Annotated in this window: 50 protein-coding genes and 1 rRNA gene (1 of these 51 only partly in view); 44 read left to right on the forward strand and 7 right to left on the reverse strand. The window is 41.8% G+C overall.

Annotation, left to right across the window (positions count from 1 at the left end; genetic code table 11):
* The 5 genes from A8805_RS17095 to A8805_RS17115 all read left to right on the forward strand — a co-directional run.
* Positions 1-647, forward strand: partial view of an alginate O-acetyltransferase AlgX-related protein gene (locus A8805_RS17095; protein ID WP_109713391.1) — the final stretch only. It extends 772 nt beyond the left edge of the window; 647 of the gene's 1419 nt are visible here — the last part of the coding sequence; its start codon lies beyond the left edge, outside the window; its stop codon occupies positions 645-647.
* A gap of 37 nt (positions 648-684) precedes the next feature.
* Positions 685-1710 (forward strand): acyltransferase, encoded by a 1026-nt coding sequence (locus A8805_RS17100; protein ID WP_146199456.1) that lies wholly within the window; start codon positions 685-687, stop codon positions 1708-1710.
* Between the two features lie 120 nt (positions 1711-1830).
* Positions 1831-3489, forward strand: coding sequence for a DUF6020 family protein (locus tag A8805_RS17105; protein WP_109713395.1), 1659 nt, complete (start codon positions 1831-1833; stop codon positions 3487-3489).
* Between the two features lie 176 nt (positions 3490-3665).
* Positions 3666-4766 (forward strand): DUF3048 domain-containing protein, encoded by a 1101-nt coding sequence (locus A8805_RS17110; RefSeq protein ID WP_109713397.1) that lies wholly within the window; start codon positions 3666-3668, stop codon positions 4764-4766.
* Between the two features lie 121 nt (positions 4767-4887).
* Complete coding sequence (locus A8805_RS17115; protein WP_109713399.1) at positions 4888-5787, forward strand: SDR family oxidoreductase; 900 nt, start codon at positions 4888-4890, stop codon at positions 5785-5787.
* 11 nt (positions 5788-5798) lie between these two features.
* Here A8805_RS17115 and A8805_RS17120 read toward each other — a convergent pair whose 3' ends face one another.
* Entirely contained in the window at positions 5799-7547 is a 1749-nt protein-coding gene (locus A8805_RS17120; protein WP_109713401.1) for a DUF6020 family protein, read from the reverse strand.
* Between the two features lie 130 nt (positions 7548-7677).
* Positions 7678-8892: an FprA family A-type flavoprotein gene (locus A8805_RS17125; protein WP_109713403.1), complete on the reverse strand. Its 1215-nt coding sequence runs from the start codon at positions 8890-8892 to the stop codon at positions 7678-7680.
* A gap of 238 nt (positions 8893-9130) precedes the next feature.
* On the opposite strand from A8805_RS17125, the gene A8805_RS17130 reads away from it, so the two are divergent.
* The 14 genes from A8805_RS17130 to A8805_RS17195 all read left to right on the forward strand — a co-directional run bounded on the left by A8805_RS17130 (position 9131) and on the right by A8805_RS17195 (position 24309).
* Positions 9131-9841 carry a lantibiotic protection ABC transporter ATP-binding protein gene (locus tag A8805_RS17130; RefSeq protein WP_109713405.1) on the forward strand — a complete coding sequence of 237 codons (711 nt, stop codon included), beginning with the start codon at positions 9131-9133 and terminating at the stop codon, positions 9839-9841.
* Complete coding sequence (locus A8805_RS17135; protein WP_109713407.1) at positions 9835-10611, forward strand: lantibiotic immunity ABC transporter MutE/EpiE family permease subunit; 777 nt, start codon at positions 9835-9837, stop codon at positions 10609-10611. Before A8805_RS17130 ends, A8805_RS17135 begins: the two co-directional genes overlap by 7 nt.
* A complete protein-coding gene (locus A8805_RS17140; protein ID WP_109713408.1) occupies positions 10599-11360 on the forward strand; it encodes a lantibiotic immunity ABC transporter MutG family permease subunit in 762 nt (253 codons plus the stop codon). The genes A8805_RS17135 and A8805_RS17140 overlap by 13 nt, the downstream gene beginning before the upstream one ends.
* A 12-nt stretch (positions 11361-11372) precedes the next feature.
* Positions 11373-12032: a response regulator transcription factor gene (locus A8805_RS17145; RefSeq protein WP_109713411.1), complete on the forward strand. Its 660-nt coding sequence runs from the start codon at positions 11373-11375 to the stop codon at positions 12030-12032.
* The gene (locus tag A8805_RS17150) at positions 12023-13387 is read left to right on the forward strand and encodes a sensor histidine kinase (protein WP_109713412.1); all 1365 of its coding nucleotides are present in this window, start codon (positions 12023-12025) and stop codon (positions 13385-13387) included. The genes A8805_RS17145 and A8805_RS17150 overlap by 10 nt, the downstream gene beginning before the upstream one ends.
* A gap of 17 nt (positions 13388-13404) precedes the next feature.
* Positions 13405-13752, forward strand: coding sequence for an arsenate reductase family protein (locus A8805_RS17155; protein ID WP_109713414.1), 348 nt, complete (start codon positions 13405-13407; stop codon positions 13750-13752).
* 357 nt (positions 13753-14109) lie between these two features.
* Positions 14110-15324 (forward strand): macrolide efflux MFS transporter Mef(A), encoded by a 1215-nt coding sequence (mef(A), locus tag A8805_RS17160; RefSeq protein ID WP_109713416.1) that lies wholly within the window; start codon positions 14110-14112, stop codon positions 15322-15324.
* Between the two features lie 216 nt (positions 15325-15540).
* On the forward strand, positions 15541-17031 hold the full coding sequence (locus A8805_RS17165) for a DUF1538 domain-containing protein (RefSeq protein WP_109713418.1): 1491 nt from the start codon (positions 15541-15543) through the stop codon (positions 17029-17031).
* Positions 17024-17692, forward strand: a complete 669-nt coding sequence (locus tag A8805_RS17170; protein ID WP_109713420.1) for a P-II family nitrogen regulator — start codon at positions 17024-17026, stop codon at positions 17690-17692. Before A8805_RS17165 ends, A8805_RS17170 begins: the two co-directional genes overlap by 8 nt.
* A gap of 9 nt (positions 17693-17701) precedes the next feature.
* Positions 17702-18373: a response regulator transcription factor gene (locus tag A8805_RS17175; protein WP_109713422.1), complete on the forward strand. Its 672-nt coding sequence runs from the start codon at positions 17702-17704 to the stop codon at positions 18371-18373.
* Positions 18370-19392 (forward strand): sensor histidine kinase, encoded by a 1023-nt coding sequence (locus tag A8805_RS17180; protein ID WP_109713424.1) that lies wholly within the window; start codon positions 18370-18372, stop codon positions 19390-19392. Before A8805_RS17175 ends, A8805_RS17180 begins: the two co-directional genes overlap by 4 nt.
* A 111-nt stretch (positions 19393-19503) precedes the next feature.
* Entirely contained in the window at positions 19504-21135 is a 1632-nt protein-coding gene (hcp, locus tag A8805_RS17185; protein ID WP_109713426.1) for a hydroxylamine reductase, read from the forward strand.
* 419 nt (positions 21136-21554) lie between these two features.
* Positions 21555-22316: an ABC transporter ATP-binding protein gene (locus tag A8805_RS17190; protein WP_109713428.1), complete on the forward strand. Its 762-nt coding sequence runs from the start codon at positions 21555-21557 to the stop codon at positions 22314-22316.
* Between the two features lies 1 nt (position 22317).
* The gene (locus tag A8805_RS17195; protein ID WP_181392890.1) at positions 22318-24309 is read left to right on the forward strand and encodes an FtsX-like permease family protein; all 1992 of its coding nucleotides are present in this window, start codon (positions 22318-22320) and stop codon (positions 24307-24309) included.
* A 171-nt stretch (positions 24310-24480) separates the two neighbouring features.
* Here A8805_RS17195 and A8805_RS17200 read toward each other — a convergent pair whose 3' ends face one another.
* Positions 24481-26097: an ABC1 kinase family protein gene (locus A8805_RS17200; protein ID WP_109713432.1), complete on the reverse strand. Its 1617-nt coding sequence runs from the start codon at positions 26095-26097 to the stop codon at positions 24481-24483.
* 14 nt (positions 26098-26111) lie between these two features.
* Positions 26112-26501, reverse strand: coding sequence for a phasin family protein (locus A8805_RS17205; RefSeq protein WP_109713495.1), 390 nt, complete (start codon positions 26499-26501; stop codon positions 26112-26114).
* Between the two features lie 263 nt (positions 26502-26764).
* Here A8805_RS17205 and A8805_RS17210 point away from each other — a divergent pair, with 263 nt between their 5' ends.
* Both A8805_RS17210 and A8805_RS17215 read left to right on the forward strand, forming a co-directional pair.
* The gene (locus A8805_RS17210) at positions 26765-27205 is read left to right on the forward strand and encodes a GNAT family N-acetyltransferase (RefSeq protein WP_109713434.1); all 441 of its coding nucleotides are present in this window, start codon (positions 26765-26767) and stop codon (positions 27203-27205) included.
* Between the two features lie 69 nt (positions 27206-27274).
* The gene (locus tag A8805_RS17215) at positions 27275-27616 is read left to right on the forward strand and encodes a cupin domain-containing protein (RefSeq protein ID WP_109713436.1); all 342 of its coding nucleotides are present in this window, start codon (positions 27275-27277) and stop codon (positions 27614-27616) included.
* 71 nt (positions 27617-27687) lie between these two features.
* Here the strand turns inward: A8805_RS17215 and A8805_RS17220 are convergent, their stop codons facing one another.
* Positions 27688-28782 carry a pyridoxal phosphate-dependent aminotransferase gene (locus A8805_RS17220; RefSeq protein WP_109713438.1) on the reverse strand — a complete coding sequence of 365 codons (1095 nt, stop codon included), beginning with the start codon at positions 28780-28782 and terminating at the stop codon, positions 27688-27690.
* Between the two features lie 195 nt (positions 28783-28977).
* Between A8805_RS17220 and A8805_RS17225 the strand changes: the two genes are divergently transcribed.
* The 17 genes from A8805_RS17225 to A8805_RS17310 all read left to right on the forward strand — a co-directional run bounded on the left by A8805_RS17225 (position 28978) and on the right by A8805_RS17310 (position 49986).
* Positions 28978-32268, forward strand: a complete 3291-nt coding sequence (locus tag A8805_RS17225; RefSeq protein WP_109713441.1) for a DUF5717 family protein — start codon at positions 28978-28980, stop codon at positions 32266-32268.
* A gap of 261 nt (positions 32269-32529) precedes the next feature.
* Positions 32530-33813 (forward strand): DUF5716 family protein, encoded by a 1284-nt coding sequence (locus A8805_RS17230; RefSeq protein WP_109713443.1) that lies wholly within the window; start codon positions 32530-32532, stop codon positions 33811-33813.
* A complete protein-coding gene (locus A8805_RS17235) occupies positions 33788-34555 on the forward strand; it encodes a hypothetical protein (protein ID WP_109713445.1) in 768 nt (255 codons plus the stop codon). The genes A8805_RS17230 and A8805_RS17235 overlap by 26 nt, the downstream gene beginning before the upstream one ends.
* A gap of 101 nt (positions 34556-34656) precedes the next feature.
* Positions 34657-35505 (forward strand): amino acid ABC transporter substrate-binding protein, encoded by an 849-nt coding sequence (locus tag A8805_RS17240; protein WP_109713447.1) that lies wholly within the window; start codon positions 34657-34659, stop codon positions 35503-35505.
* A 72-nt stretch (positions 35506-35577) separates the two neighbouring features.
* The gene (locus tag A8805_RS17245; RefSeq protein WP_109713449.1) at positions 35578-36234 is read left to right on the forward strand and encodes an amino acid ABC transporter permease; all 657 of its coding nucleotides are present in this window, start codon (positions 35578-35580) and stop codon (positions 36232-36234) included.
* A gap of 11 nt (positions 36235-36245) precedes the next feature.
* The gene (locus tag A8805_RS17250) at positions 36246-36935 is read left to right on the forward strand and encodes an amino acid ABC transporter ATP-binding protein (RefSeq protein WP_109713451.1); all 690 of its coding nucleotides are present in this window, start codon (positions 36246-36248) and stop codon (positions 36933-36935) included.
* Between the two features lie 362 nt (positions 36936-37297).
* Positions 37298-38005 carry a phosphoribosylaminoimidazolesuccinocarboxamide synthase gene (gene purC / locus A8805_RS17255; RefSeq protein WP_109713453.1) on the forward strand — a complete coding sequence of 236 codons (708 nt, stop codon included), beginning with the start codon at positions 37298-37300 and terminating at the stop codon, positions 38003-38005.
* A gap of 14 nt (positions 38006-38019) precedes the next feature.
* A complete protein-coding gene (purF, locus tag A8805_RS17260; RefSeq protein WP_109713455.1) occupies positions 38020-39447 on the forward strand; it encodes an amidophosphoribosyltransferase in 1428 nt (475 codons plus the stop codon).
* Between the two features lie 128 nt (positions 39448-39575).
* On the forward strand, positions 39576-41009 hold the full coding sequence (gene purB / locus A8805_RS17265) for an adenylosuccinate lyase (protein ID WP_109713457.1): 1434 nt from the start codon (positions 39576-39578) through the stop codon (positions 41007-41009).
* A gap of 93 nt (positions 41010-41102) precedes the next feature.
* On the forward strand, positions 41103-41654 hold the full coding sequence (locus tag A8805_RS17270; protein WP_181392891.1) for a LemA family protein: 552 nt from the start codon (positions 41103-41105) through the stop codon (positions 41652-41654).
* Positions 41655-41673: 19 nt separating this feature from the next.
* The gene (locus A8805_RS17275; RefSeq protein WP_242992456.1) at positions 41674-43620 is read left to right on the forward strand and encodes a DUF2207 domain-containing protein; all 1947 of its coding nucleotides are present in this window, start codon (positions 41674-41676) and stop codon (positions 43618-43620) included.
* Between the two features lie 117 nt (positions 43621-43737).
* On the forward strand, positions 43738-44883 hold the full coding sequence (locus A8805_RS17285; protein WP_146199457.1) for a hypothetical protein: 1146 nt from the start codon (positions 43738-43740) through the stop codon (positions 44881-44883).
* Positions 44884-45030: 147 nt separating this feature from the next.
* Positions 45031-45804 (forward strand): threonine/serine exporter family protein, encoded by a 774-nt coding sequence (locus A8805_RS17290; RefSeq protein ID WP_109713465.1) that lies wholly within the window; start codon positions 45031-45033, stop codon positions 45802-45804.
* The gene (locus A8805_RS17295) at positions 45801-46238 is read left to right on the forward strand and encodes a threonine/serine exporter family protein (protein ID WP_109713467.1); all 438 of its coding nucleotides are present in this window, start codon (positions 45801-45803) and stop codon (positions 46236-46238) included. The genes A8805_RS17290 and A8805_RS17295 overlap by 4 nt, the downstream gene beginning before the upstream one ends.
* Positions 46239-46326: 88 nt before the next feature.
* Positions 46327-47796, forward strand: a complete 1470-nt coding sequence (gltX, locus tag A8805_RS17300) for a glutamate--tRNA ligase (RefSeq protein WP_109713469.1) — start codon at positions 46327-46329, stop codon at positions 47794-47796.
* A 17-nt stretch (positions 47797-47813) separates the two neighbouring features.
* Positions 47814-49637: an ATP-dependent helicase gene (locus tag A8805_RS17305; RefSeq protein ID WP_109713471.1), complete on the forward strand. Its 1824-nt coding sequence runs from the start codon at positions 47814-47816 to the stop codon at positions 49635-49637.
* A 106-nt stretch (positions 49638-49743) separates the two neighbouring features.
* Positions 49744-49986, forward strand: coding sequence for a hypothetical protein (locus A8805_RS17310; protein WP_109713473.1), 243 nt, complete (start codon positions 49744-49746; stop codon positions 49984-49986).
* 77 nt (positions 49987-50063) lie between these two features.
* Here the strand turns inward: A8805_RS17310 and A8805_RS17315 are convergent, their stop codons facing one another.
* Positions 50064-50375 (reverse strand): DUF1292 domain-containing protein, encoded by a 312-nt coding sequence (locus A8805_RS17315; RefSeq protein ID WP_109713475.1) that lies wholly within the window; start codon positions 50373-50375, stop codon positions 50064-50066.
* A 197-nt stretch (positions 50376-50572) separates the two neighbouring features.
* Here A8805_RS17315 and A8805_RS17320 point away from each other — a divergent pair, with 197 nt between their 5' ends.
* From A8805_RS17320 to A8805_RS17330, 3 genes are read left to right on the forward strand one after another with little or no spacing between them, the layout of a single operon-like run.
* The gene (locus A8805_RS17320; protein WP_109713477.1) at positions 50573-51574 is read left to right on the forward strand and encodes a sugar ABC transporter substrate-binding protein; all 1002 of its coding nucleotides are present in this window, start codon (positions 50573-50575) and stop codon (positions 51572-51574) included.
* 23 nt (positions 51575-51597) lie between these two features.
* Positions 51598-53298 (forward strand): alpha-amylase family glycosyl hydrolase, encoded by a 1701-nt coding sequence (locus A8805_RS17325; RefSeq protein WP_109713479.1) that lies wholly within the window; start codon positions 51598-51600, stop codon positions 53296-53298.
* A gap of 41 nt (positions 53299-53339) precedes the next feature.
* Positions 53340-53930: a DUF5662 family protein gene (locus A8805_RS17330; protein ID WP_109713481.1), complete on the forward strand. Its 591-nt coding sequence runs from the start codon at positions 53340-53342 to the stop codon at positions 53928-53930.
* 115 nt (positions 53931-54045) lie between these two features.
* Here A8805_RS17330 and A8805_RS17335 read toward each other — a convergent pair whose 3' ends face one another.
* Positions 54046-54525, reverse strand: a complete 480-nt coding sequence (locus A8805_RS17335; protein WP_109713483.1) for an S-ribosylhomocysteine lyase — start codon at positions 54523-54525, stop codon at positions 54046-54048.
* Between the two features lie 196 nt (positions 54526-54721).
* Between A8805_RS17335 and A8805_RS17340 the strand changes: the two genes are divergently transcribed.
* From A8805_RS17340 to A8805_RS17350, 3 genes are all read left to right on the forward strand, one after another.
* Positions 54722-55345: a histidine phosphatase family protein gene (locus A8805_RS17340; RefSeq protein ID WP_109713485.1), complete on the forward strand. Its 624-nt coding sequence runs from the start codon at positions 54722-54724 to the stop codon at positions 55343-55345.
* Between the two features lie 33 nt (positions 55346-55378).
* A complete protein-coding gene (locus tag A8805_RS17345; RefSeq protein WP_109713487.1) occupies positions 55379-56704 on the forward strand; it encodes a cytochrome c biogenesis protein/redoxin in 1326 nt (441 codons plus the stop codon).
* Between the two features lie 490 nt (positions 56705-57194).
* A 16S ribosomal RNA gene (locus tag A8805_RS17350) occupies positions 57195-57317 on the forward strand; the annotation flags it as partial.

Below are 57317 nucleotides of genomic sequence, written 5' to 3' on the forward strand. Positions count from 1 at the left end.
TTTTTTATAATCATGCCAAATTAATTGATAAAACAGAGGCGTATAATGTTGAACTAAGGCGGGATGAGAACTTTGGTCATTTTGAATATACAGTAAATGAAGAGCGGCTGAAAGAAGGCCCCCCCAAGACACTGGTTTTCCAGGGAAGCTACATGAATGAGATGGGGTATAAGTTTATGGAAAACAGTCTGGGTGAATATATTGCAGTACATGATTATCAAAATGTCATTGATTTTGATTACTATTATAATATATTTAAACCAGATTATGTGGTGTTTGAGGTGGCACAATATGTGATTTCAAATTCTTACTTTGATTATGGGCGAATGACGGAGATGGATTTAAATCCCGTGTTGGACTCCTTCAGGAATTTGCCTGTGGAAGAAAGAAAACTAACTGAGATTTCTGTGGAAGTGGCGGAAGGTAAAGCGTTGGTTACGATCAATGTGAAAGGACTGCCTCAAGGGACAGAGTATGCATGGTTGGAAATTAAGGGGGAAGTCTTTGATTTTCAGAAGAAAAAAGGAGAAGAAAATCCAGGGGAAGAGGAGTATGAGGTGACTGTGGAGAAAGACAAGTATTACCCCAATTCCCTCACAGTAATGTGCATTGATAAGGACAAGACAGGGATTATGAAATATGAATAAAGTGGGTGTGCGGCTATGGAAGGCGTGGTGATTGCTGATGAAAAATAGAATATTTTATTTTGACTTATTAAATATTATAGCATGCTATGGTGTTATATGGCTTCATTGCAGTGGTGATGCGTTTACGTTTCGCCTGGATAAATACTGGCTTATGAGTCTGACTATACAGGTGATCGCCCATTGGGCTGTTCCGGTTTTCTTTATGTTGACGGGGGCTAACTTGATGAATTATCGGGAAAAATATTCAACGGAAATTTACTTTAAACGAAGGCTGCTGCGGATTTTTATTCCATTTCTGGCATGGAGTACAATCTATCTCATTTGGAAATATAAATTAGGATGGGTCGAGTTTTCAAATGGGAAAGAGCTGTTGAGTTTATACCTGAATAATGGGATTGAGGGTATCTTTTGGTTCTTCTATCCATTGCTTGCTATTTATTTAAGTATGCCAATACTGGCTGTTTTTTCGGATGACAAATATAAAAAGACGTTGTATTACCTGACAGCACTGGGAATTTTGGCTTATTCTTTTATGCCCCTTTTATCGGGGCTTTTTGGAGTTTCATATACTGGAGAACTAAATCCGCCGGTTATTGGCGGTTACATGATATATGTGCTTCTTGGGTGGATTTTCAAACACGAGAATTTTAGCAAGGGGATATGTTGCTTAATTTATGGTGCAGGTGTTGTGGGAGCTATATGTATGTTCGCAGGAACTATTGTACTTTCACTAAAAAGTGGCGTGCTAAATGATGTCTTCTGGGGATATATGACTTTTCCAACACTTTTTATGGCGTGTGCAGTATTTTTACTTGTTAAAAAATGTCGATGGAAAATATTTGAGAATAAAAAGGTTCAGTCGGTGGCACAAAAATTGTCAGCAGCAAGTTTTGGTATTTATTTGATACACATTATGATTATAAATCTTCTTTTGATGAATGGATATGTAAATGGAGATTCCAGATGGTGGATGATGTTTGGACCGGCTGGTGTATACATAATAAGTGTTACGATTGTTATATTATGTAAGAAAATTCCCGGAATCAGATATCTGTTTCCATAGATAGAATCAGTTGTAGTTTAGTTATAAGATAGATTCAACATTGGAACATCTTGCTTTAGATGAAATGTAACAAAAATCAAATTTATTGATGTAATCCAAAATGAGGAGGTACTGAACAGGATGAAACCAAACAGCATAATTCATAAGGTATTATCGGATAAAAGGTTGATTTACTGTTCTTTGATTGCAGGCTTAATTTTTTCTGGAACATTAGTAATAGGGAGTCATATGTCTCGCTATGAAAGCATAGTGGGGAAAGGAGTGCTGCCTACTGCATTTCAGATAATAGTTCTGACTCCAATTATGATTTGTTTTGCAGCGATTATAATTACCAGGTATGACACCGCGATTAGGGTGCTCAAAAATTGTAGTTTAGAAAGCATATTCCGAAAATATATGAAGGGAACGAGTAAATTCTTTCTTATTGTCTGGACTATCACATTTCTTGCATGGCTGCCTGGTTTGTTAGCTACATTTCCCGGAATATATGATATTGACGGAGCATTTCAGATTATGTGGTTCGAAAAGGGGATAATCAATGCTCATCATCCTATTTTGCACACTTATCTTTTAGGGGGACTGGTAAGAGCTGGGAAATATTTATTTGGCTCCTATGAAGCGGGAATTTTATGTTATTCTATATTTCAGATGTTCTGTATGTCAGGAATATTTGCATATATCAGTAAGGAAACCTGTAAATGGTTGCCTGGAATCATTCAATTTTGGGGGATACTGTCATATATGATTCTACCCTATCACGTTGTTTTGTCCTTTACAACGACAAAGGATGTACTTTTTGCGGGAATGTTTGCAATCTGGGTATTAAAGACCTTTGAATGTGTAGCGGACAAAGAACGTTTCTTTACAGATGCAAAAGGGCAGCTACGGTATGTGGCAATTATATTTTTGATGTGTGCGTTGAGAAACACCGGCTACTATATTTTGCTGTTTATGATGCCTTTTTTTCTTGTATTATGCAGAAAGTATTGGAAGAATGTTTTGTGTATAGGGCTGGCAAGTGTGTGTTTGTGGAATTTATATACAGGTCCTATATATGATTCCTTAGGAATACAAAAAGGGAGTGAAGCAGAAGTTTTAAGTGTTCCTATGCAGCAGCTATCAAGGGCGGCAGCATACAATGGGGATACGGTGGATATAAAGGATAAAGAATTAATTGAGAAATATATTCCTGATTATGCTAGATACACGCCAAGGGTTTCAGACAGTGTAAAAGATACATTTAACGGAAGCGCATATGAGGATAATAAAATAGAATTTGTGAAACTATGGCTGAGGGTAGGGATAGCACATCCGGTTATCTATCTCGAAGCATTTCTGTCTAATAGTATAGGATTTTGGTATCCCAATATGAAGTACCCGGATGAAGGGACTTTTCTCTCTTATATTGTATATGATAATACGGAGTATAAAGGAGAGTGGCCTGACATCAGAAGGACAAGTTATTTTCCAACTCTTTCGAAGTTTTATGAGAAATTTACACAGCAGGGAATGTATCATCAAATTCCAGGAGCATTTGTATGGTACAGCGGTGGTATTATGTTTTGGATGCTAATTCTGGGTGTATGTATGTGCATTTATAAGCGCAGATATGAGATGCTTGTGCCGTTCAGTATTCTGGTTGGCCTATGGGGTACGCTGATGTTGTCTCCTGTAGTTGTTTTCCGATATGTATATCCATTGATTGTGTGTGTACCGGTGATATTAAGCATATGTATTGGGGACAAGAATGAAGTTTACAGTATAAATAAAAAAGTATAAAAAATTATTTAGTACTCTATCCCTTAATGAGTGTACAGAAATAGCGGATTATTATAGAGAGAATACTGTTCTGTGTTGTTACGAAGCTAGAGAGATACAACTTGTATTTTAGGAGATATCTGCTAGAATAAAATGATAGAGTTCAAGTATAAAAATAAAGTGGAGGCTATATTTGTATGAAAAAATTAAGAAAAATATCTGTTCTTCTTCTGGCTTTCCTTATGCTGTTTAGCATGGCAGGCTGCAAGAAAAAGGAAGAGGCTGTAGAAACAACAAAGACTGAGAAAAAAGAGCAGCCAGTGAAAGAGACCAAAAAAGAAGAGCCTGCAGAGGAAGTCCCGGCCAATCAAAATCTTCTGACCGGCCTTGGAGACTTAACAGACGGTGCCATCGGAAAAAGGCCAGTGGCTGTTATGGTGAATAACGTACAAGATGCACTGCCCCAATATGGAGTTGCCAAAGCGGATATCATCTATGAAATCCCGGTAGAAGGAGATGCAACTCGTCTCATGGCAATTTATGCAGATTACACTACAGTACCTCAGATTTGTGCAATCCGCAGCTGCCGTTATTATTTCCCGGCATTTTCTCAGGGATATGACGCATTTTATGTGAACTGGGGAATTGACGACAGTATTTCGGATTATCTTGAGGCGCTGAATCTGGATCAATATGACGGCATGGGAAATGCCGGGGGTCTTTTTGGAAGAGACCAGAACAGGTTGAATGCAGGATATTCCCTGGAACATACAGGATATTTTGATGGAACCAGATTCGCCTCTGTTGTACAAGCTGAAGGCAGAAGGACAGATTTAGCAGAAGGGCAGAAGGAGACTGCATTCAGGTTCAACGGCATGAAGGAACAGATAAAGGCTCCAGGTTCAGATTGTAATACCGTAAATATCAGCTTTGGTGCAGCTACAGCGACTTTAACCTATGATGAGGCTACAAAGACATACTTAAAGCAGATTAACGGCAGTCCACAGATGGACAGCAGCACGAATACGCAACTTGCGTTTACTAACATATTTGTACTCGAGACGGAGATTTATGTCAGAGATGAAATTGGTCATAAAAATGTGGACTGGGACGGTGGAGAGTCTTCCGTAGGATATTATATTTCAAACGGCGGTGTTCAGAAGATACACTGGAGCAAAGAACCAAATCATGAAAGTTCCTATCTTCGTTTTTATGATGAGAGTGGAAATGAAATAAAAGTAAACCGTGGAAAAAGCTATATTGCAGTGAACTATCCCGGACAAAGTGAGTTTAAATAAAAAGAATTTTGATACCCTGCTGTATAGAATGACAGCAGGGTTTTATATCCAATACGCGAATACTGGTATAGAAATGTAGTAACTTTGTATAATAATATAAAAATATTAACGGAGATTAAAAATGAATCCATTTTACCAGTATTTAGGCTATAAAGAAGAATGTCAGCAGGTTCCAATTCAATTTCCTTCCCAGCACCAGTCTGTGCAGCCCGGCTTGGAAACTCTTATGAATCCTCCACCGGTTTTTGACAATCCAAATTATATTGGAACAGGAAAACTAAAAAACAAAGTAGCCTTGGTGACCGGTGGTGACAGCGGCATAGGAAGAGCAGTTTCTCTGGCATTTGCAAAAGAAGGGGCAGACATATGCATCATTTATTACAATGAGCATGAGGATGCAAAGATAACCAAATCATGTATAGAGGCACAGGGGAGGAGATGTCTTTTATTTGCAGGAGATGTGCGGGACGAAGTTTTTTGCAGAAATGCAGTGGCTGACTGTGTTTCAGATTTGGGCAGTCTTGATGTTCTGGTAAATAATGCAGGTGTACAATTTCCCAAGAAGGATATTGAAGATATTTCCATGGAAGAGATGGAAATCACTTTTCAAGTTAACTTTTTTGGTATTTTTCTAATGACCAAAATAGCCAGGCCTTATTTAAAATGTGGCAGTACGATTATTAATACCACTTCCGTTACTGCTTATAATGGAAATGAACAGCTCATTGACTATTCCAGTACAAAGGGTGCCATTGTCAGTTTTACACGTTCTATGGCACATTCACTTGTATCAGAAGGCATCCGGGTTAACGCCGTTGCTCCCGGCCCCATTTGGACCCCTCTTCAGCCTGCCAGCTGGCCGGCCGAATACATTGAAACCTTTGGTTCAAATACTCCTATGAAGAGAGCAGGCCAGCCTGTTGAGCTTGCACCGACTTATGTGTACCTTGCCAGTGATGATTCCTCTTATGTTACCGGTCAGGTTCTTCATGTAGACGGAGGCCAGTCTATGCAGTCATAGCATATATGAAACTATTCAGCCGGTACTCTTTGTATATAGGCGGCATATAACAAAAAGAAGCACACGAGCATCTGATAAGAATTGATATATCTGGGATCCTGGGAAGGGTTTGCCAGAAACAGTACAACTGCCAGCAAAAATGCCGGGAGGAGTGACAATGCCTCTTCTCCCCGTTTTTTCTGGATTAGCAGGAGTGTGGATAAAAGAAGAGTAAATAATGCAAACCCACCTCTCCAGCAAATGGAACTCCAAATAGGCATCTTATCTGACAGACCTACAATTGTTTCCTGAAAAGTGGTAGATATGTTGCGCCGGATGTAAAAGTCAGACAGTTCCGGATGCAGTTCCAAAGTAGATGCATAGATACTGATGGGCATCCACTCGTAACCGTCTGCCGGAGTTCCCATTTCCCAGACGATGCTGGTCATATCAAAAAAAGCAGTTAGATAAGTTTTCGGGTATTGAAGCAGAAATCTTAGATTCAGCTTTAAAATATCTTTTCCCACATCAGGATCATTCAGTTTATATACAGTCTCTCCAATTCCGCCGTAACTCCTTGAAATTCCATCTGCATAATATTTATCGTAATATTCCTGCCATTTTTCCAACGGCATGATAGTTTCCATGACTGCCAATTCTTTGTTATCCGGCTTTTCATTTACTGCAATTGCGCCAATCATAGACATAGGAATGCTGTATTTTACATAAGGCTCGTTGGGCTCAGCTTTTAATATTGTAAAGCCCAGCAGGTTTACCAGCAGGAATTTCATAATAAGAACGGACAACATAATAACCAGAATAAAAATCTGGCTCTTATCTTGTTTCTTTTGGTTTCTGGTGTATAAGAAAAGAGCAAATAGTGTAATCAATACAATTGCATCTCCGGCGTGCCGTATGGTGGCGGTCATCCAGGCAGAAAGCAGCAGGAGACCGGACTTATACCAGGGAAAGGTCTTTTCCCTTTTTATGAAGTCAAATATACAGAGGCAGAACAGGAAAACAGACAGATTCCAGAGTGTATCTTTTTCCAGGTTGCCCAGGGCGCGGTAGCTGCATATCATCATCAGATTTATTATCAGGTAACTGGTATCTATGTGGCGGTAAGGTGCATGTTTTTCCAGCAGTGAAAGGGCATACTGATTGATGACAATCCACAAGACTGCCTGAAAGAGAATGATAGGGTATGGTATGCCGAAAAGCTTCTGTATCACCTTTAGGATATACAGGTAAGTAATTGGATGCCAGTCGTCGTAATAACCACCCATTACGCCTGACCAGGAATTGGCTGAGTCACTGGACACAATCCCTGGGTAGCAGCCTGCGATGCAGAAAAAAGACAGTAGGATTATGGGAACCATTACAAGATAGATAGGAGTACTGCCGATTTTTTTGAATTGAGAGACAGGCTGAAAGGAAAAACCTTTTAAAAGTCTGCAAATCAAAAAGTAACAGGAAAGAAAGCCTGCAGCGAGCAGGAGTAATTTCAACAAATAGCCGGCAGTAGTGTGATACAGAGATTCAAAACCATATCCTTTCAGAACTTCTGTAGCTGAACTCATTATGATATATAATGCGGAAAGCAAAAGTGCTGCGATTTTCCATTTACGGGTTAGGAAAGCATCTCCGTGTAGTGCTGCCGCTTTTGTATCCTTTGGAACTTTCTTGTATATTTGCATATAAATCAGGTGAATGAAATAAAGGATGATTGGCAGAAGACACAGGTAGGTGGCTTCACTGAGAAATGGGGTGGGTAAGTCCATGGCAGATGCTCCTCTCTTAACTACTGCTGATAGTATAACAAAAAGAGAAGACGTTGTCGAGAAGGCAACAAAAATCCAGGGCTTTATACAAAACCCCGGATTTTTGGGAAGGTGAATTCATTATAAAAGTTTATTCTGACTTTCCAAGAACCTCTTCAGCCAGTTTTCCGGCCAGCTCGTCCAAGACGTCCAGTTGTTCTGCTTTCAGTGCGGACTTTATTGTACAGTTCTCTGTCAGCAATGTCATATTCTTCATCTCACTGATTTTGGCTTCTATCAGTTTCGCGGACATGGGAGCCCAGCTTCCGTTTCCAAGTACGGCTACCGTGCGGTTCTGTATATTCAGCGCCTTCATATCCTCCAGGTAATTTGCCATAACAGGATAGATTCCTGCATTATAGGTCGGGGAAGCAAGCACCAGATGGCTGTATTTGAAGGTGTCAGCTATCAAGTGGGATACATGGGTTCCTGAAATATCATGCATCACAATGTTTTTTACACCTGCATCAGCCAGTTTGACTGCGAGGACATCAACGGCATTCTCCGTATTGCCGTACATGGAAGCATAAGCAATCATGACACCCTGAACCTCCGGCTCATATTTACTCCAAATATCATGTTTTTCCAGAATATATTCCAGGTTACTTCGCCAGATTGGTCCGTGCAGGGCACAGATATATTTTATATCCAGTGGTGATACCTTTTTTAGTACATTTTGCACTTGTGCACCGTATTTTCCTACAATATTAGTATAGTACCGGCGCATCTCATCCAGCCAGTCTCTGTCAAAATCTACTTCATCATTGAAAATAGTTCCTCCAAGGGAGCCGAAGGTCCCAAATGCGTCAGCAGAGAAAAGCACCTTATCTGTATCATCGTAAGTCATCATAACCTCCGGCCAGTGTACCATGGAAGCCATGATAAAGTGAAGCGTATGCTTTCCGCAGGAGAAAGTCTCTCCCTCTTTTACGATTATTTTTTTCCCTTCTAGATCCATCCCATAAAATTGGTCAATCATAGGGAATGTTTTTGCATTTCCGATAATCTGCATGTCCGGATGCCGGAGCAGCAGATCTTCGATGAGGGAGCAGTGGTCAGGCTCCATATGGTTAATCACCAGATAGTTTAGAGGTCTTCCATCCAGTACAGTCTCTATATTTTCCAGGAATTGTCTCCCGATAGCAGTGTCTACTGTATCAAAAAGTACAGTTTTTTCATCCAGCAGTAAATAGGAGTTATAAGTGACCCCGTTTGGGATTGGGAAGATATTCTCGAACCGTTCCAGGCGGCGGTCGTTTCCTCCAACCCAATACAAGTCATCTGTTATTTTTCTAAAACAATACATATGTGCGTCCTCCTTGTTGTTATTTATATATGTCTGTAAAGTTGTGAAATGTGAGCACAGAATAGCAGAGTATGGATATCCGCTTACATCTTCCTGTCGTGAATATTTTATCATAAAAGGGAAAATACGCAAGTAAAGTATCTATTTTCTCCACATTTTTTTCCTTCCTTATAAATTCCTTAGAATTACTTCCTATCATAAAAAAGTAAATAAAAGTATGTAAGCAGGAGGATGAGGTATGCAGGATTTGATATTAGAAACAAGAGGGCTATGTAAATCTTTTCACGGGCAGACAGTGCTGAACCATATTTCTCTAATGGTTCCCAGAGGCTGTGTTTACGGTCTGTTAGGTCCTAATGGAGCGGGAAAATCTACTTTGATGAAGATGTTTTCGGGTATGCTCCGGCCGGATGAGGGAGAGATTTTTTTCCAGGGGGAGAAATGGTCAAGACAGAACCTGGAGGAAACAGGGGTGTTGATTGAGCAGCCCCCTTTGTATGAAAACCTGACAGCAAGGGAGAACCTTGAAGTAAGAAGGCTGCTTTTAGGGATTCCGCCCAAACGCATTGATGAAGTATTGGAGATTGTAGATTTAAAGAATACCGGAAAGAAACGTGCAGGACAATTTTCTATGGGGATGAAACAAAGACTGGGGATTGCAGCGGCGCTTTTAAATCACCCCCAGCTTTTGATTTTGGATGAGCCTACAAATGGTCTGGATCCCTTTGGAATCCAGGAGCTTAGAGAGCTAATCCGGGGATTTGCTGAAGAGGGAATAACGGTGATTGTTTCCAGTCATATTTTAAGTGAGGTGGAGCAAATAGCAGATTATATTGGCATTATTTCGGAAGGGGTACTTGGATATCAGGGTGGAATGAAGCAGGGCAAAGCTTTGGAAGAACTTTTTACGGAGGTAGTGAAGAGGAACAGGAGGAATGAGGCATGTTAAAAGCATATATAAAATCAGAGGTTTTAAAAAATGCACATACAGTTTCAGCAAAGTTGTTCTGGCTGGTGCCTCTGGTCAGTATTGCAGTGGCTGTTTTGTTTTCAGGATGGGATTCCAGATATTATCAGATGAACCAGTACAATTGGTGGTACGTTTTATTTTATCCCATGCTGCTTCTTTTGAATACAGCTTTTACGGTTCAAAGAGAAGGTCGGATGAAGAACCGGGTGCTAAGCGCCTTGCCGGTGGACTTAAAGAAACTATGGGCGGCGAAAGTTGCATATATTGTGAAGGTGCTGCTGATAGCATCGGCTATCGTTTATTGTGCCTGGGAAATATTCAGCAGGCTATTTGCATCAGGCGGTGCCCGGGGAATTTCCAGCGAAGCCGGTTTTGAGGCTGCCCTGCTATGGGTGATTCTAAGTCTGTGGCAGATACCACTTTGGCTGTTCATCAATCAAATTTTTGGATTTGCGGTGGGGATTATTTTGGGACTGGCGTGTAATATCGGTCTGGGAGTTATAGGGGCCTTATATGACTGGTGGCTGCTGAACCCCTTTTCCTACATCAGCCGGGTGATGTGCCCGGTTGTTGGGGTATTGCCAAACGGGCTCCCGGCAGTACCGGGGAGCCAGACCTTCTTTGAAGGTGTCCTGGACCGCTCTGTGATACCGGCGGGGGTTGGAATGTCCCTGCTGTTGTTTCTCATTTCTTATGCGCTGACTGCCGGGTGGTATCAGAGAAAGGGGGATGCAGGATGGGAAAATTAGGTAGGTGCCTGACAGCCGAATTTCTGAAAATGCGCAGAACCTGGCTCCTGTGGATTCACTTTGTAATGCCTTTGACAGGAATTGTTGTGTTTCTTCTTTATTACCGCATTTCTGCCTGGAGTGACTGGGGAAAAATCTCAGGCTATATGGAAGTTTTATCCGCCGTCTCTCCCACACTTGCAGGAATCATCTGTGCCCTGGCGGCAGACCAGGAAAAGCAGGCGGGACATTTGCAGAATCTTCTTGGGGGGACAGAAAGCAGAATCCTTAATGTGGGGACAAAGCTGGGAATGTTGCTGCTGTGGAATCTGGCTGCTATGCTCCTGGCTGTGGCAGGATTTGGGGCGGGCTTTTGGCTCTGGGTTTCCGGATTAAGCCTGCCGGGAAGCTTTTACTTTGTTTTAACGGCGTTTTTGTGGCTGCCTCAGATTCTTTCTTACTGTTTTCATTTTTTTCTGGGACTGCGGTTTTCAAAAGGGGTTACAATTGGTGTGGGAATTGTAGAAAGTCTTTTGGCGTCACTTTTAATGACAGGTCTTGGGGAAGGCATCTGGCAGTATTTTCCCTGTGCCTGGGCAGGGCGTTTTACCAGGTACTATGTGTTGTATATCAATCAAAATATAAATGGTTTTCTCTTGACGGAACCGGTAAAAATGGGAATAATACTTATGGGAGTGTTCACTCTGGCAGGAATACTGCTGATATTTTCCTGGGTGCGCGTTTATGAAGGCAGCCAGGCGGAGGATTGAGGGGAAAGAATCATGGCGAAAATTCTGGCAGTAGATGATGATAATGCAATTTTAACATTAATTTGCCGTACACTGGAAAAGGACGGGCATATAGTAACGCCCTGCCAAAGTGCTGATGAAGTGAAAAAGTCATATTTAAGCTACTATGATTTGATTTTGCTGGATATTATGATGCCGGGAACAGATGGGATTGAATTTTGCCGTAATATCCGCAGCCAGGTGGATTGTCCGATTTTATTTCTGACAGCCAAAACAGAGGAGAGCAGTATTATGTATGGTCTTGGTTCCGGTGCCGATGATTATATCACCAAGCCTTTTGGAATCGGGGAACTGAGGGCGAGAGTGCAGGCTCATCTGCGCCGGGAAAAACGGGAGAAAACCCACGCGGTGCAGGTATCCGGGGTTAGGTTTGATTTAGCGGGAAAACAGGCCGAAGTGGAAGGCTCTTTGATATCATTGACAAAAAGTGAGTATGAAATCAGCGAGTATCTTGCTGTCAACCGCGGACAGGTATTTTCTAAGGAGCAGCTTTATGAGAAAATATTTGGATATGACAGGGAAGGTGATGTATCGGCAATTACGGAACACGTGAAAAATATACGTGCAAAGTTTGCAGGATGTGGACTGAATCCAATAGAAACAGTGTGGGGGATAGGATATAAGTGGAAGTAAAACAAAAAATAACATTACAATCTGTTTTTTGGCGTTTTCTTTTCTGGTTTTGTGCTATTGCCGGAGGGAATATTTTTATCTGTCTGGTGGTATTTTTGCTTCTTTCTTCAATGGGGATGGTATTACCGGCAAATTACGGAGAAAATATGCTGGAGGAGAACAGGGATAAGATTGAAAATGTCCGTATTGTGAGTGAAGAACTGATACCGGAGGGATGCCGTTATGGAGTTTTCAGCACAGATGGGGGGTTCCTTTATGGAAACATAGGATTGAAAATGCAAAAAGAGGTTTGGGAAGAGTATGAACAGGATGGCAGGGGAAACAGTCGTATAGGGTATTTGAAATATTTCCGGCGGGAAGGTGAAGTTTGTATTGCGGCATACCGTTTAAAGGCAGAGTTTACAAACCCGGTGCTTAAGAAGTGGCTGCCGGGGGCCCCTGAGACTTTTTTGATTCTGCTTTTGGTAATGTTTTTGATAGAGGTGGTTTTACTGATCCGGAGGTTTGGCCGTATCATTGGAAAAGAGTTGGAGACGGTGAAACTGGTGACTGAAAAAGTAAGGCTTCAGGATTTGGATTTTGAGAGGCCGGACACGAGAATCAGGGAAGTTGATGAGGTTATGGAGTCTTTGGCCGGGATGAGAGAGGCATTGGAATCTTCTTTAAAGAGCCAGTGGAAGATGGAAGAGATACGTAAACAGCAAATAAGGGCACTGGTACATGATATCAAGACCCCGCTGACTGTCATACGGGGAAATGCACAGCTTATGCAGGAGTCTGAATCGGCAGAGGAAAGCCGGGAATATGAAGATTATATTTTGCAGGAAACTGACAGGATAGAAGAATATATCAATACGCTTCAAAAGATGTTACAGTCAGAAGAGACTGTGCAGTTTCAGAGGGAAAAAGTGGATGTGAGACAGACGGCAGAAGCCTTTGCTGTCCGGGCAAAAATGCTGGCAGCAGGGAATCAGCAGAATCTGGATGTTGTAATTTTTTCCACTACAGCTTATATTAATAGTGACAGGCAGCTTCTCCTGAGAGCCTGGGAGAACCTGCTTTCCAATGCACTGGAATATACGCCGGCAGGAGGCGATATTTTAATTTCCATAAAAATGCAAGGCAAGAAGCTTGTGTTTATGATAGAAGACAGTGGACCTGGATTTACAGAGGAAGATATGTGCAGAGGAACGGAGCAGTTCTATCAGGGAGATAAAAGCAGGAATTCCCGGAGCCATTACGGTATGGGACTGTTTATGGTATCTTCGTTTATAAAGCAGCAGGGCGGGGACATGATATTGGGGAATTCCCCAAGGACAAAGGGTGCCCTCGTCCGACTGGAAATCAACATATAAGAAAGAGAGGAAAAGTGATGTTATTTATATGCTATCCAAAATGTACTACCTGTCAGAAGGCCAGGAAATGGTTGAATGCAAAGGGGATTCCTTATGAGGAGAGAGATATTAAGACACAAAATCCGAATAAAGAGGAATTAAAGGAGTGGTATCAGAAAAGCGGGCTGCCGCTGAAGCGTTTCTTCAACACCAGTGGAATGCTGTATAAAGAGCTTAAACTAAAAGACAGGCTTTCCGAAATGAGTGAGGAAGAGCAGCTTGAACTGCTTTCTACAGACGGAATGTTGGTAAAGCGGCCACTGGTAATAACGGACGAAGCTATACTTACCGGATTTAAGGAACAAGAGTGGGAAGAAAAATTGTAGAAGACAAAATTAATTTTTTATGATATTATTTCATTATAATTTAAGAAATTTGGGGGAAGTAAAATTATGACTGCTTCAATGCGTTTAAGATAAGCTGGTAATAAAAAGACAGAATGAATCTACGGTGGTAGACTTTTTTGTTGTGCTTATTTTTACAGTATTGAGCAATCCCTGTGATAAGACGTAGCCTCCCGGGCTATATCTTTCTTAGAGTTCTCGTATTGTATGCAGACCAAAGTCACATTGTGGATTTGGTCTGTATTTTTTATATAGCAGGAAACTGTGTTTTCTGTCTGTATGAAAATGTTTTGGTTAAACGGAAGGTTAGAGAGAAAATAGAAAGCAGGAGATAGAAAAATGGAAAAATATCATTGGAAACGTAAATTCTTTACAATATGGACAGGGCAGGCGGTATCTTTAATTACCAGTGCTGTCTTACAAATGGCAATTATTCTTTATATTACAGAAAGGACAGGCTCAGCTATGGTTCTATCCATAGCTTCCTTAGTTGGATTTCTACCCTATGCTCTTTTCGGGCCGTTCATAGGGGTACTTGTTGACCGTTATAACAGGAAGCTGATTATGATTAGTGCTGATTTAATCATTGCAGCAGCCGGTGCAATATTAGCAGTTGTTGCATCCTATATGGAGCTGCCGGTCTGGATGATTATGGTAGTACTTTTTATTCGAAGTATTAGTTCTGCATTTCATTCCCCCGCATTGAGTGCCATTACTCCACTTTTAGTGCCGGAAGAGAAGTTAACCAAATGTGCCGGTTACAGTCAGGCATTGCAATCTATCAGTTTCATTTTAAGCCCGATGGCAGCTGCACTTTTATATTCTGCCTGGGAATTAAACGCAATTATAGCGTTAGACGTGGCTGGTGCCGTGGTTGCCTGCATTACTTTAATATTCATCAAGATTCCTGAGCTTAATATAGAACCAAAAGATTTGGGGCATAATTTTATAAAAGAGATGAAAGACGGCTTTTTTATTTTAAAAGCAGACAAAGGATTATTTACCCTGCTGCTGATAGGCACTTTGTATATGTTTGTTTATATGCCGATTAATGCACTTTATCCGCTTATTACTATGGAATATTTCAGGGGAACACCTATCTATGTATCAATTACAGAAGTTGCTTATGCATCAGGCATGTTGGTGGGGGGAGTGCTGCTAGGTTTGTTGGGTGGATATAAAAAACGGGTGATACTAATAACGGTCTCTATTTTTATGATGGGTATTAGTTTAGCCGTCTCAGGATTGCTTCCCCGGAATGGTTTTGTTTTATTTACGGTATGCTGTCTGGTTATGGGACTATCCGTTCCTTTTTATGCAGGAGTACAGACATCTCTTTTTCAGGAAAAAATTAAACCTGAATTTTTAGGGCGTGTATTTTCCCTAACGGGAAGCATTATATCTCTGGCTATGCCTGTAGGTTTGATTTTGTCGGGCTTGTTTGCTGATAAGATAGGCGTAAATAACTGGTTTTTAATTTCCGGGATTTTAATTATTGGTATTGGCATAGCCTGCCCGCTTGTACCGGCTGTTAAAACACTAGATGAAAAGTAGCTGTGCGTTGACTGTTTTAAGCAGTTTGTGTAAAATATTTATAACAACATGGTTGAACGTGAGGGACAAGGAGGGGGTGGTTTTTAATGATTGAGAAATATTTCTTGTGAAAGATTTATTCAAAGATTATATTTGGAATAGAATTGCCGTTAAAAACTGACAAATACCTGTAGTAATAAGTATATTTGAAAACACATAAGAAAGGAAGATGCCCATTTGAGTGTAATTATATCTAAATTGAGAGAGGTTTTGTATTCTGTTTTACCGATTACGGCTATTGTAATCATACTAAATTTTACGCTGACACCTATTGATAATCTGGTCCTGATGAGATTCCTGATCGGTGCAGTCCTGATTATTATTGGATTGACTATATTTTTGTTTGGGGTTGATATAGGTATTACTCCCATTGGGAATACAATGGGAAGCGCAATGGTAAAGCCAAACAAGGTTTTAATAGTGGCAATTGCGGGGTTACTGCTTGGTTTCTTTATTTCGATTGCTGAGCCGGATCTCCATATACTGGCAGGACAAGTAGACGCGGTTACGTCAGGAGTGATTTCAAAAACGACGATTCTTGTCGTGGTATCCTTAGGTATTGCGATTATGTTATCTGTAGGTCTGAGCAGAATCGTTTATAATTTCCGGCTTCACAAGTTACTGACTATTTTATATGGCATTATTTTTATCTTTGCTATATTTACTTCTCCGGAATTTATGGCAATATCCTTTGATGCTTCCGGGGCGACAACCGGAGCATTGACGGTTCCATTTATTCTGGCTCTTGCAACAGGTGTCTCAAAGCTGAAAAAGGATAGCAAAGCTTCTGAGGAAGACAGCTTTGGTCTTGTTGCAATATCTTCTACAGGCGCAATTCTGGGTGTTATGATTATGAGTATCCTATCTAAAACAGATAAAATTACCGGCAGTCTTGAAAATGCCGGGACAGTATCATCATCAGTCATCTCACCATTTATTCATAAATTTCCTGCTATAGCAGGAGAAATAGCAATTGCGCTGGCTCCTATACTAATACTTTTTCTTGTATTTCAAAAGATCTCCTTTAAATTATCAAAGGCGGCAGTGAGAAAGATGTTATTTGGAATGTTGTTTACTTTCATTGGCCTGATTTTCTTCCTGGTAGGTGTAAATGCAGGTTTTATGGAAGTTGGGAGTATTGTAGGGTATCAACTGGCATCTATGGATAATCATGCATATGTTATTTTAGTAGGATTCATATTAGGTATGGTTACCATCCTTGCCGAGCCTGCCGTTTACGTATTAACTCACCAGATAGAGGATGTTACAAGCGGATATGTGAGAAGAAAGGTAGTTATGGTTTCGCTGGCCCTGGGAGTGGCTTTGGCGGTTGCATTATCTATCATAAGAATCTTGATTCCAGAAATACAATTGTGGCATTATCTATTGCCGGGGTATATCATTTCAGTAGCAATGTCATATTTTGTTCCTGAGTTGTTTGTAGGTATTGCATTCGATTCGGGCGGAGTTGCATCAGGACCAATGACTGCTACATTTATTTTGGCATTTGCACAAGGTGTGGCTGAATCCATAGAAGGTGCAAACGTTTTAGTAGATGGATTTGGAATTATTGCAATGGTTGCAATGACTCCGTTAATTGCATTGCAAATCTTAGGTTTTATCTTTAAAATAAAGTCTAAAAAGGGAGGAATGGATTATAATGGATGATAGATCCGGAGCATTTGACATTGAGTTAATATGTGTGATTGTAAATTTTGGTTTGGGCAGTAAGGTAATAAAATCAGCCAAACATCATGGGGTTTCCGGAGGGACAATCACATTGGGAATAGGATCTGTGCACAGCCGCATTTTGGATTTTATCGGACTTTCTGATATAAGAAAAGAGATTGTCTATATGGCTGCTGAGAAGGAAACTGCTTATGAGGCTTTGGAAGAGCTTAATAAAGAGTATCAATTTAACAAACCAAATCACGGAATTGCTTTTACAACATCTATTTGCGGTGTTTTGGGAACAAAGCGTATTATGTGTAAGCATAAAAAGGATGAAAGAGGTGCAGACAATATTATGTATCATATTATTACAGTGATTGTAGATAAAGGAAAAGCTGAAGACGTTATTACTGCAGCTACAGAAGCAGGGTCCAAAGGAGGCACTATTATTAATGCCCGTGGGTCGGGGGTTCATGAAACAAGCAAATTGTTTTCTATGGATATTGAGCCGGAGAAAGAAATTGTTATTATTCTGTCAGAGGCAGATAAAACAAATGAAATTGTCTCTTTGGTAGGAAAGAATTTGAAAATAGATGAACCAGGTAATGGTATTATTTATGTCCAGAATGCAAATAGAACCTATGGTATTTATAAATAGTGGTGCCTTATGTATAAAATTTTAATCATTGAAGATGATCAGACGATTGCAAAAACGATAGAGTCCCACTTGAGAAAGTGGGACATAGAAGCACGTTGTATTGAGGATTTTAAGAATGTCCAGGAAACGTTTATCTCATTTGAGCCCCAGCTTGTACTTCTGGATATTCTGCTTCCTTTTTATAACGGTTTTTATTGGTGCACCCAGATCCGGTCCGTATCAAAAGTACCAATTATATTTCTTTCCTCTGCCAGCGATAATATGAACATCGTAATGGCCATGAATATGGGCGGAGATGATTTTATTGAGAAGCCCTTTGATTTGAATGTACTGACTGCGAAGATTCAGGCATTGCTGCGAAGAACCTATTCATTCCAGGGTCAGCTTCATGTACTGGAGTATAAAGGGGTTATCCTGAATAGGAATGACGCGTCACTTATCTTCCAGGATAAGAAATTGGAATTAACGAAGAATGACTTTAAAATTCTTCAGCTTCTCATGGAAAATGCAGGAAAAATTGTCAAACGTGAGAGGATTATGGAGCATCTGTGGGAGAGCGATGAATTTATAGATGACAATACTTTGACTGTTAATATCACCAGGCTTCGCAGAAAGCTGGAGAGAATTGGGATTGACGGTTTTATTACAACAAAGAAAGGAATTGGATATCTGGTGGAATGAAGAGAAAATTAGGCTCTTATTTAAAATCGAGAGGCGGATACTTGATTTTGTATTTTCTTTTTATAGGAGTTTTCCGGTGTGTTCTGTATTTGTATGATGTCAGACAGGATGCACTGGATTATGCTGTCCTTTTGACGGCAGCTCTGTTAGTGGGAGCAGGAGGGATAGATTTTATTATTTACTGCCGTCATCTTGAACGGGTAGAGGAAGCCCTTAAAGCCTGCCCCTATGAACTTAGAGTGATGCCTCCTTCAGGCGAACTGGCAGAGCTGTTTTATCAGGAGAAGCTGCGGCAGTTGTTTCATTACAAAGAAGAATTGGAAACAGATACTAGAATCAGCAGGCAGGAAATGCTGGATTACTATAGTTTGTGGGCGCATCAGATTAAGACTCCCATTGCAGCTATGCAGCTTTTGCTTCAGTCATTTGATGAGGGCGGGATAGAAGAGGAGGGTGCTGGATTTATCCGTCCGATGAAAATGGAACTGTTCAAGACAGAGCAATATGTGGAAATGGTGCTTTCCTACCTGAGAATGGAGGATATGTCCTCTGATCTGACACTGCAGTGGTATGAAATTGACGATATTGTGCGCCAGGCTGTACGCAAATACTCTCAACTATTTATATTAAAGAAAATCCATCTTAATTATAAAAAATGTGAGGGAATGGTTCTTACTGATGAAAAATGGCTTCTGCTTGTTATAGAGCAGCTTTTGTCAAATGCCTTAAAATATACTCAAAAAGGCACAATTTCTATTTACATGGAACCAGGCAGGGAATGTTTGCTCGTGATAGAAGATACCGGGATAGGAATTCAAAATGAAGACCTACCGAGGATATTTGAAAAGGGATTTACAGGCTACAATGGCAGAAGAGATAAAAAATCTACGGGAATCGGACTTTACCTGTGCAAATCTGTATGTGCAAAACTAAACCATAGTATCAGTTTAAAGTCAGAGGTAGGAAAAGGAACAAAAGTAAGTTTAGATTTACACCGGAAACCATTGAGAATAGAATAGTAACAAAAACTTTTAATTATGTTGTTTTAACAACATAAAAAAGGCTCCAAATCACGTAGACTCTGTTTATGCAAAAGAAAATAATTGTAGAAATGAAAGGAGTTATTGAACATGGAGAATAAAATGTTTTGTTTTCAATGTCAGGAAACCGTTGGATGTACAGGATGTACGAAAGTCGGAGTCTGTGGAAAGACATCAAAGACTGCAAATCTGCAGGATTTATTGGTGTATGTATCACGTGGATTAAGCGAGATTACTACACAGCTTAGAAAAGAAGGAGCTGATGTTGCAAAAGATGTAAATACACTTGTGACAGAGAACTTATTTACTACAATCACCAATGCAAACTTTGATGATGAAGCAATTCTCAAAAGAATTGAGAAAACTGTTGATGTTATCAAGAGCCTGAGAGGTGAAGTGAAAGATCAGTCTGTCCTTACAGATTCTGCATTGTGGGACGGAAGCGGCGACTGGGAAGAGAAAGCATCTCAGGTAGGTGTTATGGTTACTGAGAATGAAGATATCCGCAGTTTGAGAGAGTTGGTTACATACGGATTGAAAGGCATGGCAGCTTATTTGTATCATGCAGAAGATCAGGGTCAGGTATTCCCTGAGATTGAAGCATTTTTACAGGAAGCCCTGGCAAAAACAAGAGACGACAGTCTGAGCGTAGATGAACTGATTGCTTTGACTCTGGAAACAGGAAAATTCGGTGTAGACGCTATGGCTGCTCTGGACAGCACTAACACAAGTGCTTATGGAAATCCTGAGATTACATCAGTACCTATCGGTGTTCGTAACAATCCTGGTATTTTGATTTCTGGGCATGACCTTCGTGACCTGGAGATGCTTCTGGATCAGACAGAAGGAACAGGCGTAGATGTATATACACATTCAGAAATGCTTCCGGCACATTACTATCCAGCATTTAAGAAATATTCTAATTTCGCAGGAAACTATGGAAATGCATGGTGGAAGCAAAAAGAAGAGTTTGAAACTTTCAACGGGCCGGTTCTGTTTACAACCAATTGTATCGTACCACCGAAAGACAGCTACAAAGACAGAATTTACACAACAGGTGCGTCAGGATTTGCTGGATGTACACATATTGTAGCAGATGAAAACGGACACAAAGATTTTAGCGCAATCATTGAGCACGCAAAGAAATGTCAGCCGCCGGTAGAAATTGAGAGCGGAGAAATCGTTGGTGGATTTGCACACAATCAGGTAATCGCACTGGCAGATAAAGTTGTAGATGCTGTAAAAGCAGGAGCTATCAAAAAGTTCGTTGTTATGGCAGGATGTGACGGAAGAGCAAAATCACGTGACTACTATGCTGATTTTGCAAAAGCATTGCCACAGGATGCAGTAATTCTTACAGCAGGATGTGCAAAATACAGATACAACAAGCTGAACCTTGGGGATATAGGTGGAATTCCGCGAGTACTGGATGCAGGACAGTGTAATGACTCCTACTCATTGGCAGTAATCGCGCTGAAATTAAAAGAAGTATTCGGATTAGACGATATCAATGACCTGCCAATTATTTACAATATTGCATGGTATGAGCAAAAAGCAGTTATCGTTCTGTTAGCCCTTCTGTATCTTGGCGTAAAGAACATCCATTTAGGACCAACATTGCCGGCATTCTTATCACCGAATGTAGCAAATGTACTGGTAGATACCTTTGGAATCGCAGGTATTACAACAGTAGAAGATGACATAAAATTATTCTTCGCATAGAGAGATTTAAAGAACGGACTTTGCAAAGCAGGGTCCGTTCTTTTTTTATGTAATAGGGAAGTGCTTTTCCTATTACATAAAAACCCTCCGGGGATCGCACTGCGGCGTCAAGGAAGATGTTGCTATCGCAACTCGCCCCAGGCGGAGAATCTCGCAAGCGAGATTCTTTCTTATATAATAGGAAACTGCGCGTTTCCTATTATATAAAAACCCTCCGGGGGATCGCACTGCGGCGTCAAGGAAGATGTTGCTATCGCAACTCGCCCTAGGCGGAGAATCTCGCAAGCGAGATTCTTTCTTACAAAATTGTAAGGATTTTTCCTGATTTTGAAAGCTAAGGTTATGGATTGACCCGGCATGAATGCATTATAATAAGTGTGCAGACAGAAAATAGGTAAAGATGAAAGGCGGAAAAACGGATGTCGTTATTAGATGTTAAAAATGTAAAAAAAATTTATACCACCAGGTTTGGCGCAAATCAGGTACAGGCTCTTGCAGATGTGACCTTTTCTGTGGAACCACAGGAATATGTGGCAATCATGGGGGAATCCGGGTCAGGAAAAACCACCTTATTGAATATACTCGCGTCACTGGATAAACCTACCGGAGGGAAGGTTCTTCTGAAAGGAAGAGATTTAAGTACGATAAAGGATAGGGAAATGGCAGCTTTTCGGAGGCAGAATCTGGGATTTGTATTTCAGGATTTCAATCTTCTGGATACCTTTTCCTTGGAGGATAATATCTATCTGCCTCTTGTCCTTGCAGGGAAAAAATATGAAGAAATGAATCAGAGGCTGCAGCCCATTGCTAAACAGCTTGAAATCACCGAATTGCTTAAGAAATTCCCATATGAAGTGTCCGGCGGGCAAAAACAAAGGGCCGCAGTTGCACGTGCACTGATTACCAGGCCCCAGTTGATTCTTGCAGATGAACCTACGGGGGCTCTTGATTCCAGAGCATCGGAGGAGTTAATGAATCTATTTACGAAAATGAATCAGGACGGGCAGACGATTCTTATGGTTACCCACAGCGTCAAAGCTGCCAGCAGTGCCAATCGAGTCCTGTTTATCAAAGATGGTCAGGTTTTCCACCAGATATACCGGGGGAATTTATCAAATGAAGAAATGTATCAGAAAATTTCCTCAGCACTGACTGTCCTGACAACAGGAGGTGAGAAATAAGATGTTTTATTTAAAACTTGCACTTACAAACCTCAAAAAGAACGGGAAGACCTATGTTCCCTATTTACTGACCTGTGTACTGACAGTTATGATGTTTTATGTCATGAGTGCGATTTCAAGAAATGAAGGTCTGGATCAGATGCCAGGGGCAGGCTCTATGAAAACAATTCTCGCATGGGCAGCAATAATTACTGGAATCTTTTCTGCGGTTTTTCTTTTTTACACAAACAGCTTTTTGGTAAAACAGAGGAAAAAGGAGTTTGGCTTATACCAGGTCCTTGGTATGGACAAAAGGAACCTGGCAAAAATGATGAAGTGGGAGACAATCCTGACTGTTATTTTTAGTCTAACAGCCGGATTGCTGGGAGGAGTACTGCTTGGCAGGCTTATGTTTTTGATTCTGCTGAAAATAATACATTTTCCAGTCTCTCTGAAATTTGCAGTGGAATCACAGGCCCTGATTCATACAGTGATTTTATTTTTGGCAATCTTTTTTGTAACACTGCTTTTTAATTTACTGCAGGTACAGACGGCAAATCCCATAGAGCTGCTTCATGGAGGGAATCAGGGAGAGAAAGAACCCAAAACCAAATGGCTGCTGACCCTGATAGGGGTGGTTACTCTGGGAATTGGATATTATATTGCCCAGACAACAGATGCTCCTCTGACAGCACTTACTAAATTTTTTATTGCTGTGATTTTGGTCATTATCGGTACCTACGCTTTATTTATGGCAGGAAGCATTGCATTTTTAAAAAATTTGAAAAAGAACAAAAAGTTTTACTATCAGACCAAACATTTTACTTCCGTGTCGGGCATGATTTACCGGATGAAACAGAATGCGGTGGGGCTTGCAAATATCTGTATTATGAGTACGATTGTACTGGTACTTATCTCAGTTTCCGTATCCCTTTATGCAGGGATGGAAGATATTATGGATACCCGTTTTCCCACTGATTTCAGGGCAGATATTTATAATACGGAGGAAGAAAACCTATCAAAGGTGGAATGGATTATAGAAGAAGAAATGCAAAAAGCCGGGATAGAATCCACTGACAGGATTTCATACAGGTCAGGCAGGCTTGCCGCTGTCTGGGATAAACAAGAGGAGAGACTGTTACTGGATCAAAGTAATACGGATGTATCTTATGTAACAGAAGATTTCCGTTCTGTAATGATGATTCCTCTCTCTGATTTCAATAAAATGGAAGACGAAAATATCACACTGGAGGAAGATCAGCTTTTGGTCTATATGCCGGGGGAGAAATTTGACTCTGATAAAATAATGCTCCAGGATAAAGAATACCAGGTTAAGCAGGTACTGGAAGAGATGAAAATAGAGAGAAACAATATGTCCTATGTGTTAAAGACAGTTTACCTGATTGTAGATGATACGGAACAAATCACACAGATGCTCGGTCAATATGGATTCAAGGGTGACAGTATCACATATTCGGATATGTTTAACCTAAAAGGGGATGAAAAAGCGGTTGAGTCAGCCATGCAGCATATGAAGGAACGTTTGGCAGGAGAAATGCAGGAATATACAGTAGAGTACAGGGCGGCTTATAGCCAGGAATTTTATGCCTTGTACGGAGGCTTTTTGTTTCTTGGAATTTTTGTCGGCGCCCTCTTTTTAATGGCAACGGTTCTGATTATTTATTATAAACAGATATCTGAAGGGTATGATGACCGGGGCCGGTATCAGATTATGCAGAAAGTTGGGATGAACCTCAAGGAGGTAAAGAGCTCCATCAGGAGTCAGGTGCTTACCGTCTTTTTCCTTCCGCTGGCGGCGGCAGTTATTCATGTGGCTGTGGCATTCAAAGTTGTGACAAAACTTTTGGCAGTATTAAATTTGGTAAATGTACATTTGTTTTTGATATGTACCATTGGAACAGTAGGCATATTTGCCATATTCTATGTAGTGATATTCTTAGTAACCTCCAGAGAATATTATAACATTATAAAAGATGGCTCCGCTTCTATATAGACGGCGATTAAATCGCCGTCTGCACCGAGCACGGTCGCTTTGCGGCAAAATACCACTTCGTGCGAGTGTGCATCCGCCGGAGGCAGTTATATATTCGGTGATGTTTAATCACCGAATATATAACTAAAGGCGGGGTAACATCTTTATCCCAGAGAATACTCTGGGTATGCCTCATTTTTTAGGGGTAAATAGAATACGGAGAATCAAGATAATCATCAATACACCTGATATGGAATATCCGAGAAAGCTTATCCAGGGTATGCCGAACCAAAGAGGAATCGTTGGGATATCTGCAATAAGGCCGGAACCGATAAACATTGCACCAGAGAGGAGACTCAGAATAAACCGGTTGGCTATTTTTGTGATACCCAAGCGGATTTCCTCAGAATCAGACACCTGCAGGTTGAGCTGCGCCTGCCCGTTTTTTGTGATGTTAAGCAGGTCTGAAAGCTGGACAGGAATATCCAGGGACTTGTCCAGAGAAGCATATAGTTGCCGTCCTTTACGGGTCAGCAGCTTCTTTGCATCCAAGTCTTTTAACAGAAGGGAAGACATATGAACAGAAAGTATTTCCAGGATGTTTACCTCAGGAGAACAGATGGCCAGTGTCCCTTCCATAGTAATCATACTGCGGCTGAGCAAAGTGATATCCGGGGTGATAGCGAGCCTGTGTTCTTTTACAAGGGAGAGCATTCTTTCCAGTAAATCCCCCAGCCTCATAGTGCCGAAATCTACGGACATGTACCTGCCTAAAATATCATCTATATCAGTATACAGCCGTGCGTGGTTTATTCTGTCCTGAGGCTCCCCAAATGCCAGCAGTACATTCTTTAGAGAATAGATATCATGCTCCAATATAGCTGTAATGGCATTTTTTAACAGCCTTTTACTGTGTTCCGTCAGCCGCCCTGTCATGCCAAGGTCCAGCCATGCAATCTGTCCTCCTGCAATCCAAAGATTACCAGGATGGGGGTCCGCATGGAAAAATCCATCTTCCAGTATTTGTTTACAGTAGTTTTCGGCCGCTTTTTGACCGATTTCAGTCATATCATATCCCAGTTCTTCCAGGCGTTTTACCTCATCAATCTGGATTCCATCCACATAATCCATTACGAGAAGCCTTGGGGTGGTCAGGTTATGAAATACCTTTGGACAGGTTACATAGGTAATATCTTTCTGATTTGTATAAAATAAATCCAGGTTTGCGGCTTCCTGAATGAAATCCACCTCTTCCTGTGTTGTTTTCCAAAGTTCATCCAGAATGGTTCTGAAATCGATTAAATCCTCCGTGCCCATTGCCAGCTTTAATATACCCACAGCTCTTTTCAGGAGAACAATATCATTCTGCATTATTTTCTTGATGGAGGGACGCTGGATTTTAATCACAACTTTTGTGCCATCCCTGAGAATGGCAGGATGAACCTGTGCAATGGATGCCGATCCAAGAGGAGTCTCATCAATCCATGAAAAGATATTTTCAGCAGTATCTTTTAGCTCCTCCTCAATAAGCGAGGATACGACAGAATAGGGGAGAGGCTTTACTTCAGTGCGCAGTTTTGTAAGCTCCCGGCAGTAAACTTCCGGGAGCATATCGGAGCGCATAGACATAATCTGTCCAAGCTTTACATAAGTAGGGCCTAAGTCCTCCAGTATTTCCCGGAGTTTGGCAGGGGTTATACCACGTGTAAGCCGGTGCCTTCTCAGAACCCCAAGAATCTCCTGCAACCTCTTTCGGGAAGCTGGGGATTTGGTATCATTTGGTGCCTGGGTTAGGTTTGCTTCATTCATAAATAATCCTGTAGTTAATGTTCTTCTGAGTCAGAGATGCCTTCCGGATTTTCGGCCGGGGTATCGGTGGAGCCGGGAACAGAAACTTCCTCTTCAGGCTCTTTGGCAGCAGCCTTTTCTACCTGGGCAATTTTTTCTTTCAGGGCTTCCAGTTCTTCAGGCTGCATATGATCCACTGCAGCCAGGGCATCCTTATATTCCCTTACCACAGTAACGGATACATGCTCTTTTACTTTTTCTCTTACATTCTGCTTGAGTTCTTCGTTAAGAACCTTTCCCTGCTCGACTGTAATCTCTCCTTTTTTAACCAAATTATCCACTACATCTTTTGCTGTCTCGGCTGTTGTGGCAACAGCGCCTACACCAGCGAGAAATATTTTTTTCAAACCTTCATTAAATTCCATAATCCTACCATCCTTTCTACTGCGCAGCAAATCATTCATGCGTACTTCTTAAACTGTTAATATTTAAGAATATTATACTTATTATACCACAAAACGGACGGATGACTTCTTAAAATTTTATAATCTTGCAGGATATGTCACGCATCTAAAAGAAGTAAGTATGAGATATTGTTTTTGATGGCATTCCATATTGAAATCTCCTCTTGCTTAAATGTCCATGACCCTTTATGATGGAAAGGAGAAGAATGGTAATAGGAGGAGTTATGATACGGGAATTAGAATTAAAAGACAGGGATTTATATTTGAAGATGGCACATGATTTTTATCATTCACCGGCAGTGCTGCATCCAATACCCGACTCCTATATGGAGCGGACTTTTGAAGAATGCATGAAGGGTGGAATTTATGCAAAGCTTTATATCCTGGAATGCGAGGGTGAGCCGGCAGGCTACGGATTGGTTTCTAAAACATTTTCCCAGGAAGCCGGCGGCTGTGTCTGCTGGCTGGAGGAGCTTTATATTATGGAACAATACCGCGGCAAAGGGCTGGGCAGTGAATTTTTTGCCTACCTGGAGCAGAACAGGGAAGAGGATGTAAAAAGATTCCGTCTGGAAGTAGAGGAAGACAACACAAGGGCAAAGGCACTTTATGAAAGACTGGGATATAAAAGCATGGCATATCATCAGATGGTAAAAGAATTTTAATTACAGTTCAGAATGGAATCCAGCTTATGGCCGAGCTGTAACACAATACGCTAAAGGAGGAATATTAGTATGACAAAAGCAGGAGAAAGAAAAGTAGAGACAATAGAACGGGCGAATGGAGGAGCAGGATTTCTCATGAAGGAGGCGCTGCTTACTCCCGAGCAGCTGGGAAGCCATTGTAAAATGTTTTCCAAAGTAACTCTCAAACCTAACTGTGAACTGGGGCATCACGAGCATCATGGAGAGACGGAAGCATATTATATCCTGTCCGGCAAAGGGATGTATGATGATAACGGCAATGCAGTTCCGGTAGAGGCAGGAGATGTTACATTTTGCGAAGATGGAAAAGGGCATGGAGTTAAAAATACAGGGGATGAAGATTTGGTGTTTGTGGCTCTGATATTAAAATAATGTGAGGTTTCAACCTTAAAGCCTCGAATGGATAGGGGGGGCATAAATAATCAATAACCCCCAATCTTCTTTTAAGCGAGAGCTTCCCGCAAAATATTTAAGAGATGTGTATTATCATCAGGATTCATGATACAAAAGCGTACGTATTCACCTTCCAGGCATTGGAAGGAAGAACAGTCGCGTATCATGAGTCCTTTTTTTATGCAGGATTCAAAGATGTCAAAGGCTGTGGTATTGTCTTTGTGTATTTGAATCAGGATAAAATTGGCTGCTGCATCGTAGACGGTGATATGAGGAAGGCGGCGCAGTTCTTCCAGCATCCGGGTTCTCTCAGAGAGAATAAGCTCTCTGGTTTTTTGAATGTATCTAGTGTCCTGAAGCATAAGCTCACCTGCAAAAGCTCCGATACTGTTCAGAGACCAGGGAATCTGGTGTTCCTTGATTCCTTCAAGGAGAGGGTGGCTGCTGGTTACTCCGTAGCCAAGGCGCAGGCCGGGAGCAGCAAAGAACTTGGAGACTCCGCGCAGGATGATGAAATTATCAAAAACTTTTACCAGCGGCATGGCGGTAGCCTGGGAAAGAACCGGGGCAAATTCTACATAGGTTTCATCAATCATAACAAAGGTTCCGGTTTCTTTACACACATCAAGAATCTGCCTCATCTCTTCTGTTGAAATAACAGAGGAGGTGGGATTATTAGGGTTACATATGATGAGCAGGTCATAACGGGCCTGCAGTCTTTTTAGAAAATCCGGGATATCCAGACGGAAAGTGGTACCGGCGTCCAGATGATAGTACTCCTGAGTATTACCGCCCAAGGAAAGTTCCCTGGCATACTCAGAATAGGTGGGACCTAAAATCAAGGTCTTTTTCGGATGCATCTGTTCTATAAGCAGAGAGATGAGTTCAGTGGATCCATTTCCTACCAGTACATGGGAGGGCGAAACCTGACAGTAATTTCCGATAACATGGCGCAGAGAGGTATATTCTCTGTCCGGATAGGAGGAGATAATGTCAAGACGACGGGCCACCTCTGCTTTTACGTTTTCAGAGAGCCCGAGGGGATTTACATTTGCGCCGAAATTAATAATGGAATCTTTCGGAATCCCGTAGTGCTCTGCGATTTTTTCCAGGTCGCTCCCGTGAAATTCTGGTCTTGTATTCATGTATACAATCTCCTTTCAAATTCTTTTATTCACCCGTTGCAAGAAATGCTATAAAGATGCTATAATTGAGTGTAGTGATTTTACTTGCCCGCAAAGGGGAATCACAAACGTCAGAGTGAAAAATTTATTTTTCATTTTCTATTATAGCGTGCTTATAAAAAAATGCAACGAAAGAAACATGAGTAGGTGACGAACTTGAAGAATAAGATTAAACGTCTTTCCAAAGGAGATTTCCACATTCCACAGCCAGAGATTATTTTCCCGGAGACGCGGATTATTATGCGTGTCGGAGAAGGGGAAATGTATAAAGGAAGTTTTTCCTTACAGAATCAGGGTGAGGGGACAATCAGAGGGCTTGTATATCCCTCTTCTTATCGTGTCCATTGTGAGGAACAGGGCTTTGATGGAAACCCGGTTAATATCTATTATACATATGATGGCTCAGGGCTGGTTCCCGGGCACGTGGAACATGGCAAGTTTACGATTGTCTGCAACGGAGGTGAGTATGACGTTGCATTTACGGCAATTATTGAAAAGCCCTTTGTTATGACAAGTTATGGAAAAGTGCAGAGCCTGGAAGATTTTAAGAAGCTTTCTTTCCGTGATTCAGCGGAGGCTGAGAAGCTGTTTCGTTCCAGAGATTTCTATGAGATATTAAAATACGAGGACAAGCGTATTCAGGCACTTTATGATAATATGCGAAAATGGGAGCTGGACCAGCAGGCACTTGAGGAGTTCCTGGTGGGCTGCAAGCAGAAAGAAAAGATATTCCTGACGCTGGAGGAGGAGAGCCGTGCTTTTATGGAAGTGCCGGAGGCACGGAAAGAGACTCTTACGGTGAAGAAGAACACGTGGGGATATCTTTCTATTGATGTACGTACAGTAGGGGATTTTCTGACTGTAGAGCACCCTAAGATTTCTACGGAGGAATTTATTGGAAATTCATACCGGTTAGAGTACATTATTACAACAGAACATCTACACAAAGGAAGCAATTTTGGACAGATTGTAATTGAGACGCCTTATGAAACCCTTATTTATGAGATTGTAGTAGAGAAGGATGTGAGGCGGGACGAAGAATACCGTGCTTCGGACATGGAGTTTGCCAGTATTATAAAACGGTATCTGACCTATGAGGCAGGCCGGATTGACCTGAATACATGGACGGATGAATCGCTAAAGAAGATTGAACATCTGAGGGACGGAGACAACAAAAACGAATTGTATTTGCTTGTCCATGCCCATATTTATTTGATTGGCAAACGCTTTGAGGAAGCCAAATTAGTTCTGGAATCCTACAATTATAACCGGTTTGCCATTGGCAAAAATGTGGAAATGAGTTCCTACTATTTGTATCTTACCACATTGCTGAGCAATGATTCCATCGGACAAAGACGAGTGGCTGAGGAGCTGTCCAAGTCTTACATGAAACATCCGGAAAACTGGATGATTCTTTGTATGCTGGTGAATGTGGATTCAGAATACAAAATTTACAGTGAGCGCCTGCGTGCATTAGAGCGTCAGTTTTATGAGGAGAAAACACACAGTATCTGGTTTTATATGGAAGCCTTCAAGTGTTTCCGCGATAAGAGTTCTTCCTTAAAAAAACTGGGTGCATTTGAGGTACAGGTGCTGCATTTTGCGGCAAAATATAAGCTTATGACAAAAGAGCTGGCATTGTATACGGCAAACCTGGCAAGCCAGCTGAAAAAATTTGATAAACACCTCTATGAGGCGCTGGTGCTGTCTTATAAGATGTATGAGGAATATATGATTCTTACTGCTATCTGCACATTGCTGATTAAGGGGAATTGTATAGGGCACAGTTATTTCAAATGGTATGAGAAAGCTGTGGAATCAGAGCAGAAGATTGCACAGTTATATGAATATTATATGGCGTCTATTCAGGAAAACCATTTCCATAAGGCGCTGCCAAGGTCGGTATATCTGTATTTTATGCATGGAAACATGCTGGACTACAGGAAATGTGCGCTGCTGTATTCAAATTTGATTACCCATGAAGATGAATCCAGTGAAATCTATGCCCATTACAGGGATGAGATGGAGGCGTTTGCATGGAATCAGCTGGAAAGACGTCATGTTGATGAGCGGCTCCGCATTATTTATAAACGTTTTATCGTGGAAGGTGCCATGAATACGGAGCGTATCAAAGCCCTGTTTGACATCTGCCATGCTTACGAAATTACAACTAAAATACCAAATATGAAGTTTATTTATGTTATAGCAGATGACGGAAATATTGCACAGAGGGTACCTTATACAGAGAAAGGAGCCCAGGTTTTCCTGTATGCAAAGACCGACAGACTTGTATGGGAGTCAAAGGATGGAAGACACTATACAGATTCCATACCTTATGAGAGCCGGCGCCTGTTTTATGAACTCCGTTATATGGATATGTGTAAAAAGTATCTGAACAGTATGCGCATGAACTGGCAGAAAGAAGAGGAGGAGACTCTGAATCTGGAAGTTGTCAGAGAAAAGGGTGTTGAAGGCTACGCGGAGGAAGAGTTATTCAGTCTTTGCAGCAGAACCATTCGGGAAAATAACTATGAGAATGATGACTTCCTGACTTATATCTGCTTCGAATTGTTTAAAAAGGGACATTATGACAAAGTGATTTTGACCTATCTCGCCAACTATTACTGCGGTGCAACTGTGGATATGAAGAGGCTTTGGAGAGAGGCAAAAGAATATGAAGTACATACCCATAAGCTGGCAGAGCGGATTTTGACACAAATGCTGTTCTCAGAAGAGTTATTTGCAGAGGTACAGATATTCGAAGAGTATTATGCGGAAGGTGCATACTTCAGACTTCAGCAGGCATATCTGGCTTATATGTCCAGAGGTTATGTAGTGGAAGACAGGAAGATCGGCAAGAGCATTATTGATATCATATGCAGGGAATATGAAAAGGGAGAAGATACGATTGATATCTGCAAGATTGCGGTATTGAAGTATTATTCTAACCGTGAATATAATTCTATGATACGCAAGACGCTGAAGAAGTTTTTGCAGGAGCTTAGCGGAAAACAAATCTATTTTCCGTTTTTCCTTGCTTATGAGAAGGAATGGCTCATAGAACTCCAGCTCTGGGATAAGACACTGATAGAGTATAAAGGTCAGAAAGGCAGCCGTGTTATGCTTTATTATCAGCTTCAGAAAGGTGATTCTGAGGAGGTAGACTACTCAATGGAAGTTCTGACCCCAATGTATGAAAACCTGTATGTGAAAAAGTTTGTTCTTTTCGCCAATGAAAAGTTAAAGTATTATTTTAAGGAAATCATTGACGGAAATACATACCGGAGCAATAAGGAAACTTGTGTAAAAGAAGTAAAAGTTGGAGAATCCGGCAGGTATGGGTGTCTGAATGATATCCTTCTGAGTGATGGCAAAGAAAAAGAGGCAAAGATGAAGACCTATGCAGCAGAAGACGCAATCGCAGCACATATGTTTGAACAATATTAAGCGAGACCGATAGTGATTAGCGAAACATTGAACACTTGGCGAGGTTTTTCACGAGCCTAGTGAGAAAGTTCACCCTTGCGGTGTGTGTTTTCGAGCTTAGCACGCAGGTCGTTCTTTGAGATTGGCGAGGTTTTTCACGAGCTTAGCGAAAAGAACTTCCTTGGCCGGTAGTGATTAGCGAAACATTGAACACTTGGTGAGGTCTTTACGAGCCTAGCGAAAAGAACTTCCTTATTACGGAAATAGAGAAGGAGACCTGTAATGGGACAAGGCAACATAATTGGATATGAAATAAATGATAAGACCTGCCAGATCAGCTTTTATAATGAACAGCAGCTTGAGCCGGAAACCCTTGAAGTGGACTCGGACAATTATCAGATTCCTCTGATTATTGGCAAGCTGAGGGACACCTGGGCTTATGGGAAAGAGGCAAAGCGTCTGGTTACCATTAAGGAAGGCTTTACGGTAACCCGGCTACTGGATAAAAGCCTGGCGGGGGAGAAGATTGAATTCGGGGAAGAGACTTATGAAGCTGTATGGCTGCTTTCTAAGTTTATTCAGATGTCACTTCAGTCTTTTCCGCAGATAGAAGGGATTGTATTCAGTGTTCCGGAGCTGACCGAGGAACTGGCTCAGCTTCTGCGGGGCATTGCGGTACGGATGAATATTGATAAGAGACATATTTTTATCCAGGATTACAAGGAAAGTTTTTGTAATTATCTGTTTTACCAGCCTAAAGAGCTGTGGCAGTATGAAGCAGCTTTGTTTTGCTGCGACAGAAATGAAATCAAAGCATTTATGCTTCGCCGGCTGAAGCCCGGACTGGGAGGCGGCAAGACGACCTTTGTTACGGTGGATGAGGTGGCAAGTGCCCATATGAAGGAGCTGGCTGCTGTGTATCCGGTTTTAAATGAGGATAAGGCCAGAGAAGCAGACACCAGGTTCTGTAAATTCATTGAGGGTGTATTCGATAAGCGGATTGTTTCTTCTGTTTTTCTGACGGGAGAAGGGTTTGAAAATAACTGGTATCCTACATCCCTCAGAGTATTATGTAACGGCAGAAGGGCATTTATTGGAAATAATCTTTATAGTAAGGGTGCCTGCTATACGGCGTACAGGAAGATGTTCATGCACATTGAAGACCCGGTATACCTGTCGGAAATGAAACTGACAGACCAGATTACGGTTAATATGCGGGTGGACGGACAGGAAATGTGGTATCCAATTGTCTCCTGGGGAGCGCATTGGTATGAGTCAAATAATCAGTGGGAAGTACTGCTGGAGGATGTGGAGGATATCGAACTGCATGTGGAGTCACTGGTTCAGGGAACACTGAAGACTGAAGTGATTTCTCTAAAAAACTTCCCGAAAAGAGGGGAATATTCCATGCGGCTTCAGATTGAGACCCTGTTTTTGGATGAAAAGACGTGTAAGATTACAGTGAGAGATGTAGGGTTTGGGGAGTTTTTCCTGCCTACTGATTTTCAGGAGGAGAAGATTATACATTTAGGAGGCAACGATGGGAAGTTTAATTCTCTGTCATGACAGACATGCGACGCATCCTTATGAAATTACGAGGATTCACTGCAAGATATTTACAATTGAAGAATTATGTTACTATCTGTGCAATAATCTCTACCTGGTTGATTACACAATTATGAACGAGCAGCTCTGTACCTGGCTGGAAGAGGAGATTGGGATGCCGGAGCTGGCCAAGAATTTGAGAGATGTTATCCGGATGCGGGGCTCGGTGGAGAAATTTGTTTTAACGATTCTGAAAAGTTCCAGGATATTCAGAGAGCCGGAGATGATACGGATTCAAAATGTGCTGGAACGTCTGAAGAACCAGAAGGATATTGAGCGTCAGAAGTTCAAGGGAGATAACCTGCTGGAGAGCGGTGAGATTGAGGAAGCAATTCTTGTATACCAGGCAATCCTCAATGAGGAAGCAGATGACAGTGTGGATCCCAGGTTTTATGGGAAAATTTATGCAGGATTGGGCGCAGCCTATGGAAGACTCTTTTTATATCAAGAGTCGGCACGGATGTATGACAGGGCTTATCAGATTTGTGAGGATAAAGAACTGCTGAAGCCGTATCTCTATGCTTCTTATAAATATATGTCTTTGGAGGAGTACCATATTTTATTGACGAAGTATGACGATTATGCAGAGGTCAATACCCAGATGCGGCAGGAAATGGAAGAAATCAAGAAACATTTACAGATGGAACCAAGTTCCCTATTACTGGAGAAATGGAAACAGCAGTATAGAAGAAGCCATATTTGACATTCAAGCGGAAAAGTGATACTATGTCTAAGTGTTTTAACGTAGTAAAGTAATCAATTAGTAAAAGAGGAAAGTATTACGGCGAGGAGGACATGGTATTTATGAAGAGAAAATTAGCGGCGGCATTGGCAGTTGTACTTGTGCTGACGGCGGGGATGGCAGGATGTGGAAACAAGAGTGAAGATGTGTCTGCGGACAGCTCCGCAAAGGCTGATACAAAGGCGGACGTAACCAATGAGGAAAAGAGTGACGGAGATACCTTTACAGTAGGGTTTGATGCAGGCTTTCCTCCATATGGATACAAGGATGAAGACGGGGAATATGTAGGTTTTGATTTAGATCTGGCGCAGGAAGTTTGTGACAGAAATGGATGGAAACTGGAAAAGCAGCCGATTGACTGGGATGCAAAGGATATGGAGCTGAACTCAGGAACCATTGACTGTATCTGGAACGGCTTTACCATAAATGGACGGGAAGAGGACTATACCTGGTCAGAGCCTTATGTGGACAACAGTCAGGTAGTAGTAGTTGCTGAAAACTCAGGGATTAAAACTTTAGAAGACCTTGCAGGCAAGATTGTGGAAGTACAGGCAGACTCCTCAGCACTGAAGGCCCTGGAGGAGGACCAGAAGGATCTGGCAGGAACATTTGCTTCCCTGACCCAGGTACCGGAATATAATACGGCATTCATGGATTTGGAAGCAGGTGCGGCGGAAGCGGTTGCAATGGATGTAGGTGTTGCGAAGTATCAGATAGAATCCAGAGGCGGCGGATATATTATCTTAGATGAGACGATTTCATCAGAGCAGTACGGTGTTGGTTTCAAAAAAGGTAATGAGAAGCTGAAAGATCAGGTACAGAAGACACTGGATGAGATGGCAAAAGACGGTACATTTATGACGATCGCTGAAAAGTGGGGCGTTGAGGATGCCGTAGTCTTAGGCAAATAAAAGCTAAAAAGTAAGAACGTAAAAGGTCAGAATTCTTATCTGGCCTTTTATAAAACCCGGAGGATTAGAAGGATGAAGATAAGTGTTATGGCAATGATAAGCCAATTATCAGGAGGCATGATAGGAACAATAGGGATATTTTTTGCTACACTTTTGTTTTCACTGCCACTAGGATTGCTCGTTGCATTCGGAAGAATGTCAAAAATAAAGATTATTCAGTGGATAGCGAAAGTATATATCTCTATTATGCGGGGAACCCCTCTGATGCTGCAATTAATGGTGGTTTATTTCGGGCCGTATTACATATTTAAAATTCAGATTTCTGCTTCCTACAGACTCGGTGCGGTACTGATTGCATTTGCAATTAATTATGCCGCATATTTTGCGGAAATTTACCGGGGCGGCATTGAATCTATGCCGGTGGGGCAGTATGAGGCAGCCGGGCTTCTGGGATACAGCAAAGGCCAGACGTTCTTTCGCATTATTTTCCCACAGGTTATAAAAAGAATTCTGCCCTCTGTGACAAATGAAGTAATTACCCTTGTCAAAGATACATCTCTGGCATTTGCCATCGCTTATGCGGAGATGTTTACCACAGCGAAACAGATTGCGTCTGCACAGACATCAATTATTCCTTTAATGGCAGCCGGAATATTCTACTACATATTTAATCTAGTTGTAGCTGTAGTTATGGAATCGCTGGAAAAGAAATTGAACTATTACAAGTAGGAGGAAATGTCATGAGTTTACTGGAAATAAATCATATCAAAAAAAGCTTTGATGGCGTGGAAGTTCTGAAGGACATTTCTCTGAAAGTGAATGAAGGAGAGGTTCTGGCGATTATCGGGCCGTCTGGTTCAGGAAAGTCGACACTGCTCCGCTGTGCTACAGATCTTGAGGTACCGGATGGCGGGGAGATTCACTATAAAGGAAGGTTCGGTCTGGTGTTCCAGAATTTCAATCTTTTCCCACATTTTTCTGTGATGAAGAATATTACAGATGCACCCCTCAAAGTGCAGAAACGGGGAAAAGAGGAGGTATTAAAAGAGGCTCGGGCACTTTTGAAGAAGATGGGCCTGGAGGATAAGGAGAATGCATATCCCTATCAGCTTTCAGGAGGCCAGCAGCAGAGAGTGTCTATTGCGAGGGCGCTAGCGATGAATCCTCAGATTCTCTTTTTTGATGAGCCTACATCGGCTTTGGACCCGGAATTGACAGGAGAAATTTTAAAGGTTATCAAAGATTTGGCATCAGAGAACATGACTATGGTAATTGTGACTCACGAGATGAATTTTGCAAAGCATGTGGCTGACCATATCATATTTATGGACAAGGGTGTAATTGCAGAGCAAGGGACACCGGAAGAGGTTTTTGGTTCCGATAATACCCGGATGAAGGAGTTTCTCGGAAAGTTGTCCCAGGAACAATGATAAATCAAGCGTGATATATAAGAAAAACTTATATGTTGCAGCGTAAATAAATAATGAGCGTAAATCCTTACAAGGCAGTGGGTATATTGATTTTCCCCCTGCCTTGTATTATAATCTTTATGGAAACATCCATGTCACTAAGGAAACAACCATGCTGCTAAGTTCTAAAGGACACATCACTGGTGAACTTTCACACTAAGTTCGAAAAGACCTCACCAAGTGTTCAATGTTTCACTAAGTAGTATAAGCAAGTTGACAGGATGTACTTTGCAGCTAAGGCTTGAAAAGGCCAAGCCTAAGATGCATAAGCATAGTTGATGTGAAATTACAAGGAAGTATACGAAAAGGACAGGTGTGAACGTATGAAAAAATTGGAGCAGCTTTACGAGGGAAAAGCCAAAAAGGTATTTGCTACAGAGGATTCGGATATTGTAATTGTAGACTATAAAGATGATGCCACTGCATTTAATGGTGAGAAAAAGGGAACAATTGTTGGAAAAGGTGTAGTTAATAACCGTATGACCAACTATATCTTTCAGATACTGGAAAAAGAAGGTGTACCGACACATTATGTAGAAGAACTCAGCGATAGGGAAACGGCAGTAAAAAAAGTAGAAATTGTTCCGCTGGAAGTTATTGTGCGTAATGTGGCTGCAGGAAGTTTTTCAAAAAAGCTTGGGATTGAAGAAGGAAGAAAGCTGTTAGCACCGACTTTAGAGTTCAGTTATAAAGATGATGATTTGGGCGATCCGATGATTAACGATTATTTTGCTATCGCAATCGGAGCTGCTACAAGGGAAGAGATTGAAAAAATTACAGAATATACATTTAAAGTAAATGATGTTCTGAGAAAGTTTTTTGATGAAGCAGGAATCGAATTGATTGATTTTAAAATCGAATATGGAAGATTCCACGGGGATATTATCCTGGCTGATGAGATTTCACCAGATACATGCAGGCTATGGGATAAGGAAACACATGAAAAATTGGACAAAGACCGTTTCCGAAGAGACATGGGTAATGTAGAGGATGCATACCAGGAAGTATTTAAACGTATCGGCATTCAATAGTCAGGAGTGTATTCATGAGCAGATTGGAAAAGGTTACTACAGGCATGGGAGAAGAATGCGGGGTTTTTGGCGCATATGATATGGATGGCGGCGATGTGGCGCCATCCATATATTATGGCCTTTTTGCCCTGCAGCACAGAGGACAGGAAAGCTGCGGCATTGCAGTGACGGACACATATGGAAAGCGAAAGATTTCATCGAAAAAAGGCCTGGGTCATGTGGACGATGTGTTTGATGAGGAGTCACTGGAAGAATTAAAGGGAAATCTGGGAGTCGGACATGTGCGCTACTCTACGGCGGGGGGAACCCGGGTAGAGAATGCTCAGCCCCTTGTCATCAATTATGTAAAAGGGACACTTGCGATTGCTCATAATGGTAATCTTGTCAACGCCATCCCGCTGAGACGGGAACTGGAGTATACAGGTGCTATCTTTCAGACGACGATTGATTCAGAAGTAATTGCATACCATATAGCCAGAGAGAGGCTGAATGTTTCAAAAGCAGAAGACGCAGTAAAAAATGCGATGAAGAAAATCAAAGGGGCATATGCTCTTGTTGTGAGCAGTCCCCGGAAGCTGATTGGAGCAAGAGATCCTTTAGGACTAAAGCCTCTCTGTATAGGGAAACAGGGTCATGTATACTTTCTTGCTTCTGAGAGTTGTGCCATAGCGGCAGTAGGAGCCGAGTTTGTGCGGGATGTGCTTCCGGGAGAGGTTGTAAGCTTTACAAAACATGGGATAGATTCGGACATGAGCATGGCGATTCCGGGAGAGCAGCAGGCAAGGTGCATTTTTGAATATATTTACTTTGCCCGTACAGACAGTACCATTGACGGCGTGAATGTGTATCATTCCAGAATTACAGCAGGCAAGGCGCTGGCTGAATCCTATCCGGTGGAGGCTGACCTTGTGGTTGGGGTGCCGGACTCAGGGCTTGTAGCTGCCAAGGGATACTCTGAACAATCAGGCATTCCCTATGGAATGGCTTTCCATAAAAATAGCTATGTAGGCAGAACATTTATAAAGCCAAAGCAAAGTGACAGGGAATCCAGTGTTAAGATTAAACTGAATGTGATTTCGGAGGTCGTAAAAGGGAAGCGTATTGTCATGGTGGACGATTCCATTGTGCGTGGGACAACCTGCGAAAATATTATTAAAATGCTGAAAAAGGCAGGTGCCACCGAAGTACATGTCAGAATCAGTTCCCCGCCGTTTTTATACCCCTGTTATTTTGGGACAGATGTGCCATCCAATGAACAACTAATAGCACATTCCCATACGACAGAGCAGATACGGCAAATGATAGGTGCGGATACACTTGGGTATATGGAAGTGGAAAAGTTAAAAGATATGGTTGGAGATTTGAGCTTCTGTGATGCATGCTTTACAGGAAAATACCCCATGCCCGTACCCGGCGAGGATATCAGCCATGCATTTGAGTAGAGCACTTAGCGAGGTGTTTTCGAGCTTAGTGCGAACCACATCCCGACACTTGATGAGGTATTTTCGAATCTAGTGGCGGGATGATACCGCTAAGTAGAGCATTTTTAGATGAATAGGAGATAATAGTTATGAGTAAGGATTGTTATGTCAGCCCTCTTTCCGAGCGTTACGCGAGCAAAGAGATGCAGTATATTTTTTCACCGGATAAAAAGTTCAGGACATGGAGAAGGCTTTGGATTGCTCTTGCAGAAACGGAGAAGGAACTTGGCCTGAATATTACAGAGGAGCAAATTGAAGAGCTGAAAGCTCACGCGGAAGATATTAATTATGATGTGGCAAAGGAGAGAGAGAAGGTCGTGCGCCATGACGTAATGTCTCATGTGTATGCTTATGGTGTACAGTGCCCTAAGGCAAAGGGAATCATCCACTTGGGTGCGACATCATGTTATGTAGGAGACAACACGGATATCATCGTAATGGCGGAAGCCCTGAAGCTGGTAAAAATAAAACTTGTTAATGTGCTTGCGGAGCTGGCGAAGTTTGCGGATGAGTATAAAGCACAGCCTACATTGGGATTTACTCACTTTCAGCCGGCACAGCCTACTACAGTAGGTAAAAGAGCCACTCTCTGGATGCAGGAATTTGAAATAGACCTGGAAGATCTGGAATATGTTCTGGGCAGCTTAAAGCTTTTGGGCTCCAAAGGGACTACAGGAACCCAGGCAAGTTTTCTGGAACTGTTTGACGGAAATCAGGAGACCATTAATAAAATTGATCCGATGATAGCTAAAAAAATGGGATTTGAGGCTTGTTATCCTGTGTCCGGACAGACCTACTCCAGAAAAATAGATACCCGGGTTCTGAATGTACTTGCGGGAATTGCAGCCAGTGCCCATAAATTTTCCAATGATATTCGTCTTCTCCAGCATTTGAAAGAAGTAGAGGAACCTTTTGAGAAGTCACAGATTGGTTCTTCTGCCATGGCATACAAGAGAAACCCTATGAGAAGCGAGAGAATTGCCTCATTGTCCCGTTACGTGATGGCAGATGCCATGAACCCGGCTATTACATCCGCTGCACAGTGGTTTGAGAGAACCCTGGATGATTCTGCGAATAAGCGACTGAGTATTCCGGAAGGATTTCTGGCAATCGACGGTATCCTGGATTTGTGCCTGAATGTAGTGGACGGACTTGTGGTATATCCTAAAGTAATTGAAAAGCGCCTGATGTCCGAATTGCCGTTCATGGCTACGGAGAACATTATGATGGATGCTGTTAAAGCAGGCGGAGACAGGCAGGAGCTGCATGAGAAAATCCGTGAGTTGTCTATGGAAGCAGGGAAGAATGTAAAAGAAAAGGGTCTGGACAATAATCTTTTAGAATTGATTGCAGCGGATGAAGCCTTCAACATGAGTCTGGAGGATTTAGAGAAAACAATGGATCCGGCAAAGTATGTAGGGCGCTCAAAAGAACAGGTGGAAGCTTACCTGAAAAACGTGATTCATCCCCTATTAGAAAAAAATAAAGAATTGCTTGGTATGAAAGCGGAAATTCACGTATAATAATATTACAGTTCAGCTATAGATTCTAACTGCAGCTGAACTGTAATTCGTGTATTATAAAATGAGAATTAATTATGATAAGGAGGATGTATTATGGTAATTTGGATTATACTTGCAATTGTAGTTATTATCGTAATTTGGTTTGCCGGCTCTTACAATGGATTCATCAAGCTTAGAAACAAGACAGAAGAGGCATTTTCGGCAATGGACGTGTCTCTGAAAAAGAGATATGACCTGATTCCTAACTATATAGAGACTGTTAAGGGCTATGCAAAGCATGAATCAGGGACTTTGGAGAAAGTTATTTCTGCAAGAAATGCAGCTATGAATGCATCCACAGCAGAAGAAAGAATTGCTAATGATAATATTTTAAGCGGTACTTTGAAGTCTTTATTTGCACTCTCTGAGGCCTATCCGGATTTGAAAGCAAACCAGAATTTTCTGCAGCTTCAGGACCAGTTACAGCGGATTGAGGAAGAAATAGCCGGATCCCGAAGATATTATAATGGTGTGGTGAACCGTTTCAACACAAAAGTGGAAATGTTCCCGGGCAATATCCTTGCAGGCATTTTCGGATTTAAGAGAAAGCCGCTGTATGAAGTGGCAGAGACGGAACAGAGGGAAAATGTGAAAGTGGCTTTCTAAAGCAAGGGAGGATATCAGTATGAAGAAATTCGGCGTCAGATCTGCATCAATGATTTTATGGGCCAGTATATGGCTGTTTTTGGTGTTTGGTTTCGGCGCGCTGGAAGGGGTCACTGTCTCAGAAAACAGTCTTACAGAAGACTGGGCAATGCGCACAGAATATTTTAATACGGATATCGTAATAAATGAGAATCAGTCCTATGAAATTACAGAGAATATAGGAGTGAATTTTTTGGAACCCAGACAGGGAATCTACCGTTATATCCCGTATAAAGGAACCGCGGATATCCCTTATTATGCAAAAATCACGGACGAAAAGGCAACGGAGCCTTTACATGTCAGTGCTGAAAGAGGATACTGGGTTGGCCGTCTGGGTAGCGAGGGTGTGTACAAGTCTGGCAGGCAGGAGTATCAGTTTTCTTACACGATTACTCCGCAGTTTCAGTCAAAAGAATACAATATTGCCTATTATAATGTAACTCCGCCTCAATGGCAGAACCGGGTTCCGGCGGGCAGCCGTTTTACGGTTACATTTCCTAAGGACTTTGAGCACAGCAGGCTGAAACTTTATTATGGAACATATGGAGAAACTAAGGATACATCAGATATTTTGGATCTGTCCTGGAATGGAAATACCCTGACAGGGATTTTGCGGCAGGATTTGGAACTGGGGGAAGGGATTACATTTTGGGCTCCGATGGAGAATGGATATTTTACAGGTACTGGCTATCTTGGATATCTTCCATGGATGCTGCTTCTGCCGGGGGTTTTGATATGTTTACTGATTCTCTTTTTATTCCTGAAATTTGGCAGGGACGAACAGATTATTCCTTCTATTCAGTATCAGCCGCCGGATAATCTGGACAGTGCTGCGGTTGGGTATATCATTGACGGCAGCGTGGAAGATAAAGATTTACTTTCACTGATTATATATTGGGCAGATAAAGGGTATCTGCGGATTGAAGAACGGAAAGACCATGAGCTTTGCCTGTATAAATTGAAGGATCTGCCGGATGATGTACCAAGCTACCAGTCTAATATATTCAATAAGCTGTTTCAGGGAGCCAGTGAACGAAAAATCAGTGATTTGCAGTATCAGTTTGCAGGTACGATGGAGATGGCAAAAAAGCAGCTCCGCAATTCTTTTAAAAATCAGGGGTACGATTTAATATATACAAGAGAATCAAAGATTTCCAGGGTAGCCGCAATCTTATGCTGTACACTGCCTTTAGCCTGGTTTATGCTCATAACAGGACTATACTCTGCCACAAGTGCCCTCAGAGCGGGAATACAAGTGGTATTATGGATTATTCTGCTAGCTGGAGTTTTGGTATTTTGTGCAGGGATTGATACATGGTATTCTAAATCCAGTACATCCAGAAAGCTGACAACAGGAATTGCATTAGGTATGTGCATTTTCTCCACTTCCGCATATGCAGGAAGCTATGCTATGCGTGCGTTTAAAGGAGAAATATTTAATTATATATGGGTATTGGCACCGGTACTTATCATGACCGGGATACTGATTTTCATGACAGGATTTATGAAAAGACGGACTCCTCAGTGTGTGAAGTGGATGGGGCATCTTGCAGGACTAAGGGAATTTATTCAGACTGCAGAGCTGGACCGTATGAATGAACTGGCCAAAACAAATCCAAACATGTTTTATCACATTATACCTTATGCTTATGTATTTGGCCTTTCTGCTGTATTTGCTGAGAAACTAAAAGGTCTTTCGCTGCCTGCACCTGAATGGTATGCACCTTACCATAATTATACATTTTTTGACTATTATATGTTTAACCGTTTAATGATAAGCGGACTTGATAAGACTGCGTCCACACTGAGTATGCCAAAACCAGAGCAAACCGTTGGTTCGGGAGGAAGCGGAGGCTTTGGAGGAATGTCCGGAGGAGGCGGTTTTTCAGGAGGAGGCTTCGGCGGCGGAGGCGGTGGGAGCTGGTAAAGTAAAAAAAATGCAAAGGAATGTTGCAAAGTATAGCAGCATTCCTTTTTCTTATGTAGAATTTAGGAATGTGGTGTTGTATTATGGAAGAAAGCGGAAAGATACAGGTGAAGGGTTATGGAATATTGTGGAAAGATTGTTGGGAATCAATCAATTAGAAAACGTGGTTTGCGTATGGCAGGTGTGTTACTTTCATTAGTTTTTATTATTGGAACTGTATATGAACTTCCGGCATTAAATTTTATGGAGATGGATTCTAAATATAGAGCTGAATTTGAAAACCGTCCCCAAAAGGCAGAAACTTTTCCTGGTACCGGTATACATACAAAAGATATTAAGGATATACTGGTGAAAGAAATCAGCGAGGTAAGGACTTCTGTGAAAAGCGCGGAAGAAAGTATTAAACAGCTGTCCAAAGGGGAGGCAGATTCTCTGCCAACTTCCTTTGCTGCGGAAAACGCTGTGGCAGATAATATTGTGGATGAGAGTATAATGGATATACCAGTAGATGATTCAAAAGTAGAGGTGCCGGTAATACCACCAATATCGGTAATACCGGAAACACCGACAAAGCCGGAGACTCCCACCGTACCAAACCCTTCCACAACACCGGATAAAACCGAAACACCGAATGAAACTGAAACACCGGATAATACTGGGGGATCAGGCGGAGTAAAAGAGGAAGAGGAGCCGGGAGAGAATACTGGCGGGGAAGAACCAATAGTTCAGCCGGAAGGATTTCTTATAAATGAGGGCGGCATGATTTACAGCTATAATCCAGAGGCTGGTTTGACGGATGAAAATGGTATTTTGAAACTTCCGTCAGAAGAATGTACAGGAATCCTGGCCAGCGCTTTTGTTGGGGTGGGAGCAGGCATTTGTGAACTTCATATTCCGGCAAATATAACTTATATTGAAACAGGAGCGCTAAATCAACTGACAGAATTAGGATGTATTGAGGTAAGTCCAGATAACCCTGCCTATATTAGCGAGGACGGAGTATTGTTCGACAGCAGCATGACAACCATTCTTGCGTTTCCAGTAAGCAGAGTTGGAAACCATATAGTTCCCGGTTCTGTGACCAGGCTGGCAGAGTATTCGTTTGCAGGTTCCGGGCTGGCAATACTTGATATGAGAAAATGTGGTATTGTTGAATTTGGAGAAAATGCATTTGAAGGTACTACATTGCAAATTTTTGCTCCTCGCGAATACAGGGAGCAATATGAAGAAATGCTTTCAGGCTCAGGCGTTGTAATACGGTAGTAGTAGACATATTTTAAAAATGTGTTAAAATATATACTTATTGAACTACTAATGTTCAATAAGGCATAAGGATTTGTACAGGCTATACGTGACGGTATCTGCAGGTACATGGCGTAATATGCACAACTGGTAAGGGCGGAATGAGATATGGACTATAAGCTTGTGATGAATATGGCCGTTATGGCAGGAGAATTGATGCTGCGCAGCGGAGCAGAGACACACCGGGTTGAGGATACGATGTACCATATCCTGCGCACAGCGAATGCGGAGACGGTTGAGGCCAGTGTAATGATGACGGGAATCGTTGCCACAATCGGCAATCCGGATATGGAGCCGATTACTGTAATCAAGAGGGTTCAGGAAAGGGGGACAAACCTGAACCGGATTATGCTGGTAAATGAAATATCCAGAAATTACTGCGCCGGGGAAATATCACCGGAAGAAGCCTATGAAGAATTAAAAGGCATCGGAGGGAAGCAGTATCATGTATGGGTGTACAATCTGGCCACCGTGATGGTTCCTGCCGGATTTGCCCCTCTGTTTGGCGGGGGTGGCATGGAAGTTTTGGCAGCGGCGGTAGTGGGGCTGATCCTGGCATTGATTATAACCGTTGGAAAAAGGCTGCAAATTAATGGGTTTATACTGGATACACTGTCTTCTCTGGGAGTGGCTGTAACGGCAATCTTTTTAAAACAGCTATTTCCGTTTCTGGATAACGATATTGTGATTATAAGTTCTATTATGCCGCTGGTACCCGGGGTTGCCATAACAAATGCAGTTCGCGATACTCTGCACGGAGATTACATTTCCGGCGGAGCAAGAATTTTGGAAGCGTTTCTAAAAGCGGCAGCAGTAGCCCTTGGAGTGGGAGCCGGCATGGCCCTGACAGGAGCCTTTTATATAGGAGGTGGTCTGCTGTGACACTATTCTTTGGCGTAGTCGGCTCCTTTGTAGCTGTAGCCGGATTTGCCATACTTTTGGAGACACCGGGAAAATATCTGCCTCATGCCGGGATAGCTGGGGCAATCGGAGGTTTTGTGTATCTGCTTGGCATAGAAGGAGAATTGAATGTGGTTCTTGCCTCCTTTCTCTCAGCCCTTGCAATTGCACTGACTTCCCATACATTTGCGAGAATATTTAAGGCCCCGGTGACGATTTTCCTGATTGCGGGAATTCTGCCCACTGTGCCGGGAGCGGGGATGTACCGGATTGTCTATTACATTATTGCAAATGACAGTGCTAAAAGCAGTTATTATCTGATACAAACCCTGGAGATAGCAGGCGTGATTGCGTTGGCTATTTTTATTATGGATACGCTGTTTAAAGTGCGCATAAAAAAGATAGAAAAGCCGTAAGGTCTTTTTGTTTGTTGAAGAATGGTAAAACTTGTTTTATAATTAATTTGGCAATAGACCAATGAATGAGAAGTGGAGAACGAAGAATATGAGTAAAATAAGAACAAGATTTGCACCAAGCCCGACGGGGAGGATGCATGTGGGGAATTTGCGGACTGCGCTGTACGCATATTTGATAGCAAAGCATGAGGACGGGGATTTCATCCTCCGTGTAGAAGATACAGACCAGGAGCGCTTTGTAGAAGGTGCTTTGGATATTATATACCGGACTTTGGAGAAAACAGGCCTGGTTCATGATGAAGGCCCTGATAAAGACGGCGGATATGGCCCTTATGTGCAAAGCGAGCGTAATACTACAGGACTGTACCTTAAATATGCAAAGCAATTGGTAGAGCAGGGGGATGCTTACTATTGTTTTTGTGATAAGGAGAGACTGGCATCCTTGAAAACAACAGTGTCAGAGGGAAGCGGCACAGATATCATAGTATATGATAAGCACTGTCTGGGACTTTCAAAGGAAGAAGTGGAGTTCAATCTTGCAGCCGGAAAACCATGGGTAATCCGTCTGAATGTGCCTAATGAGGGGACAACTGCTTTCCATGATGAAATATATGGAGACATCACAGTACCCAATGAAGAACTGGATGACATGATTCTGATTAAGTCTGATGGTTATCCGACTTACAATTTTGCAAATGTAATAGATGACCACCTGATGGAGATTACACATGTAGTCAGAGGAAATGAATACTTGTCCTCTGCACCGAAATATAACCGTTTGTATCAGGCATTTGGATGGGATGTACCGGTTTATGTGCACTGTCCGCTGATTACAGATGAGACCCATAAAAAATTAAGCAAACGCTGCGGACACTCTTCTTATGAAGATTTGATTGAGCAGGGATTTGTTTCAGAAGCAGTTGTAAACTTTGTAGCGCTGCTGGGATGGAGTCCTGCAGATACAAGAGAAATATTCTCACTGGAGGACTTGGTAAAGGCTTTTGATTATCATCATATGAATAAGTCTCCGTCTGTATTTGATACGGTGAAGCTGAAGTGGATGAATGGTGAGTATTTAAAGATGATGGACTTTGACACATTCTATGAAATGGCGGAGCCTTACATTAAAGAAATTATTACGAAAGATTATGACTTAAAGAAGATTGCAGGTCTTATAAAGACAAGGATTGAGGTATTCCCTGATATAAAGGGGCAGATAGACTTTTTTGAAGAACTGCCCGAATACGATATTGAGATGTACACACATAAGAAGATGAAAACAAATGCGCAGACTTCACTGGAAGTACTTCGTGATTTACTTCCGCTTTTTGAAGCGCAGGAGGATTACAGTAATGATGCCTTATTCGAAACATTGAAGAACTATGTGACGGAGAAGGGCTTCAAAAACGGTTATGTTATGTGGCCCGTGAGAACGGCTGTTTCCGGTAAGCAGAATACGCCGGGAGGAGCTACGGAGATTATGGATATTATCGGAAAAGAGGAATCTTTGAAACGCATAAAAATTGCAGTTGATAAACTGGCTGCAGCTCAGTCATAAGCTAGAAAGAGGTAAATATGAGTTTTAGTAAAGCTCAGAAAGATGCAATTACTCATGGGGAAGGCCCCTGTCTCGTCCTTGCAGGTCCCGGTTCCGGGAAGACCACAGTCATTGTAAATAGAATGAAATATTTGATAGAGAGGTTAAAGGTAAGGCCAGAAGAAATTCTGGTCATTACTTTTACCAAATATGCGGCGTCTGAAATGAAAAGCCGTTTTCACCGTTTGATGGGGAACAAAAGTCTGTCTGTTACGGTAGGTACTTTTCACGGCATATATTACGGTATTCTAAAGTGGGCATACCATCTTGGGCCCCAGAATATTTTATCTGAGGAGGAAAAGTACCAGATTATCAGACAGGCTGTTAGCCGTCAGGACATTGAAATTTTTGATGAGGAAGACTTCCTTTCAGATATTGCGGCAGAAATTGGAGTTGTTAAAAATAACAGGCTGGATGTAGAGTCTTACCATTCGGCAAAATGCAGTTCAAATGATTTCCAGAATATTTACCGGGAGTATGAGGCTCAGCGGAAAGGAGCCAGAAAAATTGATTTTGATGATATGCTGGTGCTCTGTCATGAGTTATTTTTAACAAGACCGGATATTTTGGAAATGTGGCAGAAGAAATTTCAGTATATTCTGATAGATGAGTTCCAGGATATCAATAAAGTCCAGTATGACGTAATTAGAATGCTGGCTAAACCGCAGCATAATCTGTTTGCGGTAGGGGATGATGATCAATCCATCTATGGTTTTCGGGGAGCAGATGCAAAGCTGATGTTCCAGTTCAAGGAAGATTATCCTGAGATGAGGCAGCTTCTTTTGGATATTAATTACCGCTCTACCTCTAATATTGTGGAAAATGCTTTAAAGGTAATCGGAAATAATGAGATACGTTTTGAGAAAGAGATCCACGCAGAGAAACCCAAGGGCCTGAGTCTCCATGTACAGGAAGTGAGGGATCCGGCGGAGGAGAGCCAGTATGTGCTGGAGGAAATACAGAAGCGTATACAGGCAGGGATAGAGCCGGAAGAAATTGCTGTGTTGTTCCGGATTCATACGGATGCAAGACATTTGGTGGAGAGGCTCTGGGAGCAGCAGATTCCTTTTCAGATGAAAGAGCACATGCCTAATATATATAATCATTTTATCGCCAAGGATATCAAATCCTACTTTAAGATGGCAGCAGGAGGCCGGGAGCGTCAGGAGTTTTTGCAGATTATGAACCGGCCCAAGCGATATATCGGGCGGGATAGTCTTTCAGGCAGAGAGGTTGCTTTTGAAGATTTGAGAAAGTTCTACTGTGATAAGGACTGGATGCTGGACCGGGTGGATCAGTTTGAATGGGATTTGAAGATGCTTGGAAAGATGGCTCCTTATGCTGCCATACAATACTTACGCAAGAAAATAGGATATGATGATTTCCTGAGAGAATATGCAGCTTCCCGAAGAATACAGGCCAGTGATTTGTTCGAGGTTCTTGCGGAGCTGGAGGAAGCGGCACGCCCCTTTTCCTCGCTGGAAGATTGGTTTGTCCATGTAGAAGAGTACACGAATGCTCTGAAAATCCGGGAGAGTAATAAAGAGCTGACCCAGAACGGAGTGCGGCTGATGACCATGCACTCTGCAAAAGGGCTGGAATTTGATACAGTATATATTATAGAGGCAAATGAGGGGCAAATCCCTTACAAGAAGTCTCTCAAGGAGCAGAAGGAAGAGGAGGAGCGCCGGCTGTTTTACGTGGCTATGACGAGAGCGAAAGAGCTGCTTAAAATTGTATATGTAAAGAAAAAGAACGGAAAGGATGCAGACCCCTCCCGTTTTGTGGATGAATTATTTTAGGATATGGCTCTGGACCTAAGCGATAATCCTTGGATTATCCGTTTTTATATGCTACTATCATAATATAATTCACATACAAGTTCATTTTTCAAAAGGAGGAATACCAATGGAAACTGAATTGTTATCAAAAACGGAGTGTTTTGAAGAGCACTGCATCCTTAAGGAGCGTTTGAAAGCACAGAATATCTCCTTCCGTGAGAAAATCAAGGGAAATGATTCCATCTTGGATTTGGCTGGCAAGTTTCTGGTTTTCGGAAGACCCAGTCTCGGTATGCCGAAAGAGCGCCAGAATTTTTATTGCATTTATGTCAGTCCGGAGCAACTTGAATTAGCAAAAAAACTGTTATAACCTTATAAAAAATGTCCCCGTTTTGAAATAGGGGACATTTTTGCTCTAGTGATATCAAAGTTTGCTTAAAAACAGGTTTAGTTATCCTCTGGTTCTTCATCCAGATCCAAATCTTCGAATTCTTGAGAATCCAGCCATTCATCGAATTTGTCGGCAACACGTTCATACTCGTCGTCATCCTCAATATTCTCTAACTGGGGTTCCTCCTCCTCTGTCTCAGAGTAACGGTAAAGGAAAACTTGTCCGTCCTCATTGTTGCCTTCTTCATCCAGAGGAAGCAGAGCGATATACTCTTGTCCTTCAGTTTCAAAAATAGTAAGAACGGCACATTCCAATTCCTCATCGTTATCTAGTGTTAATGTTACAGTGAGTGCTTCGTTTTCGCTCATAAATATTCTCCTTTTTATTATTGATATCTCAACTCTAACAAAAAGGATGATAAAAAGCAAGAAAAAACATAAGCTTGTGACTCTTGACATTGTTATGAAACACGATAGAATAAAAGAGATAGGTTTTTAACCTTATGGGAAAGCAGCAAAGCGGATTTAAGTATCCGCCTTGACTTTACATAACAGGAGGATGTTTGATGAAAAAGTGGATACTTAGTGTATTTGTCATGGTTTTGGCGGCATGTATGCTTCTTGTAGGGTGCAAGAAGAATGTGGGTACGCCTGAAGATAATGCAGTAGAAAAAGAGGAAGCAGATGGAACAGAAGAGGCGGAACAGCAGGATACGTATACCTTTGGTTATAGTTGTATTGATATGGATAACCCGTATTTTGAAACTCTGCAGATGTCAATAAAGACTACGTTGGATGAAAATGACTTTCAGTTAATTACAAAGAATCCTGGCTCCGATGTGAATCTTCAGATTGAGCAGATTCAGGAAATGATTGAACAGGAAGTGGATGCTGTTTTCCTCTGCCCGGTGGACTGGGAGAAGATAACTCCAGCTTTGGAGGCGCTCAGGAAGGCAGATATTCCTGTGATTAACATAGATACTCAGGTAAAGGACACAGAGCTGGTAAATGCTTATATTGGCTCTGATAATAAAAAGGCAGGATATTTGTGTGGGGAAGATTTGATTGAACAGCGCCCGGACGGGGGGAAAATTGTGATTTTGGAGTGCCCGTCTCTGAACTCCATTAATGAAAGGATTACGGGCTTTGAAGAAGCCATTATTGATGCAGGGTTTGAAGTGCTGGCAAGAGCTGATGTGGGAGCACAGAAAGATAAGGCACAAAGTGAGATGGAGAATATTTTGGAACAATATTCTCAGATTGATGCTGTAATGTGCGGGAATGACCAGGCAGCTCTGGGCGTTTTACAGGCAATGAAGGATGCAGGCAGGGGTGGTATTCTTGTTTATGGCGTGGACGGCTCTCCGGGAGTAAAAAGTGAATTATTAAAGCCGGGTACCTGCATGGCAGGAACAGGGGCTCAGTCTCCAATTAATATCGGAAAAAAGGCGGTTGAGACAGGAATTGCTATATTAGAAGGAAATGATTACGAGAAAGAAACTTATGTGGATACGTTTTTTATCAATAAAAATAATGTAGAAATGTACGGAACCGACGGCTGGCAGTAACAGAGAAGAGAGGACAGGAAGTTATGAAGAAAGTGCAAGGAAGCCCGCAGCCGCTGGGCGTAACAATAAAAGATGACAGGGTGAATTTTGCAGTTTCTGTACCGAAGGGTAAAAGATGTGAGCTTCTGTTGTACCGGGCCGGCAAAGAGGAGATTGAATGTGAGTATCCTATGCCGGAGCATGAAGCAGTGGGAGAAGTACGTTTTCTTGCTATAGAAGGAGTAGATGCCGCACAGTATGAGTATAATTACAGAGTAGACCAGAAAGTGTGGATTGACCCATATGTAAAGGAAATAACAGGGCATAAAGTGTTTGGGCAAAAAGAAAATCTGGATTCCCATAAGGTAAGAGGCAGATTCTTCGAAGAGGATTTTGACTGGGAGGGGGACAGGCTGCTCCAGATACCATGCCATGAAGTAATTGCCTACAGTCTGCATGTACGGGGATTTTCTATGCACAGCTCATCAAAGGTAAAACACAAAGGCACATTTGCCGGAATAGTGGAGAAATTGCCATATCTGAAAGATTTGGGGATTAATCAGATCCAGTGTATGCCAATTTATGAATTTGAAGAGTTTACAGGTGTGCGCCAGAACTACTGGGGATATGGGAGAGGCTATTACTTTGCTCCTAAGGCATCATATGGGGCTTCAGATTATGTGCGAAGGGAATTGAAAGAGATGGTAAAGTCCTGCCATAAGGCAGGCATTGAGGTCGTGCTGGAAATGCCTTTTGCGGAAGGGATACTTCCTCAGACAGCGGTAGAGTGTCTTAGATATTATATGCTGGAATATCATATTGACGGATTTATAATTAATCCTTATGTTGTCCCGTGGGAGGGGCTGACAAAGGACCCAATTCTTCGGGGTGTTAAAATCTGGAAGAAGGAAGACTGGTTTCAAAACGTTATGCGCCGGTTTTTGAAAGGGGATGAAGGCATGGTGGACGAAGCCGCACGGGCACTGCGCCGTAACACGAAGGAGGATGGGTGCTGTAACTATATTACCACCCACACCGGATTTACCTTATACGATCTTGTATCTTATGATTCCAAACACAATGAGGCGAACGGAGAAAATAATGAGGATGGTCCGGAATATAATTACAGCTGGAACTGTGGGGCAGAAGGGCCCAGCAGAAAGCAGACTGTAATAGAATTAAGAAAAAAACAAATCAAAAATGCCTTCTTTCTTTTATTGACGGCACAAGGGGTACCATGCCTTTTGGCAGGGGATGAGTTTGAGAATACCCAGAAGGGAAATAACAACGTATACTGTCAGGACAATGAACTATCCTGGTTAAACTGGAATAAATTAAAGAATAACGATGCTATGTTCCAGCACGTAAAAGCATTGATTGCATTGCGCAAGTCCCATCCTGTGCTTCACAGAGAAGGACTGCTGCTGGGGCTGGACCGGATAGCTTGTGGGATGCCGGATGTGTCTTATCACGGAGAAAATGCCTGGCAGATTCCCACAGAAATTCCGAGCAGGCAGCTTGGCGTATTGTACTGTGGAAAGGAACTGGGAGACACAGACTGTTTCATTGCTTACAATATGCATTGGATAAAGCATTCTTTTGCACTTCCCACGCCGTCCGGAGGGAAAAATTGGTATCAGGTTATGGAGACATCAGCCGGTGAATATGATAAACCCAAGCTTTTGGAAAATCAGAAGAGGATGACCGTAAAGGAAAGGAGCATCGTATTTTTGGTTGGTAAATAACCTCACAAAAGTCAGAAATATAGGAAGGACGGTAAAACAATATGAAAGCAGTACAACATTTTTGTACAATAACCAGGCATAAAATGTTGGTCATGAAGGAATGTTTCCGTGTAGGAATGTATAAACAGGGGCTACTTCATGACCTGTCTAAATATAGCTGGACTGAATTTAAGGTGGGCTGTAAGTATTATCAGGGCGACCGGAGTCCGAATAACGCAGAAAGAGAAGACAAGGGATGCTCCTACGCATGGCTTCATCATAAAGGGCGTAATAAGCACCATTATGAATATTGGATAGATTATGGTTTAAATGGAGGCAAAGACATGGTTGGCATGAAAATGCCCACCCGGTATGTGGTAGAAATGTTTCTGGATAGAATAGCAGCCAGTAAAATATATAGAGGGACAGATTACAAGGACTCAGATCCCCTGCAATATTTTTTGCATGGGAAAGGCTACTATGTGATGCATAAAGAGACAGAAGCGCTTTTGGAAAGCCTTCTTACAATGCTTGCTGAAGAGGGAGAAGAGAGAACTTATGCTTATATCCGAAGCAAGGTATTGAAAAAACAAAAGTCAGATAAAAAAAAGAAAGCAGTTTCATCACAGAAGAAACCTGCAGGAACTGCATAAATTTACACTTAGTATACACCATTGAACATTAGTTGTTTAAGAAGCATAATATTTGTCCTCCGGGAAGCGGTTTTTCTTCCCGGAGGATTGTTATATTCCAGAAGTTTTTCCGGGATTATTCAGGATAATATAGCTGATGATCTTGAATATTAAGAAGCACATCATCCAAATATCTTTTCGCGGTGTATTTTGCCATTGGCAGATTCATATCCAGACAATTTCCACAATCTTTCGCAGAAGCACCTGGAATTTCCCCTTCAAAAGATGCCATAAAATGAAACATTTCCTTCATAAGCGGTACAATATCACTGGACTCATAACTGCCGGAGAGGAGAAGATAAAATCCTGTACGGCATCCCATAGGTCCAAAATAGAGTACCTTATCTTTAAACTCTTCATGGTTTCTCAGGAAAGTAGCTCCCAGATGTTCTAAAGTATGAATTTCTGCAGTATTAATAACAGGCTCCTCATTGGGATTCGTCATTCTTATATCAAAAGTGGTGACAGGATGTCCATTTACAAAATCTTTCCTGGAAACGTAAAGTCCAGGTATGAGCTTGATATGGTCTATTGTAAAACTAGTGATTTTCTCCATAATATTGTCCTCTTTTCTTAAAAAATATTTGTTTTATTTATTATAACGGCAGTAATAGAAGAAGACAAGCCGGAAAAGTTGACGAATAAGAAAGAGTCGACTATACTGGATAGATATAAGTTACATAAGCAGGGAAACATCCATGTCACTAAGGCTTGAAAGAACCAAGTCTAAGATTCATAGCAGGAGGCAGATTATGAAGTTATATCTTGTCCGTCATGGCGAGACAGTATGGAATAAAGAAGGAAGGGTACAGGGGCATTCTGATATCCCTCTGAATGAATATGGCAGATATTTGGCAGAAGAAACAGCAAAAGGATTAAAGGATATCCCCTTTGAGCTGGCTTACACAAGTCCTTTGAGCCGGGCAAAGGAAACTGCAGAAATCATATTGGCAGGCAGAGATGTTCCTATATATGAGGAAGCCAGGATACAGGAAATGGGATTTGGAGCCGCAGAGGGATTGCGTTGCCGCGGAGAAAACAGGGAGCCGGAAAGTGACGAATTCAATAAGCTTTTTACAGACACAGAAAATTATAAGGTGCCGGAGGGCGGAGAGTCTATTTTGCAGTTGATGGATAGAATCCGGGGATTTTTGCAGAAATTGTACGAAAATCCCAAGTTACAGGATAAAGCAATATTGATTACTAGTCACGGAGCAACACTCACTGCAATGTTGAATTTGATAAAAGGGAAGAAAGAGATTGCGGAATTTTGGGAAAATGGAGTGCCGGTAAATTGTGCGGTAACAGAGGTTGAGGTAAGGAATGGAAAGCCTGAGATACTTTGTGAAGGCAAAGTTTATTATGAGCGGAAATAGAACATTCATTTATTTTGGAAGGGAGAGAATAATATGGGTTTTTCATTAGATGTTAGTGTACCAGTTCTTACAGTATTTCTTCAGGGGCTGATAAGTTTTTTTTCTCCCTGTGTTTTGCCGCTGATACCACTTTATATAGGATATTTGTCAGGAGGTACTAAGAACATAGGAGAGGATGGGAAGGTCTATTATAGCAGAAGAAAGGTTATGATAAACACCTTGTTTTTTGTTGTAGGCATTAGCTTTACATTTTTTGCTCTGGGACTTGGTGTGTCTGCTTTGGGTGCAGCTTTTAAGGGGAGCCAGACATTATTTGCCAGAATCGGAGGAATCCTGATTATTGTGTTTGGTTTGTATCAATTAGGGTTCTTTGGAAAGTCAAGAGTACTGAGCAGTGAGCACAGACTCCCATTTAAGCTGGACCGCATGGCTATGTCACCTTGGACAGCATTGATTATGGGGTTTACTTTTAGTTTTGCATGGACTCCATGCGTAGGACCGGCATTGTCAAGTGTTCTTTTGATGGCAGCTTCAGCAAATACAAAAGTACTTGGGTTTGTTTTGATTGGTGTTTATACATTAGGATTTATATTGCCGTTTTTAGCTGTCGGAGTATTCAGTACCACATTGCTGGATTTATTTAAGAAGCATAGCAATGTGGTAAAATATACAGTGAAGGCCGGAGGTGTACTGATGATATTGATGGGGGTCATGATGTTTACTGGAAAAATGAATGCCATCACAGGATATTTATCAGAGGTACAGACATCGCAGGAACAAAATAAACCAGAGGAAGAGAAGCCTAAGGAGCAGACATCTCCGAAAGAGGACGCGCAGGCAGAAGAACAAGAGAATGAGGAAGAAGGACAGTCTGGACAAAACGGAGAGACTAAACAGGAAGATAATACCGCGCTAACGGATGCAATTGATTTTGAATTGAAAGATCAATTTGGAAATGTGCATAAACTTTCTGATTATAGAGGGAAAACAATTTTCATGAACTTTTGGGCAACATGGTGCCCGCCTTGTCGTGCAGAAATGCCTGACATTCAAAAGCTGCACGAGGCTTATCAAAGTGAAGAAAATCCGGAAGTTGTTATTCTGGGGGTTGCTGCACCGGGGTATGGCAGTGAGCAGGATGAAGAAGGAATTAAAAAGTTTATGGAAGAAAACGGATACACCTACCCAGTTTTAATGGATGAGGGCGGAAGTCTGTTTGAACAATATAGTATATATTCCTATCCAACCACCTTTATGATTACAAAAGAGGGTAAGGTGTTTGGTTATGTCAGCGGACAGTTGACTGAAGATTTGATGAAAAGCATCATAGCACAGACCATTGAGGGAAAAAGAAATTAGAGGAAAGCAGTCATTTTTCGGAAGAGTATTTGGTATAAAGTGCATGTAAAACTGGGAAATATGGGGGTTTTGCACTTAATTGGAAAAAAACAGAAAATATCCTTGACAAATAATAAGAATACGTGATATTATATCAAAGCTGTCGCTTGAGAGATAAGCAAAAACATCTCCTCAGGGAGCAAAAGAAAGGCGAAATAAAAATAAAAAAGTTCTTGACAATAAGAAGCGGACATGATATCCTATAAAAGTTGCCGCTGACGACAAGAAACGACAGCGAAAACGACAAAGAACCTTGATAATTAAACAATAGACAACAAACCCTTGAAAATTTCTTATAGAGAAAATTTTTAAGAACAGCATCAGAAATGATGCACCCATCACTGGAAGAGATTCCGGTGGTAAGAACAGTAAAACATGCTTATTGAACTACTAATGTTCAATAAGAGGGATAGAATTAGCTAGTAGCGATTCTTGACTGGAAACAAACACTTTTAACGAGAGTTTGATCCTGGCTCAGGATGAACGCTGGCGGCGTGCTTAACACATGCAAGTCGAGCGAAGCACTTTACTTGGATTTCTTCGGAGAAAAGAGTGTAGTGACTGAGCGGCGGAC

The sequence above is a fragment of the Faecalicatena contorta genome, from assembly GCF_003149105.1.
Classification (GTDB): domain Bacteria; phylum Bacillota; class Clostridia; order Lachnospirales; family Lachnospiraceae; genus Muricomes; species Muricomes contortus_C.

Coding starts and splice junctions, on each gene's coding strand:
- A8805_RS17100 (WP_146199456.1), top strand. CDS start 685: ATGAAAAATAGAATATTTTATTTTGACTTATTAAATATTATAGCATGC.
- A8805_RS17105 (WP_109713395.1), top strand. CDS start 1,831: ATGAAACCAAACAGCATAATTCATAAGGTATTATCGGATAAAAGGTTG.
- A8805_RS17110 (WP_109713397.1), top strand. CDS start 3,666: ATGAAAAAATTAAGAAAAATATCTGTTCTTCTTCTGGCTTTCCTTATG.
- A8805_RS17115 (WP_109713399.1), top strand. CDS start 4,888: ATGAATCCATTTTACCAGTATTTAGGCTATAAAGAAGAATGTCAGCAG.
- A8805_RS17120 (WP_109713401.1), bottom strand. CDS start 7,547: ATGGACTTACCCACCCCATTTCTCAGTGAAGCCACCTACCTGTGTCTT.
- A8805_RS17125 (WP_109713403.1), bottom strand. CDS start 8,892: ATGTATTGTTTTAGAAAAATAACAGATGACTTGTATTGGGTTGGAGGA.
- A8805_RS17130 (WP_109713405.1), top strand. CDS start 9,131: ATGCAGGATTTGATATTAGAAACAAGAGGGCTATGTAAATCTTTTCAC.
- A8805_RS17135 (WP_109713407.1), top strand. CDS start 9,835: ATGTTAAAAGCATATATAAAATCAGAGGTTTTAAAAAATGCACATACA.
- A8805_RS17140 (WP_109713408.1), top strand. CDS start 10,599: ATGGGAAAATTAGGTAGGTGCCTGACAGCCGAATTTCTGAAAATGCGC.
- A8805_RS17145 (WP_109713411.1), top strand. CDS start 11,373: ATGGCGAAAATTCTGGCAGTAGATGATGATAATGCAATTTTAACATTA.
- A8805_RS17155 (WP_109713414.1), top strand. CDS start 13,405: ATGTTATTTATATGCTATCCAAAATGTACTACCTGTCAGAAGGCCAGG.
- A8805_RS17170 (WP_109713420.1), top strand. CDS start 17,024: ATGGATGATAGATCCGGAGCATTTGACATTGAGTTAATATGTGTGATT.
- A8805_RS17175 (WP_109713422.1), top strand. CDS start 17,702: ATGTATAAAATTTTAATCATTGAAGATGATCAGACGATTGCAAAAACG.
- A8805_RS17180 (WP_109713424.1), top strand. CDS start 18,370: ATGAAGAGAAAATTAGGCTCTTATTTAAAATCGAGAGGCGGATACTTG.
- hcp (WP_109713426.1), top strand. CDS start 19,504: ATGGAGAATAAAATGTTTTGTTTTCAATGTCAGGAAACCGTTGGATGT.
- A8805_RS17190 (WP_109713428.1), top strand. CDS start 21,555: ATGTCGTTATTAGATGTTAAAAATGTAAAAAAAATTTATACCACCAGG.
- A8805_RS17195 (WP_181392890.1), top strand. CDS start 22,318: ATGTTTTATTTAAAACTTGCACTTACAAACCTCAAAAAGAACGGGAAG.
- A8805_RS17200 (WP_109713432.1), bottom strand. CDS start 26,097: ATGAATGAAGCAAACCTAACCCAGGCACCAAATGATACCAAATCCCCA.
- A8805_RS17205 (WP_109713495.1), bottom strand. CDS start 26,501: ATGGAATTTAATGAAGGTTTGAAAAAAATATTTCTCGCTGGTGTAGGC.
- A8805_RS17210 (WP_109713434.1), top strand. CDS start 26,765: ATGATACGGGAATTAGAATTAAAAGACAGGGATTTATATTTGAAGATG.
- A8805_RS17215 (WP_109713436.1), top strand. CDS start 27,275: ATGACAAAAGCAGGAGAAAGAAAAGTAGAGACAATAGAACGGGCGAAT.
- A8805_RS17220 (WP_109713438.1), bottom strand. CDS start 28,782: ATGAATACAAGACCAGAATTTCACGGGAGCGACCTGGAAAAAATCGCA.
- A8805_RS17230 (WP_109713443.1), top strand. CDS start 32,530: ATGGGACAAGGCAACATAATTGGATATGAAATAAATGATAAGACCTGC.
- A8805_RS17235 (WP_109713445.1), top strand. CDS start 33,788: ATGGGAAGTTTAATTCTCTGTCATGACAGACATGCGACGCATCCTTAT.
- A8805_RS17240 (WP_109713447.1), top strand. CDS start 34,657: ATGAAGAGAAAATTAGCGGCGGCATTGGCAGTTGTACTTGTGCTGACG.
- A8805_RS17245 (WP_109713449.1), top strand. CDS start 35,578: ATGAAGATAAGTGTTATGGCAATGATAAGCCAATTATCAGGAGGCATG.
- A8805_RS17250 (WP_109713451.1), top strand. CDS start 36,246: ATGAGTTTACTGGAAATAAATCATATCAAAAAAAGCTTTGATGGCGTG.
- purC (WP_109713453.1), top strand. CDS start 37,298: ATGAAAAAATTGGAGCAGCTTTACGAGGGAAAAGCCAAAAAGGTATTT.
- purF (WP_109713455.1), top strand. CDS start 38,020: ATGAGCAGATTGGAAAAGGTTACTACAGGCATGGGAGAAGAATGCGGG.
- purB (WP_109713457.1), top strand. CDS start 39,576: ATGAGTAAGGATTGTTATGTCAGCCCTCTTTCCGAGCGTTACGCGAGC.
- A8805_RS17270 (WP_181392891.1), top strand. CDS start 41,103: ATGGTAATTTGGATTATACTTGCAATTGTAGTTATTATCGTAATTTGG.
- A8805_RS17275 (WP_242992456.1), top strand. CDS start 41,674: ATGAAGAAATTCGGCGTCAGATCTGCATCAATGATTTTATGGGCCAGT.
- A8805_RS17285 (WP_146199457.1), top strand. CDS start 43,738: ATGGAATATTGTGGAAAGATTGTTGGGAATCAATCAATTAGAAAACGT.
- A8805_RS17290 (WP_109713465.1), top strand. CDS start 45,031: ATGGACTATAAGCTTGTGATGAATATGGCCGTTATGGCAGGAGAATTG.
- gltX (WP_109713469.1), top strand. CDS start 46,327: ATGAGTAAAATAAGAACAAGATTTGCACCAAGCCCGACGGGGAGGATG.
- A8805_RS17305 (WP_109713471.1), top strand. CDS start 47,814: ATGAGTTTTAGTAAAGCTCAGAAAGATGCAATTACTCATGGGGAAGGC.
- A8805_RS17310 (WP_109713473.1), top strand. CDS start 49,744: ATGGAAACTGAATTGTTATCAAAAACGGAGTGTTTTGAAGAGCACTGC.
- A8805_RS17315 (WP_109713475.1), bottom strand. CDS start 50,375: ATGAGCGAAAACGAAGCACTCACTGTAACATTAACACTAGATAACGAT.
- A8805_RS17320 (WP_109713477.1), top strand. CDS start 50,573: ATGAAAAAGTGGATACTTAGTGTATTTGTCATGGTTTTGGCGGCATGT.
- A8805_RS17325 (WP_109713479.1), top strand. CDS start 51,598: ATGAAGAAAGTGCAAGGAAGCCCGCAGCCGCTGGGCGTAACAATAAAA.
- A8805_RS17330 (WP_109713481.1), top strand. CDS start 53,340: ATGAAAGCAGTACAACATTTTTGTACAATAACCAGGCATAAAATGTTG.
- A8805_RS17335 (WP_109713483.1), bottom strand. CDS start 54,525: ATGGAGAAAATCACTAGTTTTACAATAGACCATATCAAGCTCATACCT.
- A8805_RS17340 (WP_109713485.1), top strand. CDS start 54,722: ATGAAGTTATATCTTGTCCGTCATGGCGAGACAGTATGGAATAAAGAA.
- A8805_RS17345 (WP_109713487.1), top strand. CDS start 55,379: ATGGGTTTTTCATTAGATGTTAGTGTACCAGTTCTTACAGTATTTCTT.